The organism is Nocardioides plantarum, assembly GCF_006346395.1.
GTDB classification, from domain to species: domain Bacteria; phylum Actinomycetota; class Actinomycetes; order Propionibacteriales; family Nocardioidaceae; genus Nocardioides; species Nocardioides plantarum.
The window spans coordinates 1641308-1696942 of record NZ_VDMS01000001.1; the positions used below are offsets into that span (position 1 = coordinate 1641308).

A 55635-nucleotide genomic window follows, 5' to 3' on the forward strand; every position below is an offset into this window, starting at 1 on the left:
CCGCTACGACCTGGCCGACTACGGCCTCACCGAGGACGACGTGCGGAAGGCCTTCGACCGATGAGCATCCCCGCGCAGAGGAAGCGGGTCGTCGTCTGGGGCACCGGCGTCGTCGGGTCGATGGTCGTCGCCGAGATCCTGGACGACCATCCCGTGTTCGAGCTGGTCGGCGTCGGCGTCAGCAACCCCGCCAAGGTCGGCAAGGACGCCGGCGAGCTGGCCGGGCTCGACGTCACCACCGGCGTGCTCGCGACCGACTCGGTCGAGGAGCTCGTCGCGCTGCGGCCCGACGCGCTGGTGCACTACGGTCCGACGGCGCAGTTCGCCGACGAGAACATCCGGGTGATGAGCGCGTTCCTGCGCGCCGGCATCGACGTCTGCTCGACCGCGATGACCCCGTGGGTCTGGCCGACGATGACGCAGAACCCGGCGGCATGGATCGACCCGATCACCGAGGCCTGCGCCGCGGGTGGCGCGAGCTGCTTCACCACCGGCGTCGACCCCGGCTTCGCCAACGACCTGTTCCCGATGACCCTGATGGGGCTGTGCGGCCGGGTCGAGTCGGTGCGGGCCAGCGAGCTCGTCGACTACACCGACTACGAGGGCGACTACGAGGACGAGATGGGCATCGGCCGCCCGCCGGAGTTCACGCCGCTGCTCGAGATCCCCGACCTGCTGGTCATGGCGTGGGGTGCGACGGTGCCGATGATGGCCGCGGCCGTCGGCATCGAGCTCGACGACATCACCACCACCTGGGAGAAGTGGGTGACCCCCGAGGACCGCACGACCGTCAAGGGCGTCGTCGAGGCCGGCAACGTCGCCGCGATCCGCTTCACCATCAACGGCGTCTACCGCGGCCGTGAGGTGATCGTGCTCGAGCACGTCAACCGGATCGGTCTCGACGCCGCCCCCGACTGGCCCACCGGCAGCGCCGACGACGTCTACCGCGTCGAGATCGTCGGCTCGCCGTCGATCACCCAGGAGACGGCGTTCCGCATCACCGACGGGAGCGGGCGTGCCCCGGCCGTCGCCGGCTGTCTGGCCACCGGCCTGCGCGCGCTCAACGCCGTGCCCGCCGTCAACGACCTGCCGGCCGGCTGGGTGACCGCCCTCGACCTGCCGCTGGTGCCGGGGGTCGGCACCATCCGCTAGTCGCTGGGCGCAGCCGCGGCAGGCGGTCGTCCACAGGCCGACCGGGCCCTCGTTTGTCCCCAGGCGGGTCGCGAGCACAGGTGGCGCATGACCACGATCACCCGCCCCGGCCTGTCCGTCTCCGTCCCGTCCTCCTGGCGCCGCCGCCGCGGCGACCCGGCCCACGGGGTCGTCGTCTCGGCGCGGGCTCCGGTGCTGCCGCCCAGCGGCGTACGCCCCGAGATCGTCGTGCGGACGACGACCGTGGACCACGACGACGTCGTCGCCTGGCGGCGTGACGCACTGGCCGGGCTCGCCGACGTGCTCGACGACCTCGCGGTCGAGGACGACGACGTCTACGACCTCGACGGGCACGAGGTGCGCTACCAGCGGTTCGCGCACCGCGTCGGCAGCGCCGACGTCCTCTGCGACCAGTGGGCGTGGCTGGTCGGCGGCCTCGCGGTGACCCTCACGTGCTCGGCCGCACGCGACGACTACCCCGACTGGTGCGACGTGTTCGAGGCCGTCGCCGAGACCGTCGACGTCGGGCCGGGCTGACCGCGGTCGCGCCACTGCCGGGGCGACTCGCCACGCTGCCGGGTGAACGCCGCACTCAGCGCGAACGGTGAGCCGTAGCCCACCCGCCGGGCCACCGACGCCACCGTCGACCCCGGCTCGAGCAGCAGGTCGGCGGCCAGCTCGAGGCGCCACTGGGTGAGGAACCCCATCGGCGGCTGGCCGACCTGCTCGTGGAACCGCCGCGCGAACGACGCCCGCGACACCCCCGCGACCTCGGCCAGGCCGGCCACGGTCCACGGGTGCTCGGGGTGGTGCTGCATCAGCCTCAGCGGCGGCCCGACGACGGGGTCGGCCTGCGCCGTCCACCAGCCCGGCGGCCGGGTGCCCGGCCGGGCGAACCACGCCCGCAGCACCGCGATCAGCAGCAGGTCGAGCAGCCGGTCGAGCACCGCCTGCTGACCCGGGGCGTCCCGCACCGTCTCGACGGCAAGCAGGTCGACGAGAGGGCCGTCGACCTCGTCGGCGCGCACCACGACGACGTCGGGCAGCGCGCGCAGCAGGCGGGTGCCGACCTCGCCGTCGACGGCGTACGCCCCGGTCAGCAGCACCGTCTCGCCGACCGCCGCGTTGCCCCAGCTGCGCACGCCCTGGTGCATCTCCTCGGCGAGCTCGCGCCCGTCCGGAGTCCGGCAGACCTGGCCCGGGTGGATCACCGCCTGGACCGGCGTCGCCGGGTCGTCGGCGATGACGGCGTACGCCGCCCCCGCCCGACCGCGCAGCACCGCCAGGTCGCCCGGCTCGAGCCGGCTGGGCTCGCCCCCGGCCGGCAGCAGCCACGCGTGACCGCGGACCACGGCGGTCACCGAGAGCGGCGCGTCGTCACGCAGGCCGACCGACCACGGCGGGTCGAGCAGGCAGCGCAGCAGGAACGCGCCGCGAGCCCGCGGGCCGTCGAGCAACCCGGAGAGCTCGTCCACGACGGCGATCCTAGACGGACGCGCATGCGTGGGCGACGAATCGCCATGGATCGTCTCGTTCACCGGTGGTGAGGTGGTCCCATGATCGATGCCCTCGAGTCCGCCCGCACCCCGCTCCTGCTCGCCGCCCTGGTCGCCAGCGGTCTGCAGGCGGGGACCTACTACACCTGGGCCAGCGGTGTGATGCCCGGCCTGGCCGACACCGACGACGCGACGTTCGTGTCGGCGATGCAGCACGTCAACGTCGCGATCGTGAACCCGGTGTTCCTGGCCAGCTTCCTCGGCGCCCCGGTGCTGGCGGCGGCGGGAGTCGTGGCCGCCGGCGGGCCGGCGCGGCCATGGGTGGTCGCCGGGCTGGTGCTGGCCCTCGCGACGGTGGCGGTCACCGCGGCCGGCAGCATCCCGCTCAACGACGCCCTCGCCGCGGTGGACCCGCGCTCCGACGGGTCGACGCTCGCCGCAGCGCGTGAGACGTTCGAGGGGCCGTGGGCGCGCTGGAACGTCGTACGGACCCTCACCTCGACCGGCGCACTGGCCTGCCTGGGCTGGGCGATCTCGCGCTGACCAGCCAGCCTCAGCCGAGGACCTGCGGGTTGCCCTCGTCGTCGGTCCAGTCCTCGTCGACGTCGTACTCGTTCTCGCGCGAGGTCTCCTTGCCGTCCTTGGACCGGCCGCCACGGCTGCCGACGCCGCCAGCACCGGCACCACGCCCGCCGGCGCCACGTCCACCGGCGCCACGTCCGCCACCGCCACGCGTGCCGGTGCCGCCAGCACCGGCTCCACCGCCACGTCCGGCACCCCCGCGGCCGGTGGACTGACCACCGGCGCCGGCCACGCCGCCCCGGGAGCCGAGGACCCCGCGTGCGGACGGCCGGGAGCTCGCCCCCAGGGTGCCGCCGGTCGCGCCGCCGCGGCCCAGCGCGGCGTTGCCGAGTCGGCCCAGGACGCCCTTGGCACCGGCCCCGGCGATCAGCCCCGCGCCTCCGAGACCCAGCGCCGCACCCGGGTTGATCCCGCCGCCACCGCCACCGTCGAGGACGGGGGTCGGCGCGGGACCGGGCCCGGGGACCAGGGACGGGTCGGTGCCGGTGCCCGTGCCCGTGCCCGTGCCCGTGCCGGGGTCGGTGGGGTCGGGGGTCGGGTCGGGGAACGTCGGGTCCCGGATCGGATCGGGGAACTGCGGGTCGGGGAAGGGCGTCGGGTCGGGGTGGGGGTCGGGGTGGGGATCCGGGTAGACATGGGGGGGCGGCATCGTGGTCAGCCCCGGGCCGGGGTCGCGGACCGTCGTGCCACCACCGCCGCCGCCCGAACCACCCGATCCGTCGTCGCCATCGCCATCGCCGCCACCGTCGTCGACGGGCTCACCGTGGATCTTGGCCATCACCTCGGCTGCCTCGGTGTAGGTCTTGTTGAGCGCCTCGACCTGCGTGCGGGCGTCCTCGTCGGCGTTGCCGTACTTGGTGACCTGCTCGCTGTGGGCGCGGGTCTTGTTGGCGTAGATCTTGAGCGCGGTGATGTCGTCGGCCGTGTCGCCGGCTCCCCCGGTGTACTTCGGGGCCGGCCCGGGCGCCGAGGTCGGCATCTGGGACGCCTGGTTCTTGCTGGCCTCCATCGCGGTGCGGACGCCCTCGAGGGCCCCGCTCGCCGCGGTCATGTCCGCGAGCCGCGGCTCGATCACCTGCGTGCGCATCTGGAGCAGGACGTTCTTGGCGGCATCTCCGGACCGGGAGTCCTCGCCGAACCCGATCTTGACCTGCTCAGCGGCCTGCTCGAGGGCTCGGGAGACCTTCTCCAGCGCGGTCTTGCCGTCGTCCCAGGCGTCGCGCGACGTGGTGACGTCCTCGACGTTCATGCCGGCGACCGCGGCCGTCAGCCGGGCGATGTTCTGGCCGGACATCAGAGGTCCTCCCCGCCGGTGGTGTCCTGGTCCTGCTGGGCCTGCTGGTGGTCCCAACGGCCCTGGTGCTGGTCGGACCCCGCCTCGAGCGCCTCGATCGCGGTCCGGGTCCGGTTGTACTGGTCGGCGGAGTCCTCGTCGGCCAGGACGATCTGCTGCTTGGCGGTGCGGCAGGCCTCCTGGAAGGCGACCAGGTCCGACTTCACCCCACGCAGCGTCTTCCAGGTCACCTCGTGGGCGCGGGTGTAGTGGAGAGCGAGATTGGGGGCGGCGTCGGCGCCGCCGAAGGACACGCTCTGGATCGTGCCGGCAGAGGCGAACTCGTTGGGTTGCAGCAGATCCATCTCCGCCTCGATCCTCTTGATCACGTCGTCGATGGCCTCGACCGCGAGGTCGAGGCCCTGCGGAGCTGACGACGTGGTGGGGACCACGTCCAGGAACTGGCTGAGGTTGAGGCTGAAACCCATGTCGAGAGCGCACCCATCGTGTCGTCGAACGGTCTGTCGCCGCCTACCCCGTCGTCACCGCCGCAAACCCGAGGATGTTCGGGACAGACCGGGGAGGGTAGCGTCCGGCCATGCGCTCTCGGGCCCCGATCGGGGTTGCTCTGCTGCTGCTCGGCCTGCTGATGGGGCTGCTCGAGGGATGCTCGTCCGACTCGCCGGACGACGAGCCCACCCGGTCGGCCGACCCGTCCAGCACAGTCCCCTCGCCCACGACGTCGGCCCCGACGTCCTCCGCGCCGACCGAGACCGAGCCCGCCTCGCCCACCCCGACGCCGGCCACCGGGCCGACGATCACCGCCAAGGACCTCGGCAAGACCCTGCTGAGGATGCGTCTCCCCGGCGACGTGACCTGGCGGCCCCAGCCGGGGGGCGACAACGCCTCCACCAACAACAGCGACGGCGCCTTCGTCGACATCGCCGTCTCGGCGCTCGGCACCGTCCCGGGCAAGACGCTGGGCTACTACGCCCAGCTCACGATCAACGGCGGCAAGGACATCGTCTATCCCAACCTCGAGCGGGTGCAGGGTCGTGAGGTCGCAGGGGTCACCGGCTACGTCGCGGAGGGCACCGCCGACAAGTTCAGCTACGTCTTCGGGGCGATCTACCAGGACTCGCTGGTCCAGATCGCCTTCCAGTTCCCGCAGGACGACGCCGAGGCCCGGGAGTGGATCGAGTCGGCCCTGGCCAGCGTCGAGTGGCTCTGACCGGTAGTCGCCCCACCCGCACCCAATCCCGATAGTCCCTGACGAAATGGCCCCTGATCCGACCGGATCGGGGCCAGATCGTCAGGGACTATCGGTCAGGCGGTGCGGTGGCCGAGGAACCGGCGACGCTGCTGCGCCGTGAGCGCGCGACGTTGCTCGACCGTGTCGACCGGGACCCACCACGCGGGCGGCTCGATCGTCCAGGTCCGGTCGCTGACCTGCCGCCGCGCGGCGCGCCGGTAGGCGTCGTGCAGCCGGCCGACGAAGGCACGCGGGTCGTGCAGGTCGGGGGCGGTCGCGTAGACCAGCTCCAGGTCGTAGTGCCGAAGAGCTCCGTCGCGACGCAGGTCGCGATCTCGTTGACCCCGGTCGAGGTGGAGCTCCCCGTCGTACTCCCCACCGACACCGGTCACCGGGTCGAACAGGTCAGGGGTGGCGACGTGACGCCCGGCCAGGTCGAAGATCGGCCGGTTGCAGAGCGGGCGCGGACGGTCGGCCTCGACCTGCCAGAGCAGCGACATCGGCAGCTCGTACGGCGACCAGACGTTCTCCTCGGCCCAGCCGAGAGCCCGGCGGGCCTGGGGCACGCCCGTCATCCCGTTCTGCCCGGGGGTCAGGAACTGCGTCATCTCCTCGATCGAGACGAGGTCGTTGTACGCCGCCTTCGACAGCTCGTTGGCGGCCGCGCGCCAGCTGCGCGCGTAGCGCATCTGGAAGGCGACGGCGTAGCGCGCGTCGATCACCGGGACGCCGTCGACCCACTCGACGAGACGCGGGTCGAAGGCCTCGGCACTCAGGGCGATGCCCGGCTGCGGTCGCACGTCGTGGCTGCTGATCACGATGCCCACCGGCAGCGGCTCGCGGGCCGGGCCCAGTCCGTCGAACCAGCGGCCGCCCCGCCACCTCAGGCTGGCCCAGCCGTTGATCGCGCAGCGCGGCGGCACGACGACGGACGCCTCGACGATCCGCTGGTCGACGCTGTCGGTCGGCACCGAGCTGGGCACGTAGAACCCGTGACTCGTCCGTCGCCAGTGGGGTCCCCGGGCCTGCTTGCGTGTCGGGGCGCCGTGGGCGCGCACCGGGCGGGTGCAGCCGGCGCGCAGCGCTGGTGGTCGCTCGTCCTCGTCCGGCATGCCAGCCAGGATGACGCCGTACGTCGACCTCTGCCGGCGTCATCCACAGGCCCCGACACGGCCCGATAGTCCCTGACGAAATGGCCCCCGGTCCGGGGCGGACAGGGGCCAGAACGTCAGGGACTATCGGCGGCTAGCGGCGTTGACGGTGGGTGGCGCGGACGCCGTCAGTCGAGCATCCCGCGGCGCCGGGCGATGGCGGCGGCCTCGGTGCGCCCGGAGGCGTCGAGCTTGGCGAGGATGTTGGACACGTGCACCGAGACCGTCTTGGCGCTGATGAACAGCATCCGGGCGATCTCGCCGTTGGTGCGGCCGTCGGCGACGTGGCCGATGATCTCGCGCTCGCGGGCCGTGAGGGTGGCCGTGGTCTCGGCGGCCCTGGCAGCCGGCGCGGAGCCGATCGCCTGGAGCTCGTCGAGCAGCGGCCGTGCGCCGAGCTCGTGGGCCGCGGCCCGGGCCAGGTCGCCCAGCTCGCGCGCCCCCGCAAGGTCACCGGAGGCCCGCAGGATCCCGGCCAGGCGGGTCCGGACGACGGCCAGCTCGTGGACGTGGCCGAAGTCGGCGAACAGCGTCTCGGTCTCGCGCCAGGTCTCGACGAGCACCTCGAGCGGCGGCGCGTCGAGACCCGACCGCCAGCGGGCGCGCAGGGTCTCGGCGTCGAGCCGCTTGACCCACGCACGACCCTCCGGACCCCAGTGCCCCGAGGGGTCGGTGTAGCGGTCGAGCACGATGTGGCCGTCGGTGTGGAGGCGGTCGACCTCCTTGACGAGGACCTCGCGCTCGGCGCCGCTGCGGTGGGCCATGGCGTCGGCCAGGACACCGATGGTCACCGCGGCCAGCCGGATGCGGGCACTGAACCACTCGTGCCAGATGCGGGAGAGCACCGCCACGGCCTCGTCGTACGACGCCACGGCGGCCTCGGGCTCGTCGCGGCGGCCCGCGCCGATCATCTCGATCGCGGCCGCGTGGATCGCGACGGCGCCCTCACGCCGCCAGAACGGACGGAGCCCACCGACGCGCGCGGTCACGTCGTCACCGCGGTGCTGCAGGATCTGCAGCCGCATGGAGTTGAGCATCGCCCGCGGGATCGGCGGCGGGACCGGCCCCTCGACGACGAAGAGGTCGAGGGCGCGGTCCCACTCGCCGCGCACCAGGTGGATCCACGACAGCTGCCAGCGCGCCTCGAAGCCGTAGGGCGCCCACGGCACCCCGGCGTCGGTGGCGCGCTCGATGCCGCTGGCGAACCAGCGCTCGGCCTCGTCGAACTCGCCCCAGTCCTCGTAGGAGCGGCCCAGCAGGAACCGGCCGCGCAGCTCGGCGTCGAGCGCCTCGGACTCGACGGCACGGTTGATGGCCTCCTCGAGCGCGGCGCGCAGCCCCTCCTTGGGCCCGGCCTTCTTGAGCCCGGACAGGGTGGTGATCGCGTCGCTGGCGAGCTCGTGGAAGTCGAGGCGCTCGGCGATCTCGAGGGCGTCGACGCCCGCGGTCTCGGCCTCGTCGTAGCGGCCGTAGGCGGCCAGGATCTTGGCGTGGTTGGCCAGCACCCGGGCGCGCAGGCCGTTCTCGCCGAGCGGCGCCAGGGCCACGGCCTGGGCCGAGAGGATGACAGGGTCGATCTCGTTGTCGACCTCGGTGATGTAGATCGCGGCCGCCTGCGCGCTCAGCATCCGGGCCCGCCAGGTGTCGGGGGCGTCGGTGGGGAGCCGCTCGAGCTGCTCGCCGATGACCGCGATCGCCCGCTCGGGGTCGCCGGAGGTGACCAGGGCGTCGGCGGCCTTGACGACGAGCTTGGACAGGTCGATGCCGTGGTCGCCCAGGTCGCCGCCGTCACCGCGCGCGAGGTCGCCGCTGAGGATCTCGAGCGCCTGCTGGTAGTGGTAGGCGGCCTCGTCGGGCCCGCCGACGGCGCTGGCCTCGTTGCCGGCGCGGACGCTGGCCTGCAGCGCGGTGACCCGGTCCATCGCGAGCCGGGCGTGACGGGCGAGCTCGGCAGCGGTGCCGCGGGCGCTGCCGTCACGCAGGACGGCTACGTAGCGCGCGTGCAGCCGGGCCCGCTCGCCGGGCAGCAGGTCGTCGTAGACGGCCTCGCCGAGCAGGGCGTGCCGGAAGGCGTAGGCGCCGCGCTCGGCCACCAGGACGTTCATCTCCACGGCTCCACGCAGGCCGTGGTCGAGCGCCTCGGCGGACAGCCCGGACGTCGCCTCGAGCAGGTCGTGCGAGACCCGGCGGCCGCTGGCGCTGGCGGCCCGGACGACCTGGCGGGCGTCGTCGTCGAGCCGGTCGAGCCGCACCAGGAGCACGTCGGCGAGGTCGGCCGGGATGAAGGTGCCGGGCTCGGCGGCGGCGCTGACGAGCTCCTCGACGAAGAAGGCGTTGCCCTCGGCGCGCGCGACCACCGCCGACAGCTCGGACTCGGGCAGGCCGCCGGGCACCAGCTGCTTGACCAGCGAGCGCACGTCGTCGTCGGCCAGCGGGGAGAGGTTGACCCGCTCGACGCCGCCCAGCCGGGACCACTCCGCGACCTGACGGCGCAGCGGGTGGCGGCGGTGGAGGTCGTCGGAGCGGTAGGACGCCACCACGGCGAACCCGCCCGAGTCGACACGCGAGAGCAGGAAGCTGAGCATGTCGCGGGTCGACTGGTCGGCCCAGTGGGTGTCCTCGATGACCAGCAGCAGCGGCGCGCGGCGGGCGGCGGCCTCGAGCACCGCGAGCATGGCGCGGAACAGGTCGGCGCGGTCGAGGGCCGACCGAGCACCTCGGAGAAGGGCAGGTAGGGCAGCGCGCTGTCGCCGAAGTCGAGGCAGTGTCCGGCGAAGACCTGCCAGCCCTCGTCGAAGGCCAGGTCGCGCAGGGCGCGCAGCAGGCGCGTCTTGCCGACGCCCGCGTCGCCGGCGAGCAGCACGTCGACCAGCTTGTCGGCGGGGCGCGGCGGGCGGACGCCGAGCGCGTCGGCCAGCTCGGCCAGCTCGTCGTCGCGGCCGACCATCGTCGTGCTGGTCTGGGTCACGGGCTCCATTGTGTTCCTCCTGGCCGTCGGACGTCAGCGGTTGGTGCGGGCGCGTCCCTCACGGGTGCCCTCGGCGGCCCCTCCCGGGAGGAACGGCATCGTGCGGCGCGACCGGCGGCGCCGGACGGGCCGGCCCCTCGTGGCGCGCTGGCGGTAGTCGCCCTGGGCCTGGATCAGCTGGTCCCACATGGTGGTGCTCCCGTCCTGGCGGTGCCGGGCCCTGGACGGGCGCCGGCGGCGTACGACGAGCCTGGGCTCCTGAGGTAGCGGTCGGGATCGGTCGTCATCCCTAGATGGGGGGGCGTCGCGAGTCATGTGCCAAAAACGACGGACGCCGAGCGACTGGTGTCAGCTCGGCGTCACGTGGTGCCGTGAGGCGGGTCGTGCGGGGGTGTCGGGGGCGACGCGGGGCCGCTCCCGGCGGCCGGGGTCAGCGGACTCGCCTGTTCACCTGGTCCCCGAGGAACGGGATCCGGGTACGGTCGCCGCGGCTCTTCTTGGTGGACGCGCTGCGGGCGAGCCGCTCACGCTTGTAGGCGACCTCGGTCTGGACGGTCAGTCGGTCGTACATGGGGAGCTCCTCGCTACCTCAGGGCCGGCCTGCTGCCGACCTCGTAGGAAGAGATTCGCTCCCTGAGGTAGGCCCGCACATCGGGCGGGAGCCCTAGGTGTCCGGGGAGGTACCTCAGAGGCTGGTGACGGGGCTCACGCGACGGGCCGGCCACCGACCCAGGTGGCGGTCACCAGGGGCACGCCGGGCCGGTAGGCCAGGTGTCGGTGGCTGGGCGCGTCGAGCACCGCGAGGTCGGCGCGGGCACCCACGGTGAGGCGACCGACGTCGTCGCGGCCGAGGGCCGCGGCGCCACCGGCGGTGGCCGCGTGGACGGCCTCGGCGGGGGTCATCCCCATCTCGCGGACCGCGAGGGCCACGCAGAAGGGCAGCGACGAGGTGAACGACGAGCCGGGGTTGCAGTCGCTGGCCAGGGCGACCCGCACCCCGGCGTCGAGCAGCCGCCGCGCGTCGGGATAGGGCTGCCGGGTCGAGAACTCGACGCCGGGCAGCAGGGTGGCGACGGTGCCCGAGTCGGCCAGGGCGGCCACGTCGGCGTCGCCGAGGTAGGTGCAGTGGTCCACGGCGACCAGGCCCAGCTCGCACGCCAGCCGGACGCCGGCGCCGTACGTCAGCTGGTTGGCGTGCAGTCGTCCGCGCAGCCCGACGGCGGCCCCGGCGGCCAGCACCGCGCGGGCCTGGTCGACGTCGAAGGCGCCCTCCTCGCAGAAGGCGTCGATCCAGCGCGCGTGGGGCGCGGCGGCCTCGAGCATGGGACCCGTGACCAGGTCGACGTACGCCGCGGGGTCGCCGGGCGACCCGTCGGGCCCGGCCGGGACGACGTGGGCACCGAGGAACGTGGTCTCCTCCGTGAACTGGCGCGCGATCGCCAGGCTGCGCGCCTCGTCGCGCACGGTCAGCCCGTAGCCGCTCTTGATCTCGAGGGTCGTGGTGCCCTGGCGGCGCATCTCGGTGACCAGGGCGGCGACCCGGGCGGTGAGCTGCTCGTCGGTGGCCGCGCGGGTGGCCGCGACGGTGGTGCGGATGCCGCCGGCGGCGTACGGCGTGCCGGTCATCCGGGCCTCGAACTCGGCCGCGCGATCGCCGTCGAACACCAGGTGGGAGTGGGAGTCGACCCAGCCGGGCAGCACCGCGCGGCCGCCGACGTCGACGGCGGTGTCGGCACTGGGGGCGGCGTGGGCGGGACCGGTCCAGGCCACCCGGTCGCCGTCGACGACCAAGGCGGCGTCGGTGCGGATCGGCTGCTCGTCGTCCCAGGTCACGAGCTCGGCGATGCCGGTGACGAGCGTGCTGGTCATCGCAGGACCTCCCGGATCGTGCGGTCGAGGTCGCGCCCGATCGCCTCGCGATCGAGGTCGACGGGTCGGCCGTCGACCAGCACCGAGGTGACGTCGGCGGCGCTCGCGGCGTAGACCGCCGTGTGCTCGTCGGCCCCGGTGCCGGCCGTGCGCGGCGTGGTCGTGTCGATCGTGACGAGGTCGGCGCGATGACCGACGGCGATCGCGCCGACGTCGTCGAAGCCGAGCACGTCGTGGGCGGTGCCGACGTCGAGCAGCTCGGCGGCCGTCCAGTGGCCGCGGCGCCGGGTGGCGAGCCGCTCGTCGAGCTCGAGGGCGCGCAGCTCCTCGAACGGGTCGACGACCGCCTGGCTGTCGCTGCCGATGCTGAGCCGGCACCCGGCCTCGTGGAGCCGGCGCCCGGGGCCGATGCCGTCGGCGAGGTCGCGCTCGGTGGTGGGGGTGAGGCAGACGTGGGTGCGGGTGGCGCCGAGCAGGGCGACGTCGTCGTCGGTCAGGTGGGTGGCGTGCACGACGGTCGTGCCCGGGCCGAGCAGGCCCTCGTCGTGCAGCAGCCGGGTCGGGGTGACGCCGTACGCCGCCAGGCACGCCTCGTTCTCGGCCGGCTGCTCCGAGAGGTGGACGTGCAGGGGGCGACCCTGCTCGAGCACGGCCCGGAAGACGGCGAGCTGGTCGCGGGGCACGGCGCGCACGGAGTGGACGGCGGCGGGTCCGGCGGCTGCTCGTGCAGCCCAGGCGTCGGCCGTGCCGTCGCTGTAGCGGACCTGGACGCCCTCGGGCGGGGCCCCGAACCCGCTGCTGAGGTAGCAGGTGTCGAGCAGGGCGATCCGGATGCCGGCGTCGGCGGCGGCCTGCCGCAGGGCGTCGCCCATCGCGCCGGCGGGCGCGTACGGCGTGCCGTCGGGGCGGTGGTGCAGGTAGTGGAACTCCCCCACGCTCGTGTAGCCCGCGGCGAGCATCTCGCGGTAGGCGGCCGTCGCGAGCCGGAGGTAGGAGTCGGGGTCGAGCCGCGCGGCCACGGCGTACATCTGCTCGCGCCAGGTCCAGAACGTGCCCTGGCCGCGCTGGGTGCGCCCCCGCAGGGCCCGGTGGAACGCGTGGCTGTGCGCGTTGGCGAGGCCGGGGATGGTGAGGCCGGGGAGGGGGGTGCCGCCGTGGCCACCGACCTCCACCGACGCGAACCGGCCGTCGACGACCTCGACCAGCACGTCGTCGCGGACGGCGCCGCCCACCCACGCCCGCTCGAGCAGGTACGCCGTCATGCGGTCGTCCCGCCGGCCAGCCCGCCGGCCAGCTCCCCCAGCACGTCGGCCAGTGCGACGACACCGGCGTGGCAGTCGGCGATCTCGGCGTGCTCGGCCGGGGAGTGCGAGACGCCCGTCGGGTTGCGGACGAAGAGCATCGCGGTGGGGATTCCGGCCGCGGACAGCACACCGGCGTCGTGGCCGGCCTGGGTCGGCAGCACCGGCCAGGGCCGGCCCCGGGTGAGCGAGGGGTCGAAGGACACCGACGCCGACACCGACTCGGCCGTGACGACGACCGCGGTGCCGTCGCGCCCGGCCCGCTCGACGGCCTGCCGCTCGATCGTCGCGACGAGCTCGGCGACGGCCGCGTCGGTGTCGCCGCGGGCGTCGAGCCAGGCCGTCACGCGGGAGGGGACCGCGTTGGTGCCGTTGGGGGCCACCTCGATCCGCCCGAAGGTCGCGCGCTGACCCGACACCCGGGCCTGCTTGTTGGCGGCCAGGGCGGTCATCGCGTAGGTCAGCATCGGGTCGGCCCGGTCCTCCATCCGCGTCGTCCCCGCGTGGTTGGCCTCGCCGGAGAAGTCGAAGCGCCAGCGCCCGTGCGGCCAGATCTCGCTGGCCACGCCCACGGCCTCGCCGCGGTCGACCAGGTCGCGGCCCTGCTCGACGTGGAGCTCGACGTACGCCGCGACGTCGCCCAGCCAGCCGCCCCCGCCGATGGCCGACGGTCCCCCGTCGACGACGTCGCCGAGCGCGACCCCCGCACGGTCGCGCAGCCCACACGCCTGCTCCCAGGTGGTCGCCCCGGCCGCGAGCCGCGAGCCCAGGCAGGCCTGCCCGAACCGGGAGCCCTCCTCCTCGACGAACACCGCCACGCCGATCCGTCGGCGCGGGACGAGCCCGCGCTCGCGCAGCAGGTCGACGGCGGCCAGGGCGGACACGACACCCAGCGGGCCGTCGTACGCGCCGCCGTCGAGGACGGAGTCGAGGTGGCTGCCGGTCAGCACCGCGCCGGTCCCGTCGTCCGAGCCCCACCAGGCGACCTGGTTGCCGAAGGCGTCGGTCTCGACGGGCAGCCCGCGCGCGTCCGCCTGCTCGGCGAACCAGGCCGCGAGCTCGCGCTCGGCCGGCTCGAAGGGCTGGCGGAAGTAGCCGCCGGACGCGGCCGACCGGCCCACGGGGGCGAGGTCGGCCCACATCCGCTCGAGGTCGTCGGCCACGAGGTCACTCCCTAGGATCGGCGGATGGAGTTCCAGGACGTCGTCCGACGTCGCCGCATGGTCCGCAACTATGCCGACCGTCCCGTCGACCCCGCCATCATCGACCGTGCGCTCGACAACGCGACCCGCGCCCCCAGTGCGGGGTTCAGCCAGGGCTGGGCGTTCCTCGTGCTCGACCGGCCCGACGACGTACGCCGGTTCTGGGAGCTCAGCACCGACGCCGTCGACGAGCCCAGCCCCTGGCTGGAGGGGATGATGCGCGCGCCCGTCGTGGTGCTGCCCTGCAGCAGCAAGGCCGCCTACCTCGACCGCTACGCCGAGCCCGACAAGGGCTGGTCGGACCGCGACGAGGCCCGCTGGCCGATGCCCTACTGGCACATGGACGCCGCCAAGGCCTCGCTGCTGATCCTGCAGACCGTCACCGACGAGGGCCTCGGCGCGTGCTTCTTCGGGCTCGTGCCCGACCGCGAGCCGGCCCTGCGCGAGGCCTTCGGCATCCCCGCCTCCCACGACCCCATCGGCGTCATCACCATCGGCCACCCCGTGCCGGGCGGGTCCGCCGGCTCCCCCGCGCGGCGTCGTCGTACGCCGTGGCAGGACGTCGTGCACCGGGGGCACTGGTCGTCGTGACCCGACGTCGGTCGAGGAGGCCGCCCGCGGCCGTCTCGAGACCACCCGACCCGCAGCGTCAGTGCAGCGTGCGCGCGAACAACGCCTGCAGCTCCTCGAAGTGCCGCTCGGTGGCGGCCTCGTCGTAGACCGACGTGTCGGACATCGAGTAGCCGTGCGCGGCGCCGGGATAGACCTCGTTGCTCGCGACCAGGCCGTGCTCGGCCAGCTCGACCCCGAGCGCCTCGATCGCCTCGGCCGGCATCGAGGGGTCCTGGTCGGCGTGGCCGAAGACGAACGCGGCGCGCGCCGTGACCAGGCCCGCGTGGGGGCTGTCGGGCTGGTCGGTGACCAGGCCCGCACCGTGGAAGCCGCCGCACGCGGCCACGTCGGCGGGGTGGCCGGTGGCCGCCCGGACTGCGAGACGGGCGCCCATGCAGTAGCCGGTCACGCCGATCGGGCCGTCGGTGACGCCGTCGACCCCACGCAGGGCGTCGACGTACGCCGCGATGTCGGGGACCGCCAGGTCGGTGGTCAGGGCCCCGATGCGGGGCATCGCCTCCTGGAAGAAGGCCTCGCGCTCGCCGGGCTCGCGCAGGTCGGCGTGCGGACCGACGGCCTCGACGTCGCCCGCGCGGTAGAACACGTTGGGGGCCAGCACGACGTAGCCCCACGAGGCGATCCGGTCGGCCATCTCGGCGATCCGTGGGCGCAGCCCGATCGCGTCCATGAAGAAGAGCACGCCCGGACCGGTGCCGGACTCGGGGCGGGCGACGTAGGCCTCGGCGGTGCCGTCGGCGGCGGGGATGTCGATCAGGTCCATGCCGGCGACGTTAACCGGGGACCTTTAACCTGGAGGGGCGAGGTGATGACCGATGCCCGACCGACCCGACCGACCCGACCCACCCGACCCACCCGGCCGACCGCGGCAGGGACCCGAGCGCGACGAGCGCACCGGCGAGGCGGCCGCCGCCGCCCGGATGGCCCGCAAGGACCGCTGGGTCGAGGAGCAGATCCGGGTCGCCATGGAGCGCGGCGACTTCGACGACCTGCCCGGTGCGGGCAAGCCGATCGAGGGCCTCGGCGACTCCCACGACCCCGACTGGTGGCTCAAGAAGCTGGTCGAGCGCGAGAGGATCACGGTCCTCCCGCTGACCGTCCAGCTGCGCCGCGAGGACGCCGAGCTCGACGCGCGGCTCGACGCGATCGGCTTCGAGACCGAGGTACGCCGCGTGGTCACCGACTTCAACGAGCGGGTCGTCGCGGCCCGCTACCGCGCCCCGGAGGGCCCGCCGCTGGTGACCATGCCGCGCGACGTCGACACCACCGTCGCGGCGTGGGCCGAGCGTCGCGCCACCCGCCGGGCCGCCCGGGTCGCCGCCCAGGCCGCGGCCGAGGCCGCCGCTCCCCCGCGGCGCTGGTGGCAGCGGCGTACGACGCGCTGAGCGGGGACCGGCGAGAGATCGGTCATACCGCGCCCGGTTAAGGACTGCTAACTTCCGCGACATGCCCGCCTCCCAGAGCGCCAAGGACTTCTTCCGGCCCCTCGCGGTCGGTGCGCCGACGCCGCTGACCGAGATCCCGTTCCGACCCAGCCGCGCGATCCACTTCTTCGACCCGAGCAACGCCAAGATGGCGGCCAAGATCCCGGCGATGGTCGGCACGGTCGACGTCCTGCTCGGCAACCTCGAGGACGCCGTCAAGGCCGACAACAAGCTCGCCGCGCGCGAGGGGTTGATCACGATCGGCCGGGAGACCGACTTCGGCCCCACCCAGCTGTGGACCCGGATCAACAGCCTCGACAGCCCGTGGGCGCTCGACGACCTCACCGCGCTGGTCGAGGGCATCGGCGACAAGCTCGACGTGATCATGGTGCCCAAGGTCCAGGGCGCCGAGGACATCCACTACGTCGACCGGCTGCTCGCGCAGCTCGAGGCCAAGGCGGGGCTCGACCGGCCGATCCTCGTGCACGCGATCCTCGAGACCGCCCGCGGCATGGCCAACGTCGAGGAGATCTGCGGCGCCTCGCCCCGCATGCAGGGCCTCAGCCTCGGCCCGGCCGACCTGGCCGCCGACCGCCGGATGAAGACCACCCGTGTCGGCGGCGGCCACCCCGGCTACCTCGTCCGGCAGGACCCCGCGACCGGTGACGAGGCCGGCATCAACGCCGCGCGCACGACGTACCAGCAGGACCTCTGGCACTACACGATCGCCCGGATGGTCGACGCCTGCGCGATGCACGGCATCTACCCCTACTACGGGCCGTTCGGCGACATCGCCGACGTGGTGGCGTGCGAGGACCAGTTCCGCAACGCGTTCCTGCTCGGCTGCGTCGGCACGTGGAGCCTGCACCCCAAGCAGATCGCCATCGCCCACAAGGTCTTCTCGCCCTCGGTCGAGGACATCGCGCACGCGCGTCGCGTCGTCGCCGCGATGGGCGACGGCACCGGCGCGGTGATGCTCGACGGCAAGATGGAGGACGACGCCTCGCTCAAGCAGTGCCTGGTGGTCGTCCGGCTGGCCGAGCAGCTGGCGGCGATCGACCCCGAGCTCAAGAAGCAGTACGACGCGATCGAGGTCGGCTGATGGCTGACTTCACGCCGCTGCGCTCGGTGCTCTACATGCCGAGCTCCAACGCCAAGGCCCTCGAGAAGGCCAAGACCCTGCCGGTCGACGGCGTCATCCTCGACCTCGAGGACGCCGTCGCGCCCGACGCCAAGCCGGCCGCCCGCGAGGCCGCCGCGGCGGCCGTCGCCTCGGGCGCCTACGGCCGACGCACCATGACCATCCGCGTCAACGGCATCGGCACCGAGTGGCACGACGCCGACATCGCCGCCGCCTCCGCCGCGGGACCCGCCGCGGTCGTCGTACCCAAGGTCAGCAGCGCCGCCGAGGTCCACGCCCTGGTCGCCGCGATGGAGAAGGCCGGAGCCCCCGACCACACGAAGCTCTGGGCGATGATCGAGACGCCGGTGGCGATCCTCGACGCGCTCTCGATCGCTCGGGCCTCCGAGCGTCTGACGGTGCTCGTGATGGGCACCAACGACCTCGTCAAGGAGCTGTACGCCGAGCACGTGCCCGGCCGCGCGCCCATCCTCCCGCCCCTGCACACCGCTCTGCTGGCGGCCCGCGCGGCCGGTATCGCGATCGTCGACGGCGTCTACAACGACGTGAAGGACACCGAGGGCTTCCTCGCCGAGTGCGAGCAGGGCCGCCAGATGGGGTTCGACGGCAAGACGCTGATCCACCCCGGCCAGGTCGAGGGCGCCAACACCGCCTTCGCCCCGTCCGAGAAGGCCGTCGAGGACGCGCGCGGTCTCATCCAGGCCTGGGAGGACGGCGCCGGGTCCGGCGTGGTCACCTACCAGGGCCGGATGGTCGAGAACCTGCACGTCGAGTCGGCCCGGCGCACGCTCAGCATCGCCGAGGCGATCGCGGCGCTCGAGGGCTGAACCGCCGCCTCGTTCAGGGATTGCCTGTGGACCGGGGATCTCTGAACTTCGCAGGCAATGCATTGCCTGCGAAGTTCAGGCTTCCCCGGCGAGCAGGCAATCCCTGAAGCCACCCAATCCCGGTCGCGCCGAACCCGCCCACCTGCTCGACTGGCCCCATGCACCTCGTCGTGATCTTCGGACCTCCCGCCGTCGGCAAGATGACGGTCGGGCGCGAGGTCGCGCGCCTCACGCCGTACCGGTTGTTCCACAACCACGCCACGATCGAGCCGCTGCTCGAGGTGTTCGACTGGGGCACGCCGGCGTTCGAGACGCTGCGCGAGGAGTTCCGGACCCGGGTGATCGAGGAGGCCGTTCGTCACGACCTGCCCGGGCTGGTCTTCACGTTCGTGTGGGGGCTCGACCTGGCCGACGACACGGCGTACGTCGAGCGGCTGGTCGCCCCGGTCGTCGACGCCGGGCACCCGGTCGACTTCGTCGAGCTCTGGTCGAGCCAGGAGACGCGGCTCGGGCGCGAGGGCACGCCCCTGCGACTGCAGCACAAGGCGAGCAAGCGCGACGTCGAGTGGGCCAGGGGCCACCTGCGCGAGTGGGACGCCGACCACCGGCTCAGCACCGGACCCGACCAGGCGTTCCCGCTGGCCGGGCGCTACCCGCACCACCGCGTCGACAACGACGACCTCTCGCCCACCGAGGCGGCGCAGGCGATCGTCTCGGCGCTGGGTCTGCCCCGCTCCTGATCACCTACCCCCAGAGCGCGCGCAGCTCGTCCACGTGCTCGGCCGCCTGCGCGCGACCCGCGCGCGCCGACGGCGGCCGGGCGGCCGGGTCGAGCACGTTCTTGCCGATGGCACGCAGCGAGCCCGGGTCGGGCGTGATCACGACGTGGCGCACGCCGAGCGCGGTCAGCTGCCGAGCCGCGCTGTGGATCGGGCCGACGCCGCGGTCCATGGGCGAGAGCACCACGACCGGGTCGAAGCCGTCGGCGAGGTCGGCGTTGGCTCCGGACCGGACGCCGCCGTCGATGAAGGTGCGACCCCCGATCGGGATCGGCGGATAGACGCAGGGCACCGCGCAGGACGCGTTGACGGCGTCCTCGAGCGCCACCTCGGGTACGTCGCCCCGCGGGCCGAACGTCGTGAGCTCGCCGGTCGAGGCGTCGACGGCCGTGACCACGAGGTCGCGGTCGTTCCACTCGAGACCGCCGATGCGCTGCGCGACCTGCTCGTAGCGCTCGGCCACCGTGGGGGTCCTGCCGCGCGCGGCCAGCGCCACGGCCTGTCCGCCGAGGATCCGGCCGAACCGCTCGATGTCGCCCCGGGCCCGCAGCAGCGACGTCGCGAACCGGATCGCGACCGACGCACCGATCGACGCCAGCGGCGCGGTGTCGCCGAGCGCGGCCGGCGAGAGCAGCTGCCGGCGGTAGAGCTCCTCGAGCCCGATGTCGGAGGTGATCTGGGCACCGACGATCGACCCGGCCGACGTGCCGATGACGCGGTCGGCCGTGGTCAGGTCGACTCCCGCCTCCGCCAGTCCGGCCAGCATCCCGGTCTCCCACGCGATGCCCGTGATGCCGCCGCCGCCCAGGACCAGTGCTCTCTTCGTCACGGGCCCAGTGTGGCGCGCCTGTGGAGGAGGCGAGCACGTTGCTCGCCGATTCGTCAGCATCGACCCATGACGACCGACTCGGAGGTGGGGCACCATGGACACCATGACGACGATGCCGCGAGCCAGCGACGGGCTGACCGTTGCTGACCTCGACGGCTTCCCGGACGACGGATGGCGCTACGAGCTGCTCGACGGGACGCTGCTCGTGAGCGCCGCCCCGTCGTTCGCCCACCAACGTGCGCAGATCGCCCTCGTCCTCCTCCTGGCCGACTCGATCCCGCCCGACCTGGTGCTGCTGGTGGCTCCGTTCGACGTCCTGCTCGACGGCACCACGCTGTTGCAGCCCGACCTCCTGGTCGCCCCCCGCGGGCAGTTCGCCGAGAAGAACCTCCCGGGTGCGCCGCTGCTCGCGGTCGAGATCCTCTCCCCCAGCACCCGGCTCATCGACCGCAACCTCAAGAAGGCGCGGTTCGAGGAGGCCGGCTGCCCGTCGTTCTGGGTCGTCGACCCGAACGAGCCACGACTGACCGCGTGGGAGCTGGTCGACGGCGCCTACGTCGAGGTGGCCGACCTCGCCGGAGACGAGTCGTGGACCGCCTCGGCGCCGTACGCCGTCACGATCAGCCCTTCCCGGCTCGTCGGCTGACGGCCACAGCCGGGGTCAGTCGCCGACCAGCGGACGCAGCTCGTCGGCGTACGAGACGGAGAAGCGCCGCATCACGCCGGTGTCGCTGATGGAGTACTGGCCCATCCGCCACAGCGGCGGCGAGTAGGCGTGGATCGAGACCGAGCCGTCGACCGCGCCGCCCATGCGGTGGATGTGGTCGGGGCCGAAGTCGAGGGTGCCGCCGACGGTGACGGTCTTGACGACCGGCTCGCCGCCGAGCCGCGGGCGGCTCTCGGTCAGCGCGCCGGCGGTGACCGCCACGGCTCCGGCCGAGGTGTCGTGGTCGTGCCAGCCCGTGTCGTCCTCGAGGTTCCAGCACAGCAGCCACACGTCGATATCGCTGTCGCGGTAGAGGGAGACGAAGTGGCGCCCCTCGCCGTCGTGGCGCACGTGGTCGGCCCACAGGTCGGGGCGCGAGGCGAGCTCGCGGACGAACGCGAGGAGCTCGGGAGTGGTGAGGTCGCGGCCGGGCAGGGCGGGCAGGTCGTGCTCGGTCAGGATGCTGGTGGTCCGGGACGGGGCGATGGTCATCGGGTGCCTCCGTGGAGCAGGTGGTCGGGATTGTTGACGAAGAGGGCCTGGGTGAACGCGTCGCCCAGACAGGGGTCCCGGGGAAGCGCATAGGGCCGGTCGGAGCCGTGCACGATCGGGTCGATCCCGACCACGCGGACCATGGCGTCGACGGCACGCGGACCGTAGGACGAGGTGTCGTAGTAGACGTGTCGGTCGACCGCACCGAGCTGGCCGCCGCGCGCCACCAGCCGCTCGTGGTGCAGCGGGGCGAGACCGGCGAGGGCGACGAAGCAGATCCGCAGGTCGGGCAGCAGCGCGCGGCCCGCGACGTGCCACGCGAACCAGGCCGCCGTCAGCTGCGCGGTGTACGACGTCAGCGCCGGCCACCACCCGGGCAGGTCCCCCGCGCCGGACGACCCGGACGCGGCGGCCGGACCGGGGTGCACGAGCAGCGGCAGGTCAGCCGACTCGACCACGGCGAGGACCGGCGCGAGCCGCTCGAGGGCAGCGGGGTCGAGCAGCGCGGTGGCCGGCACCTGCAGCCCGCGCACCGCCGGCACGGCGAGGGTGGTGCGGAGCGAGTCGAGGTCGGGCTCGACCAGGTTGACCGCGGCCCACAGCCCGTGGCCCGGCTCGAGGGCGTCGGCGACGCCGTGCCAGGCGTCGAGCAGCGGCGCCGCCTCCTCGGGAGCGAGGGTCTCGATGCCGAGCGGGCTCGACAGCGACAGCAGGGCGAGGTCGACACCGTCGGCCACGTCGATCGCCCGGCGATCGGCCAGTGTCGCGCGCACGCCGTCGCCGGCCACGAGCACGAAGTCCGGCTCACCGTCGAGGAGCAGCCGGTCGCCGACGACGCGGGGCGACTGCGAGCGGCGCCGGAGCTGCTCCACCAGCGCGTCCGGCCAGGCGTGCTGGTGGACGTCGGTACGGGACATGCTCGAGACTATAACTCGATTGACTTTGTATGGTTAGAGGCATGTCGCGGGTTGGTCACACCGACACCCTACGGTGGTCCGCATGGCCTCGACCCTCGCGTGCATCGGCCTCGACGTCGACAGTCTCGAGACGCTCAACCTCCACCTCGCCGCGATGCCGTCGCAGGTCGTCGGACGCATCGGGGGCGTGGAGTCCGTCCGCTACTCCGACGAGAGCGGCTCCCGGGTGGTCGTCGCCGTCGACGGCGAGGGCGACACCGTCGACCTCGTGCCGTCGTACGACGGACGGCCGGGCGCGCTGCTCACCGAGGTCGGACCGCTCGGCCCGGTCGTGCAGGCCGACGCCGTCGACGAGACCGGCGAGGTCCTCACCCGGCTCGCCGTCGACCTCGAGCAGCGCCGTCACCTGACCGGCATCGTCACCTCGCAGGCGCGCGCGTCGGTGGTGGCCCTCGGCCTGGAGATGGGCGTGCACGCCGACGCCGCGGCGTTCGCCACGTCCGACGCGAGCATCCTCGGCACTCCCGAGCCGGGCGAGGACCCGACCCGCTTCGCCGCGGAGTCGTTCGTCTCCTACGGACTGTTCCGGGGCGCCGAGGACCCCGAGCCGACCGCCTTCCTCGCCGGGACGGTCCTCGCGGCCGACACGCGCACCCACGGCGTCACCGGGCAGGTCTTCCACGTCGCGCGGGTCCGCACCGTCGGGTTCGAGGCCACCGTGTGCCTGCCCGGCTCGGAGCACCCCGTCGCTCCCGAGCCCGGCAACGTGGTCGCCGGCGCCTGCTACCTCGTGGTCGACATCGCGTCGCTGTGGACCGTCGAGCCGCCCCGCCGCAAGAAGCGCCGCGGCCGCTGAGCGACGCCGCGGCGTCTACTCGCCGCGGCGCAGCCGCTCGTCGAGCCAGATCTTCATGCTCCCCGCCACGCCCGCCACGTCGTGGACGAGCTTGCCGAGCGCGTCCTGGGAGGACTCGAAGGCGCTGGAGTAGGACTGCGCGGCGTCCCTGGCCGCGTCGGTGACCTTGGCCTCCGCGTCCTCCTCGCGGCGGGGGTAGGCGCCGGCGAGGATGGCGGCGTAGTCACCCGAGTCGACCCAGGCGCGCAGCTCGGCGGCCCGGACGACGGCGAACGGGTGGGTGGTCTTCTCGACGAGCATCAGCTTGAGGACCGAGTCGCGCAGGTCGCCGCTGTCGAGGTAGTCCTGGCCCTGGGCCATGAACGTCGCGAGGTCGAGCTCGCCCATCAGGCCGCCGCTGGCCAGCTGCATGTGGGCGCGGATGGCGGCGGCGGGGTCCTGGGTGGCGAGCAGCCCAGCGCGGTCGGCGGACAGCTCGGCCTTGCGCGACCACTCGTAGAGCGCGGCGATGATCGCGCGGACGCCGAGCCCGCCGAGCGGGATCGTGTTGAGCACGCCGGTGAGGTTGATGAGTCGGTCGAGCAGGGTGCGGTAGACCGCGTGCCCGCTGAGGGCGTGACCGAGCTCGTGGCCGATGACGAACCGCAGCTCGTCCTCGGCGAGCAGGTCGACCAGCGCCGAGTTGAGCACGATGATCGGTCGGTCGAGCCCGATCGTCACCGCGTTGAGGGTCGGGTCGGCGCGCACGTAGAGCTCGGGGACCTCGTCGGTGTCGAGCACCCGGGCCGCGTCGCGCAGCAGGAAGTGGAGCGTGGGGAACTGCCGCTCGTCGACGCGGATCGTCGTACCGAGGAGCAGCAGGCGCGTGGTGCGCTCGTTGACCAGGCCCGACATCGCCTTGAGCACCGTGTCGAAGCCCTTGAGCTTGCGCAGCGCCACGAGCGCCCCGCGGTCGGCCGGGTGCTCCCAGGCGCGCGAGCTGATGCCGGGCAGGGTGGCCCGCGAGCGGGTCGGCTGGGACGTCACGCGGTCACTGTAGGCAGTCGACCCGCGTCAGGCGGGATAGACGTCGACCTCGGTCGCCTTGACGCTGAAGAAGACCTCGTCGCCCGGGACCAGCTCGAGCTCGGCGGCCGCCGTCGGGGTGACGTCGGCCGACAGGCCGGCCAGTCCCGACGCCTGGTCGCCGCTGCGGATCCGGACCAGGTCGCCCACCGGCTCGACGGCCGCCACCGTGACCGGGACGACGTTGCGGGGGCTGCCGTGGGGGGCGCTGCGGTAGACCGCGACGGCGGTGGGGCGGAAGACCGCGACGACCGGTGCGTCGACAGCGGGCACGACGTCGCCGGCCCGGCCGGCCACGACGGTGCCGTCGTCGCGCACCACGCCGGCAGCGGACCAGCGGCCGACGACGAGGTTGAGGCCCGCGAGCCGGGCCGCGAAGGCGCTGCGCGGCCGGGCGAGGACATCGCGGGTGGGGCCCTGCTCGACGACACGGCCGCCCTCGAGCACCAGCACCCGGTCGGCGAGGAGGAGCGCGTCGAGGACGTCGTGGGTGACCACGACGCAGGTGCGCTCGGCCAGCACCCGACGCAGGGTCTGGCGCAGGGCGGGCGTGACGGCCACGTCGAGCGCGGCCATCGGCTCGTCGAGCAGCAGCAGGTCGGGCTCGGCCGCGAGGGCCCGGGCGACGGCGGCGCGCTGCGCCTGGCCGCCGGAGAGCCGGCCCGGCCGGCGGTCGGCCAGCTCGCCGATGCCGACGTCGTCGAGCCACTCCCGCGCCCGCGCCCGCGAGGCCGACCGACCGGCACCGGCGCTGCGAGGGCCGAACGCGACGTTGTCGAGGGCCGACAGGTGCGGGAACAGCAGCGGCTCCTGGGCCAGCAGGGCCACCCGCCGCCGGTGCGGCGGCAGGTCGACCCGCGGGCCGTCGTACGACGCACCGACCGACAGCAGGACCCGACCGTCGAGCTCGACGCGGCCCGCGTCGGGGCGCAACAGACCGGCGAGGACCGCCAGCACCGTCGACTTGCCGGCCCCGTTGGGGCCGAGCAGGGCGACCGTCTCGCCCGCGGCGACCTCGAAGGCGACGTCGACGCCACGCTCCGGCACGCTCGCCGCGAAGGACAGGGTCACAGCGAGGTCCGTCCGGTCCGGGCCAGGCCGATCACCAGCACCGCGACGACGACGAGCACGAGCGCCAGGGCGATGGCCGCGTCGGGGTCGGTCTCGCGCTGCAGGTAGATCTCGAGCGGCAGGGTGCGGGTGACGCCCTCCCGGCTGCCGGCGAAGGTGACCGTCGCGCCGAACTCGCCCAGCGAGCGCGCGAAGGCCAGCACCGCGCCGGAGACGAGCCCCGGCAGCGCGAGCGGCAGGGTGACCCGCAGGAACACCGTGGTCGGCCGCGCACCGAGCGAGGCGGCGACCACCTCGTAGCGTTCGCCGGCGGTGCGCAGCGCCCCCTCGAGGCTGACCACGAGGAACGGCAGCGCGACGAACACCTGCGCCATCACGACCGCGAGGGTCGAGAAGGCGACCGTCTGACCGACGACCTCGAAGGTCTCGCCGATCAGCCCGCGCTTGCCGAACGTGTAGAGCAGGGCCAGGCCGCCGACCACCGGCGGCAGCACCAGCGGCAGCAGGACCAGCGAGCGCACGACGCCCTGCCCGGGGAAGCTCGTGCGCGCCAGCACCAGCGCCATCGGCACGCCGATCAGCACGCACACGACGGTGCTCGCGGCCGACGTACGCAGGCTGAGCAGCAGCGCTGCCTGCGACGACTCCGAGGTGACCAGGCTCCAGAAGTGGGACCAGTCGACCTGCGCGACGATCGCCACCAGCGGCAGCAGGACGAACAGCGCCCCGAGCAGGGCCGGCACCAGGACCCACCGGGGTACGCCGACGGGGCGGGGTCGGGTCCGCGTCGGCACCCTAGGGACCTTAACGACGGTGGGTCACGGCGCGCCGAACCCGGCGGCCTGCAGCACCTGCTGACCCTGGTCCCCCAGGACGAGATCGACGAACTCCTTCGCCAGATCCGCCTGGTCGCTGCCCTTGATCGTGGTGATCGGGTAGGTGTTGACGACCTCGGACGACTCCGGGAACTCGATGCCGAGCACGTCGTCGCCGGCCGCGAGCACGTCGGTGACGTAGACGAGCCCCGCGTCGGCCTGGCCGGAGGTCACCTTGCCCAGCACGTCGGCGACCGACTGCTCCTCGCTGACCGGGTCGAAGGTCAGCCCGGCCGCCTCGGCGACCTTCTGGGCGGCCGCACCGCAGGGCACCTCCGGGGCGCAGAGCACCAGGTCGAGGTCGCCGGTGAGGTCCTGGAGGGTCCTCACCCCGGCCGGGTTGTCGGGCGGGGTGACGATCTCGAGGGTGTTGGTGGCGAAGTCCTGCGGGTCCTGGCCCTGCAGGTCGTCGTCGGTCAGCGTGTCCATGTTCTTCGTGTCGGCGGAGGCGAAGACGTCGGCGTCGTCGTCGGCGCCGTTCTGGAGCTGGGTGACCAGGTCGGCGGACCCGCCGAGCACGAGGTCGACGGTGACGCCGTCGTGGGTCTCCTCGAACTCGGTCTTGAGCTCGCCGAAGGTCTTCTTCAGCGACGCGGCGGCGTAGACGGTGAGGGTGGTGCCGCCGTCGCCGCCGTCGCCGCCGTCACTGCCGCCGCACGCCGCCAGGACCGGGGCGAGCAGGGTCAGGGCGAGGACCGGGACCAGGCGGCGGGGCGTCATGGGCAGGATGATGCCACCTAGGCAAGACCTAGGTACCGGTCGTCTCAGGCCTCGACGATCACCGTCGTCGCCTTGACCACGGCCGTCGCCGGGGAGCCGGGCTCGAGACCGAGGTCCTCGGCGGCCTCCCTGCTCATCAGCGACACGATGCGGAAGTCACCACACGCGAGCTCGACCTGGGCCATCACGCCGTCCTTCTTCACCGACACCACGACCCCGGCCATCCGGTTGCGCGCGCTGCTCCCCCGCGGCGCCGATGCCTCCAGCCGGACCAGGTCGGCGAGCTTGTCGGCCCGCAGCACGCGCTGGTTGCGCTGCCGCTCGAACTCGACCCGCCCGTCGGCCTCCCAGCGGCGCAGCGTGTCGACGCTGACGCCGAGGGCCGTGGCGACCTCGCCGATCCGCAGGTACTCGGGCATGCCGTCAGCGTAGGGCGTGTCCCGGGGCTCAGCCCTCGCGCATCGGCACGCGTACGTCGCGCTCGGCGGCGACCTCGACGGCGCGGTCGTAGCCCGCGTCGACGTGGCGGATGACGCCCATGCCGGGGTCGTTGGTCAGCACGCGCTCGAGCTTCTCGGCGGCCAGCGCGGTGCCGTCGGCGACGCAGACCTGGCCGGCGTGCAGCGAGCGGCCGATGCCGACGCCGCCGCCGTGGTGGAACGACACCCAGGTCGCGCCCGAGGCGGTGTTGACCAGGGCGTTGAGCACGGCCCAGTCGGCGATCGCGTCGGAGCCGTCGAGCATCGCCTCGGTCTCGCGGTAGGGCGAGGCGACCGAGCCGCAGTCGAGGTGGTCGCGGCCGATCACGATCGGCGCCGTGAGCTCGCCGGAGGCGACCATCTCGTTGAACTTGAGCCCGGCCAGGTGGCGCTCGCCGTAGCCCAGCCAGCAGATCCGCGCCGGGAGGCCCTGGAACTGCACCCGCTCCTGGGCCATGGTGATCCACTTGTGCAGGCGCTCGTTGTCGGGGAAGAGCTCGAGGATCGCCCGGTCGGTCGCGGCGATGTCGGCGGGGTCGCCGGACAGGGCGGCCCAGCGGAACGGCCCGCGGCCCTCGCAGAACAGCGGGCGGATGTAGGCCGGCACGAACCCCGGGAACTCGAAGGCCCGGTCGTAGCCGCCCTTGCGGGCCTCGTCGCGGATGGAGTTGCCGTAGTCGAAGACCTCGGCGCCAGCGTCCTGGAACTCGACCATCGCGCGCACGTGCGCGGCCATCGAGGCCTGGGCGTCCTTGGTGAAGCCGTCGGGGTCGCGGTCGGCGGCGTCCTTCCAGTCCTCGACGGCGACGCCGACCGGCAGGTAGGACAGCGGGTCGTGGGCCGACGTCTGGTCGGTGACGACATCGATCGGCGCGCCCATCTCGAGCAGCAGCGGGAACACCTCGGCGGCGTTGCCGAGCAGACCGATCGAGAGGGGTCGCCGCTCGTCGCGCGCCCGGACGGCGCGAGCCACGGCGTCCTCGACGGAGTCGGCCTGCTCGTCGAGGTAGCGGTGCTCGATGCGCCGGGTGATGCGGGCCTGGTCGACGTCGACGCAGAGGCAGACGCCGTCGTTCATGGTGACCGCGAGCGGCTGGGCACCACCCATGCCGCCGAGCCCGGCGGTGAGCGTGATGGTGCCGGACAGGGTGCCCCCGAAGCGCTTGTCGGCGACGGCCGCGAAGGTCTCGAAGGTGCCCTGGAGGATGCCCTGGGTGCCGATGTAGATCCACGACCCGGCGGTCATCTGCCCGTACATCGTGAGCCCGAGGTCCTCGAGGCGGCGGAACTCCTCCCAGTTGGCCCAGTCGCCGACCAGGTTGGAGTTGGCGATCAGCACCCGCGGCGCCCAGGCGTGGGTGCGCATGACGCCGACCGGCCTGCCCGACTGCACCAGCAGGGTCTCGTCGTCGGCGAGCGTGGTCAGCGAGCGCACCAGGGCGTCGTACGACGGCCAGTCGCGGGCGGCCTTGCCGGTGCCGCCGTAGACGACGAGGTCCTCGGGCCGCTCGGCGTTGTCGGGATCGAGGTTGTTCATCAGCATCCGCAGCGGCGCCTCGGTCTGCCAGGAGCGGGCGGTGAGGTCGGTGCCGCGCGCGGCGCGGATGGGCAGCCTCTCGTTGGTCGGGCCCACCTCGTCGGTCGGGCCCGCCTCGTTGGTCGGGCCCGCCTCGTTGGTCGAGCTTGTCGAGACCTCGTTCACTGCAATTCTCCGATCACTGCTTCGACGGCACGGACGACGGATCCGTCGGCCACCAGCTGGACGACGGTCTCGATCTCGGGGGCCAGGTGCCGGTCGGGTCCCGGCCCGACGGCCCCGGCCCCGTGGAGCAGGGCGATCACGGCCGCGGTGGCCGCCGACGGCACGAGCGGCGCCCGGAGCTCGACCCCACGGGCCGCGGTCAGCACCTCGATCGCGACGACCCGGGTGAGGCCGTCGAACGCCGTACGCAGCTTGCGGGCGGCCGACCAGCCCATCGAGACGTGGTCCTCCTGCATGGCGCTGGAGGGGATCGAGTCGACCGACGCCGGGACGGCGAGGCGCTTGAGCTCGGAGACGATCGCGGCCTGGGTGTACTGGGCGATCATCAGGCCGCTGTCGACGCCGGGGTCGTGGGCCAGGAACGGCGGCAGGCCGTGGTTGCGGGCCTTGTCGAGGAACCGGTCGGTGCGCCGCTCGCTCATCGAGGCGACGTCGGCGGCGGCGATCGCGAGGAAGTCGAGCACGTAGCCGACCGGCGCACCGTGGAAGTTGCCGTTGGACTCGACGGTGTCGCCGAGCACCACCGGGTTGTCGACGGCCGAGGCGAGCTCGCGCCCGGCCACGAGGGCCGCGTGGTCGACGGTGTCGCGGGCCGCGCCGTGCACCTGAGGGGCGCAGCGCAGGGAGTAGGCGTCCTGCACGCGGTTGCAGTCGGGCCCCCGGTGGGAGGCGACCACGCCGGACCCCTCGAGGATGCGCACCAGGTTGGCGGCCGAGGCGGCCTGACCGGGGTGGGGCCGCAGCGCCTGCAGAGCGGCGGCGAAGACGCGGTCGGTGCCGAGCAGGCCCTCGACGGACATGGCCGCGGCCACGTCGGCGGTGCGCAGCAGCCGGCCCAGGTCGTGCAGCGCGAGCACCAGCATGCCGAGCATGCCGTCGGTGCCGTTGATCAGCGCCAGTCCCTCCTTGACGCCGAGCTCGACGGGGGTGAGGCCGGCCGCGGCCAGCGCGGTCGCGGCGTCGACGAGAGCACCGCTCGCGTCACGGACCGGACCCTCGCCGATCAGCGCCAGCGCACAGTGGGACAGCGGGGCGAGGTCGCCGGAGCAGCCGAGCGAGCCGTACTCGTGCACGACGGGCGTGATGCCGTGGCTGAGCAGGTCGGCGAGCAGCTGCGCCGTCTCGGGGCGTACGCCGGTGTGCCCGGTCGCGAGCGTGGACAGGCGGAGCAGCATCAGCGCCCGGACGACCTCGCGCTCGACCTCGGGACCCGAGCCCGCCGCGTGCGAGCGGACCAGCGAGCGCTGCAGCGTGGCCCGCAGCTCCGGCGCGATGTGTCGGGTCGCGAGGGCACCGAACCCCGTCGAGACGCCGTACGTCGGGGTGGGGCTCGCGGCCAGGGCCTCGACGACTCCCCGGGCCCGGGAGATGGCGGCCAGGGCCTCGGGCGCGAGCTCGACCGGTGCGCCGCCGCGGGCGACCGCGACCAGGTCGGCCGGGGCGACCGGTCCGACGCCGACGACGACCGCCGTGGGGGATGACGGAGAAGACATGGGCCCCATCCAACGCCCCCGGGCGGGCGCGGGGCCAGGCCGGGGGTACGCACCGAGGCGTTCGTTCACCGGCGACCGTCGCCGGTCGGACCTACGATGAGCCGTCCGTGCTCCCCGTCACACCCTCACCGTTCGCGAGGTCCCCCTGATGCGCCCCGTCATGAGCCGTTCTGCCGACCCCGGGACCCCTCCCGGGTCGCCCCTGCGGCGGGTGCTGACCAGCGCCACCGTCGCCCTCGCCGTCGTGGCGGCCGCGCTCGCGCTTCCCTCCTCGGCCGGCACCCGGACGGCGTCGCTGCGCGACGTCAACGAGCAGGTGAAGGCACAGGCCGGGCTCCCGCACGTCGATCCCTACGGCACCCCGCCCCACACCCACGACCCCCGGTTCAAGAACACCCTGGCCCGCAGCGGTGAGACCGGCGCCGAGACCCGCGACCCGACCACCGCCGCCGAGGCCCGCTCCGCCGCGGCCTACGTCGCCGCCGAGCGCAGCCGCCCCGACCCCCGGCTGACCCGCGTGCCGGTGCGCCAGACCCGCCGGACCACGCCGCAGGACCGCTACGCCATGGCCGGCGGGTGCTACGTGCTGAGCCCGTCCCCGGGCCGCTACCTCAAGCGTGACGGCGCCGGCTCGACGGTCAGCGTGGTGTCCACCGGCTACCAGCAGGCGACCGCGTTCCGCTTCCAGGCCACCCGCCTCGGCACCTACCTCCTCTACACCCAGGGCCGGTTCCTCGCCGTCAGCGGCGGGGTCGGTCTCGACGCCGCGCCCAGCACCGACGCCGAGCTCACGGTCCGCCTCGGCGCCCGGGGCTTCACGATCCACCTGCCCGGCGCCCGCGCGCTGACGGCGTCCGGGTCCGACCTGGCGGTCGGCACGACCCCCACCCCGTTCCGGCTGCGCCGGGTCGACTCCTGCAGCGCCTACCCCGAGGCCCACATCGACGTCACCGGCAACCCCCACGCCGGCATCACGCCGATCCAGGAGGTCCGCGGCTACGTCGACGCCCACACCCACGGCATGGCCTTCGAGTTCCTCGGCGGGCGCGCCCACTGCGGTCGGCCGTGGCACCCCTACGGCGTCGCCTACGCCCTGGTCGACTGCCCCGACCACACCCTCACCGGAGGCAACGGCGCCGTGCTCGAGGCGTTCCTGTCCGGTGAGCCGACCCACGACCCCGTCGGCTGGCCGACGTTCAAGGACTGGCCGTCGCCCGAGTCGCTGACCCACGAGGGCACCTACTACACCTGGCTCGAGCGGGCCTGGCGCGGCGGCCAGCGGATCTTCGTCAACCTGCTGGTCGAGAACAACAAGCTGTGCGAGGTCTACCCGCTCAAGAAGAACAGCTGCGACGACATGGACTCGATCCGGCTGCAGGCCAAGGACATGTACGCCCTCCAGGACTACATCGACGCCCAGTTCGGCGGTCCCGGCAAGGGCTTCTACCGGATCGTCAAGAGCCCCACGCAGGCGCGCGAGGTGATCAACGCCGGCAAGCTCGCCGTGGTCATGGGCATCGAGACCAGCATCCCGTTCGGGTGCACCTTCAAGGCGGTCGCCGGCTCCGACGTCCCGGCCTGCACCGCGGCCGACATCACCCGCCAGATCGACGAGATGCACCGTCTCGGGGTCCGTCAGATGGAGCTGGTCAACAAGTTCGACAACGCGCTCGCCGGGGTCGCCGGCGACGTCGGCACGACCGGCGTGGTCGTCAACGCCGCCAACTTCCTCGAGACCGGCTCGTTCTGGGACATGAAGACCTGTGCCGACCCGACGACCGAGGACTCCGACCGCACCCAGTACGCCCTGCCCGGCGGCACCCCCGCCGCCCCGGCCCAGGACGCGATCTTCGGGGCCATCGGCCAGCTGTTCGGCGGGCTCCTCCCGGCGATCCCGGTCTATCCCGCGCCCCAGCACTGCAACACGCGCGGCCTCACCACGCTCGGCGAGCACACCGTCCGCGAGCTGGTGAAGCGCCGGATGCTCTTCGACCCCGACCACCTCAGCGTCAAGGCCCGCAGCGCCGCGATGGACGAGATCGAGCGGCTGCGCTACCCCGGTGTGCTCTCCAGCCACTCGTGGTCGACGCCCGACGCCTACACCCGGATCTACCGGGCGGGCGGCTTCATCGCCCCCTACGCCGGCGACTCGACCGGGTTCGTCGACAAGTGGCGTCGCCACGTCGGCTGGGCCGACCGGCGCTACTACTGGGGCCTGGGGTTCGGTGCCGACATCAACGGTCTCGGCGCCCAGGGCGCCGCCCGCGGCGCCACGGCGCCCCACCAGGTGACCTACCCGTTCCGCGGCCTCAACGGCGTCGTGGTCCACCAGCAGCACGCCGGCCAGCGCACCTACGACCTCAACGTCGACGGCGTGGCCCAGTACGGCCTCTACCCCGACTGGATCCAGGACCTCACCAAGGTCGCGGGCGCCACCAGGGCCGCCGACGGCGCCGCCATCCTCGACGACATGACGCGTGGCTCCGAGGCCTACCTGCAGATGTGGGAGCGCGCGACCGGCATCAAGCCCGACTCGTGCCGCAACCCCGGCCTGCGCACCTCGGCGACCCGGGTCAAGCAGCTGGTCCGCAAGGGCATGACGACCAACCAGGTGATGCGCGCGGTCGGGCAGCCGTTCACGCGCCTCGGGTCGACGTACGGCGTGTGCGCCACGGCGTCGGGCAAGCCCAAGATCATGGTCACCATCACCTTCTCGCCCGGCGGCCGGGTCACGAAGGTCGCCTGACCTGGACGCCTGACCTGGTCGCCTGACCCGGACGCCTGCCCGATCGGCCATTTCTCCGACGCGACCGCGACGGGGATGGTCATTCGCCTGCGCGCACCCGGCTGGCTGTGCTCGGATTCAGACGTCTGCCGCTCCGACTCCCCGGGCCGCGCGACCTACCCCGATCCCGGAAGAGAACGATGCGCCTCACGCACGCCCTGTCCACCCTCGCCCTCGCGCCCCTCGCGATCGGCCTGCTGGCCGTCACCGGCGCACCGACGGCCTCCGCCGAGACCGCCCAGCCGGCGCCCGACGCCATCCGCGTCAGCAAGGCCGGCGACGTCCAGGGCGCGCACCTGCCGTCGGGGCCGCTCGCCCAGGTGGCGACGGGCTACTGGAGCACCTACGCCCTCACGCTCGACGGCCGGGTGCTCGCCGAGGGGACGCCGTACGGCGGCGCGCTCGACGTGCCGTCGTCCCTGGCCGACGAGGACGTCGTGCAGATCGACGCCGGCTACCGGCACGGCCTGGCCCTCGACGCCGACGGCGACGTGACCACCTGGGGTTGGATGGACGACGCCAAGTCGGTCCCGGCCACCGTCCCCGAGTCCGTCCAGGACGCCGACGTGACGCAGGTGGCGGCCGGCCTGAACCACGACCTCGCGCTGACCAGCACCGGCGAGGTCCTCGCCTGGGGCGACAGCAGCGAGATCGGCCTGACGACCGTCCCGCCCGAGGTCGCCGACCTCGACGTGGCCTCCGTGCACGCCGGCTACCTCAACTCCGGCGTCCTGACCACCGACGGCAAGGTCGTCGCCTGGGGCTACGCCGGCCCGGCGCCGGCGTCGCTCGACGACGAGACGGTCGTGGCGCTGTCGCTCGGCGAGTTCACCGACGTCGCCCTGACCGCCGAGGGCGACCTGGTGATCTGGGGCACCGACTACTACGACCTGAAGGACGTGCCGCAGGCCGTCCAGGACGGCGACGTGGTCGCCGTCGACATCACCAGCGGCGCCATCGCGGCCGCGACCAGCGACGGCGTGCTGCACACCTGGGGCAACCACCCCGACCTCGGGACGAGCACCGTCACCACGATCCCGCCCACGACGGGCGCGCCGATCGCCGACGTCCAGCTCGAGAGCTACCGCGCGACCATCGTCTACGCCACCCTGGCCGACACCGCGCCGCCGACGATCAGCGGCGACGCGGTCGTCGACGGAGCCTTGTCCGCCACGAGCGGATCCTGGCTCACCACGCCCGACACCTACCGCTACCAGTGGACCCGGGACGGCGAGCCCGTCGGCACCGACGCCGCGACCTACGTGCCGACCGCCGCCGACGCAGGTCACGATGTCGCGGTCACCGTGACGGCCACCGCCGACGGGGTCAGCGGCACCTCCACCTCCGCGCCGGTGACGATCGCGCACGGGCAGTTCACCACGGCCCCCCGCGTGTCGCTGGTGGGCGTCGCCCGCGTCGGTCACACCCTGCGGATGACCGTCACCGCGGCGTCCCCCACGCCGGACAAGTACCTCCGTGTCTGGTACCGCGACAGCGAGCGGCTCGAGGCGGCCGGCGGTGGCTCGACCTACCGCCTCACCAAGGCCGACCTCGGGCACACGATCAGTGCCGGCGTCGTCGCCGTCCGTGACGGCTACCAGCCCCGCGACGTCTACACCCGCGACGTCCGCGTGGCCGTCGGCGCCGCCACCTTCCGCGTCGGCACCCTGGCCAAGGTCAAGCGCGGCGGCTCGCTGCGGGTCAACGCCGCCGGCCTGGCCGCCCGCGAGACCTACACGATCACCCTGGACGGCAAGACCCTGCTCCGCTCGCGCGCCAACAGCGCCGGCCGCGTCTCCAAGGTGGTCCGGGTGCCGTGGGCGGCCCGCACCGGCAAGCGCACCCTGGTCGTCGTCGGCTCGTACGCCGACCGCACCGGGCGTCGTACGGCCACCGTCACGCGCTGAGCACAGCCTCCTCGGGGTGAGAAGTTACCTGTCGGTAGGATTCTTCTCACCCTGAGGATGCGCTGACGGGCCGTACGCCGAGCAATAGGCTCGGCGGGCCCGTGGCGTCGACCCTGGGCCGCCGACCGAGTGGAGTCCACCGCATGTTCCAGACCGTCGCCATCGTCCTCGCGCTCGCGCTGACCGCCGTGGCCGTCGTGCTCACCACCAAGGCCGTCCGCACGATGGTCGGGGTGATGAGGCAGGGCCAAGCCGTCCTCGGCCGTCGCGACCAGCCGGCGCGCCGGACGTGGAACATGGTCAAGGAGACCTTCGGCCACACGCGGATGCTGCAGTGGACCTGGATCGGGGTCATGCACTGGTTCGTCTACCTCGCGTTCATCGTGCTGAGCTCGGCCGTCCTCACCGGCTACTTCCAGCTCTTCGACCCCGAGTTCGCGCTGCCGATCATCGGCCACTTCTTCCTCTTCGAGTGGCTCAGCGAGGGCATCGGCCTGCTCGGCACGGTCGGCATCGTCTTCCTGATCGTCTACCGCCAGCTGCACCACCCGCGCAGCCAGGGCCGCAAGAGCCGGTTCTTCGGCTCCAACTTCACCTACGCCTACTTCGTCGAGGCGATGGCGCTGCTCGAGGGCTCCGCGATCCTGTTCATCCGCGGCGCCGAGTACAACCTCGGCCAGGTCGCCAGCGACCACCCCGAGGACTTCGACCGGTTCCACTTCCCGATCAGCTCGTTCTTCGGCAACCTCTACCCCGACGGGGTCGAGGGCCACGAGGGCACGCTCGAGAACATCATCATCGCCATCGCGCTGTTCAAGATCGTGCTGGCGATGGTCTGGCTGATCTTCATCTCCGTCAACCTGCGCATGGGCATCGCCTGGCACCGCTTCACCGCGTGGCCCAACATCTGGTTCAAGCGCGAGGCCTCCGGCCGCACCGCCCTCGGCGCGGTCAAGCCGCTGACCAGCGGCGGCCAGGTCGTCAGCCTCGACGACATCGAGGAGCTCGACGAGGAGTCCTCGCTCGGCGTCGGCTCGTTCGAGGACTTCTCCTGGAAGGGCATCCTCGACTTCACCACCTGCACCGAGTGCGGCCGCTGCCAGTCGCAGTGCCCGGCCTGGAACACCGAGAAGCCGCTGTCGCCCAAGCTGCTCGTCACTGCGCTGCGCGACCACGCCTACGCCTCGGCCGAGGGCGACGAGACGGCCAAGGCGCGCACCCTGATCGGTGCCGGTGACCGCGAGGCCCACGGCGACGGCTCCGACGCCCGCGTCGACGACTGGTTCTACAACCCCGAGGGCGGCGCCTTCGTCATCGACGAGGACGTGCTCTGGAACTGCACGTCGTGCGGCGCCTGCGTGCAGCAGTGCCCCGTCGACATCGAGCACGTCGACCACATCATCGACATGCGCCGCTACCAGGTGCTCGTCGAGTCCAACTTCCCCGCCGAGCTCAACGGCCTCTTCAAGGGCCTCGAGAACAAGGGCAACCCGTGGAACATGTCGTCCACGGCCCGCCTCGACTGGACCAAGGGCCTCGACTTCGAGGTCAAGGTCGTCGGCGACACCATCGAGTCGCTCGACGAGGTCGACTGGCTGTTCTGGGTCGGTTGCGCCGGCGCCTACGAGGACCGCGCCAAGAAGACCACCCGCGCGGTGGCCGAGCTGCTCGACATCGCCGGCGTCTCGTTCGGCGTGCTCGGCAACGGCGAGACCTGCACCGGCGACCCGGCCCGCCGCGCCGGCAACGAGTTCGTGTTCCAGGGCCTGGCCCAGCAGAACGCCGAGGTGCTGACCGAGGCGAAGGCCAAGAAGGTCGTCTCGACCTGTGCCCACTGCTTCAACACGCTCAAGAACGAGTACAGCCAGTTCGGGGTCGAGCTCGAGGTCGTCCACCACACGCAGCTGCTCAACCGCCTGGTGCGCGAGGGCAGGCTGACGCCCGTCACGGAGGGTGCCGGCGCCCACAAGCGCTCGATCACCTACCACGACCCGTGCTACATCGGCCGTCACAACGGCGTCTACACGCCGCCGCGCGAGCTGCTCCAGATCCTCCCCGGGGCGACGTACGTCGAGATGGAGCGCAACAGCGAGCGCTCCTTCTGCTGCGGCGCCGGCGGGGCGCGGATGTGGATGGAGGAGAAGACCGGCGAGCGGATCAACATGAACCGCACCAACGAGGCCGTCGAGACCGGCGCCGACCAGATCGCCGTCGGCTGCCCCTTCTGCCGCGTGATGCTCTCCGACGGTCTCACGATGAAGCAGTCCAAGGACGAGGCCCGCGAGGAGGTCGAGGTCCTCGACGTCGCCCAGATGCTGCTCGCGTCCGTCAAGGGCGAGCAGGCCACCAAGTACGCCCCGGGCGGCGCACCGAAGGAGGACGCCGCCCCGGCGGCCGCGCCGTCCGACGTCGCGACCAAGGCCGAGCCCGAGGCCGGCGACGAGACCATCACCGACGACACCGTGGTGGCCACCGAGGACGCCGGCCCGCTGGCCAAGGCGTCCGGCGGCTCGTCACTCTTCGACGACCCCGAGGTCAAGGACGAGCCCGGTCAGACCGCCGACAGCGCCAAGACCCCCGCCGAGGAGGCGCAGGCGGCCAAGCCGGCGTCCTCGGGCGGGTCGCTGTTCGACGTCGGTGGCGACGCCGAGCCCGAGCCGGAGAAGCCCGCGGCGTCGGGTGGCTCCCTGTTCGACGTCGGTGGCGACACCGAGCCAGAGAAGCCGGCTGCGGCGGCAACCCCGGCGTCCGAGGACGGCGACGCGACGACGCCGAAGCCGGGTGGCTCCCTGTTCGACCTCGGGGGCGACGAGCCTGCGACGACGGCTGCGCCGGCCGAGGCGGAGTCAGCCGAGGAGCCGGCGGCTGAGAAGTCGGCCGAGGCGGAGCCGGAGTCGAAGCCGACGGCCGACCTCGGGTCGGGTGGGTCGTTGTTCGACCTGGTCGCCGACGAGCCCGCCCCGTCCGCGGAGCCGACGTCGACCGAGGCCGCCTCGACGCCCGAGCCCGAGCCGAAGGCCGCGGCTCCGGCCGCCGGCCTGGGTTCTGGTGGGTCGCTGTTCGACATCGCCGCCCCGGAGCCTCCCACGGCGCCCGCACCCACGGAGCCCGCCGCTGCCTCCGAGCCCGTGGCGCATGCCGACACCGCGGCGCAGCCCGAGACCGCGGCGGCCGACGACGGGCGGAGCGCCAACGAGGCCACCCCGACGGCTGCAGCCCCGGCCGCCGAGATCCCTGCGGGCGGCTCGCTCTTCGACATCCCGGCGCCCGCACCGGCGACGTCCGCTCCGCAGGCGGCCGAGCCGGAGGTGAGGTCGGAGCCGGCGCCCGAGCCGGCGCCCGAGGTGGCGCCCGAGGTGGAGTCGCAGCCCGAGGCCACCCCGGCAGCCGTGGCCGCGACCCCGACCGCCGAGATCCCCGAGGGTGGATCGCTCTTCGACATCCCCGCGCCCACCCCGGTCGCCGCGGCTCCGCAGGCAGTGGAGCCCGAGCCGGAGCCCGAGCCGGAGCCGGAGCCGGAGCCGGAGGCAGCGTCCGAGCCCGAGTCGGCGGCCCCGTCGAACCCGGAGCCGGACCCGGAGCCGGAGCCGTCCCCGTCCGACGACGGCCAGCCCGGGACGCTGTCCGGCGGTGCCGCCGTCAGCGCGGCCGCCACCGCGATCGCCTCCGACAGCTCGCCCACGGACGAGACACCCGACGCCCCCGAGGCGGCCGTGGATGTCGAGCCCGAGGCCGCCGCCGACGCCACGGCCGACCCCGACCCCGAGCCCGCGGACGACGCCGAGCCGGAGGCCCCGACCGAGGCCGAGGCGGCTCCCCCGACCGCGCGCAGCGGCGAGGCCCACCAGCCCCGCACCGACGTCGAGATCGGCGAGGGCTCGCTCTTCGACCTCTGACGGCTCGACCAGGTCGACGGGTCGTGTGCCTGCGGGCGGTCCCGGGACCGTCGACGGGCACACGACCACCACCCCCGAGCCCGTAGGCCTGACGTCACGCGACATCAGTTGGCGTCAGAATGGTGTCACCATCGCTTGACCTGACATCATCGTGATGTCACAGTGGTGCGCATGGACATCACCCCCTACGTCGAACACCTGCGCCGCGACCTGCTCGCAGCCGCCGACGGGGCCGGCGACGAGCTGCGCACCGCCGCCGAGCGGCTGGGCTTCGCGCTCGACCCGGCCGCCCGGCTCGCGCTGATGGAGGCGATCAGCCAGGCCTGCGCCGAGATCACTGCCGAGATGCCGGCGGGGGGCGTCGACGTACGCCTCGACGGCCGCGAGCTCGCCTTCGTCGTCGACGCCGCGGTCGCCGGCCCCGCGGCTCCGCCCGTCGCGCCGAGCCCGCCGGCCCCTCCCGCTCCGCCGGCCCCGCCCGAGGACGTCGACGACGGCAGCACCGCGCGCATCACCCTGCGACTGCCCGAGTCGGTCAAGGGCAAGGCCGAGGACGCCGCCGCTGCGGCCGGGCAGTCCCTCAACACGTGGCTCGTCAACGTCGTCCGAGCCGCGACCCGGCGCGACGGCGAGGCCGCCATCAACGTCGACATCGACCTGTCGAGCCTGCCGTTCTTCGGCGGCGGCGACCCGTTCGGCGACAGCCGCAGCCGACGAGGACAGCGCCGGATGACCGGCTGGGTCTGACCACCCGGCACCACCCACCCGACACCACGAGACCTCCGGGTCCGGCCCCTGGCCGGTCCCGCGGACGAGCACACCCTCACCCGCCCCTCCCACCACACCCCGACCCAGGAGCACCCGATGACCGAGCACCACTTCGAGACCCACGAGCCGATCGAGCTCTACATCGAGAACGGCAAGGGCACCGTCGAGGTCCGCGCCCTCGACACCACCGAGACCCGCGTCGAGCTCACCGGACCCGACGCCGAGGCGACCCACGTCCACCTCGACGGCCGCCGTCTCGACGTCATCGCCCCCCAGCACCGCGGCGGCTTCCTCACCGGGGAGCGGCGCCTCGACATCGTGGTCCACCTCCCCCAGGGCAGCGACTTCGTCACCAAGCTCGGCAGCGCCGACCTCGACGTCACCGGCCGGATCGACCGGGCGCAGGTCCGCTCGGGCTCCGGCGACGTCCGCCTCGACACCGTCGACGGCGCCTGCCTGGTCGAGACCGGCTCGGGCGACGTCACCATCGCGCAGGCCACGCAGGCGCTGCGCGTCAAGAGCGGCTCCGGCGACGTCGACATCCGTACGACGGCCGCGGAGGTCTCGGTGTCCACCGGCTCCGGCGACGTCAAGATCGACGACGTCACGGGTCCCACGGCCGTCAAGACCGGGTCCGGCGACCTGCGGATCGGCCGCGCCCGGGGCGACGTCGGCCTCACCACCGGCAGCGGCGACCTCGAGATCGGCGTGATCACGGCCGGCCGGGTCCAGGCCAAGGGTGCCTCGGGCGGCGTCCGGATCGGCGTGCCGCCCGGCGTCCCGGTCTGGACCGACGTCACGACCGTCTCCGGCCGCATCCACTCCACCCTCGACGGTGCCGGCCAGCCCGAGCCCGGCGCCGACTACGTCGAGGTCCGCGCCAAGACCGTGACCGGCGACGTCGTCCTCAGCCAGGTCTGACCCGTCCGACCCCGCCCCCACCCGTCCCGCGACAGGAGATCCACCATGAACGCCCACGAGCTGCTCGACTACGAGATGCGCCGCACCCACGCCGACGCCACCGTCGACCACGACGCGCGCAACCGCGCCACCCTGAGCGCCTCCCGGCGCCGCGCCCGGCGCCACCGCCTGGCCGCCCGGGTCCGCTCGGTCGCCGACCGCCTGGAGGCCTGAGACCGGTCCAGGGCTCAGGACTTCATCGACACACCGACGCGCCAGTAGCCCATGAAGGCCACCTGGTGCCGGTCGATCCCGAGGTCCTTGACCAGCGCACGACGCAGCCCGGTGACCACCTTCGACTCCCCCGCGATCCACGCGTAGAGCCCGTCGAAGTCGTGCCCGACGACGCGCACCGGTTGCTCGACGTCCTCACCCGAGGAGGAGTGGGTGGGCGTCTCCCACAGGTCGGGGTCGACCTCGTCGTCGGCGACGGCCAGGGGCACGGGCCGGGTGCCGAGGTGCTCGAGGACCGCCGCGTGCAGCGCCCCGCCACGCGCCGCACCGTCGCGCGGCAGCCACCGCACCACGACACCCTCCGGGTGCTGCAGCGTGAGCCGGTCGGCGTCGTACGGCACCTCGAGGAACGCGTGGCCCGCGGCGTCGCGAGGGAGCTGCTCGAGGATGGCGGCCACGGCCGGCACCGCGGTCTCGTCGGCGACGAGCAGCAGCGAGCGGGCGTCGCCGGGGACGAACTCGATACCGCCGTAGGGGTAGCCGCGTCGCGGTGCCATCAGGACCAGCCGGTCACCGACCGATGCCTGCGCACCCCACGTGCCACCCGGCCCGCACTCGCCCTCGTGCACGATGAAGTCGACGACCAGACGGGTGTCGAGGCCCTCGCCCCGCACCGCACGCAGCGTGTAGGTGCGCATGTGGCCGCGCTCCTCGACCGGACGCTCCAGCCAGGTCTCGAACCACGACTCGTCAGCGCCGGCGAACGACGGCAGCGGGTGGCCCGGCTCGGGGAAGATCAACTTGATCCGCTGGTCGTAGGAGTGGGGGTCGACCCCGAGCTCGGCGAGCGCGGGCGAGGAGAGCTCCACCCGCACGAACGAGGGCGTCAGCCGCTCGACCGCGACGCACTCGACCTCCTCGATCAGCATGGGCAGGTCGGTCGTGGTCGTGCTCGTCATCGAGAGCTCCGTCGTCGTGAGGTCAGCCTTACTTAGGCATACCTTACCGTGACCCGCGGTCGGCTTGTTACTGACCGTTCGGACTGCTTCCCTGCGCGTTGAAGCGCATGCCAGAAGTCCGAACGGTCAGTAACATCCGGCCGGCTGGGCACCCCCACCAGTCCAGGTCAGATGGGCGTGCGGTGGAAGCTCTGGAACGACCGCGACGGGGTGGGGCCCCGCTGGCCCTGGTAGCGCGAGCCGTACTTGGCCGAGCCGTAGGGGTGCTCCGAGGGCGAGGACAGCTGGAAGAAGCAGAACTGCCCGATCTTCATGCCGGGGTAGAGCTTGATCGGCAGCGTCGCCACGTTGGCGAGCTCGAGCGTCACGTGCCCGGAGAAGCCGGGGTCGACGAAGCCGGCCGTCGCGTGGGTCAGCAGCCCCAGCCGGCCGAGCGACGACTTGCCCTCGACGCGGGCGGCGACGTCGTCGGGCAGCGTCACGACCTCGTACGTCGACCCCAGCACGAACTCGCCCGGGTGCAGGATGAACGGCTCGTCACCCTCCGGCTCGACCACCCGGGTCAGGTCGGACTGGTCGGCCGCGGGGTCGATGTGCGGGTAGCGGTGGTTCTCGAAGACCCGGAAGTAGCGGTCGAGCCGGACGTCGATCGACGACGGCTGCAGCATCCCCGGCTCCCACGGGTCGAGCGCGACCCGGCCGGCGTCGATCTGGGCCAGGATGTCGCGGTCTGACAGCAGCACGCGGCGAACCCTACCGGCGGCTCGTCCTCGCGTAGCCGTGCTGGTCACCCCCACCCGTCCCGAGGACCCCGAGCCCGTCGAGAATGGCCGGGTGACCCACCCCTACCGCCGCTACGTCGCGCTCGGCGACTCGTTCACCGAAGGCGTCGGCGACCCCGCGCCCGACCGACCCAACGCCGTACGCGGCTGGGCCGACCGGGTCGCCGAGGTGCTGGGCCGCGACGTGCCCGACTTCGGCTACGCCAACCTCGCGATCCGCGGGCGCAAGATCGACAAGGTCGTCGGCGAGCAGGTCGCTCCCGCCGTCGCGCTCGACCCCGACCTGGTGACGATCTACGCCGGAGCCAACGACATCCTGCGACCGCAGGTCGACCTCGACGCCCTCGTGACGTCGTACGACGAGGCGCTGGGTCGGCTCGCCGCCACCGGTGCGCGGCTGGTCGTCTGGACGGCGTTCGACCCCGGCGGGTCGGCGACCTTCCGTCTGCTGCGCGGGCGGTTCGCGCTCTACAACGAGCTGGTGCGCGAGATCGCCGACCGGCACGGCGCCGCGATCCTCGACTTCTGGCGGATGCGCGAGTACCGCGACCCGGGCTACTGGGACCACGACCGGTTGCACATGGGTCCCGCCGGGCACCAGCACATGGCGATCACCGTGCTCGACCTGCTCGGCGTGCCCCACGACCTCGAGGACCTCCCGCTCGCGGCTCCGCCGGGGGGCGGCGTGCGCGACCAGCTCGAGTGGGTCCGCGGATCGGCGGCCCCGTGGGTGCACCGTCGACTCACCGGCCGCTCGTCGGGCGACGGCCTCGACCCGCGGCACGCGTCGTACGTCCGCCTCGGCTAGCATCTGCTGCACTGCGGATGTAGCTCAGTGGTAGAGCGCGACCTTCCCAAGGTCGATGTCGCGAGTTCGAATCTCGTCATCCGCTCTCAACACCGGCCCCCGCGACGCTGTCGCGGGGGCTGGTGCGTCTCCCGGGCCGCTTGCGGGTTTCCCGATTCTGCCGCGCCGTCGGCGACGCCCGGTCTACGTTCCCGCCATGGATACCAAGAAGCGGTTCCCCCGCAGCCTGCCCCTCGTCCTCGCGCTCGTCGTCGCCCTGATGCTGGGCTCGGCCGGTGGCGCCGTCGCCGCCCGCAAGATCACCGGCAAGGACATCGCCGGCAACACGATCACCGGCGCCAACATCAAGGACCGCAGCCTCACCCTGGCCGACCTCAGCGCCTCGACGCGCACGTCGCTCAAGGGGGCCAAGGGCTCCACCGGCGCCAAGGGCGCGACCGGTGCCAAGGGCGCCACCGGACCCACCGGACCTGCCGGAGCCACCGGCCCCCAGGGCGCCACCGGCCCGCAGGGTGACACGGGCGCCACCGGTGCCGGCTTCGATGACTTCAGCTACTACCAGGCGGTCGCCACCGCCGTCCCGGCCAACACCAACGACTTCGTCGTCGAGGGTGACTGCCCCACCGGTCAGAGCATCGTCAGCGCGTTCGCCTACTGGGCGACCGACAACTCGCCCCTCCAGGTGTCGGTCGGGTTCATCAACGACACCACGATGGCCGCCGTCGCCTACAGCACCGGCGTCTCCGCCACCCAGAACGCCACCCTCCAGTTCAGCTGCGCCACCATGGCGCTGCCCGCCAAGGCTGCCCGCCGCATGCTCGACGTCAAGCGCTGAGCCAGCCGCACCCCACCACACCCAGCCGCACCCACCAGGCCGCCCGCCGTCCCGAGCCCCGGGTCGGCGGGCGGACCCGTCCCCGGGACGGCCCGGCCGCTGCGACTCCGTAAGGTCGTGACGTGCAGTTCTCCGGCTTCCCCGTCGCCGCCCTCGACTTCTACGACGACCTCGAGCTCGACAACACCCGGTCGTTCTGGGAGTCCCACAAGGCCGTCTACGACGAGTCGGTCAAGCAGCCGTTCACCGCGCTGACCACGATGCTCGCGCCGGAGTTCGGGGCGGCCAAGATCTTCCGCCCCTACCGCGACGTCCGGTTCGCCAAGGACAAGACGCCCTACAAGACCCACCAGGGCGCGTTCGTGGCGGCCGGCCCGTCGCTCGGCTGGTACGTCGAGCTGTCACCTCGCGGGGTGCGCGTCGGCGGTGGCTTCTACGAGGCCTCCGGCGCACGCCTCGGCGCGATCCGCGACGCCATCGACGACGACACGACCGGTCCGGCGCTCGAGCGGCTGCTGGCCAGGCTCGCGAAGGCCGGCTTCGAGGTCGGCGGCGAGCGGCTCAAGACGACCCCGCGCGGCTACGACGCCACCCACCCCCGGATCGACCTGCTGCGCCACAAGCAGCTCGTGGTCGGCCGGCCCTACGGCTTCGAGAAGGTCATCCACACCCCCGCCGTCGCCACGTTGGTGCGCGACGACTGGCGCGCGCTGAAGCCCTTGATCACCTGGCTCCAGCGCGCCGTCGCCGGCGTCCCCGAGGACCTCAGGATCCGCTGAACCACCGGTCGGTGAGCGCGACCCGCTCGAGCTCGGCCGCCGAGATCGGCGGCTCGTCGAGAACCGGGGACTCCTTGCCGTCGCCGTTGGTCGTCACCACGCTGACCACGTAGCCGTGCCGCCAGGCCATCACGCTCCGGGCCGTCACTCCGTCACCCGTCTCGGGTCCGTGGCGGAGCAGCTCGACACCGTCGCGCACGACGCACTCGCCGCCGGGCCGGCCGTCGGGCTGGTCGGCCGGGTCGACGAGCGCGGCGCAGGACGCCAGCGCGTCGGCGCGCTCGATCCCGAACGTCGTGTCGGTGCCGTCGTACGAGAAGTGGACGAGCCGGCGCTGCGGCAGGTCGACCGCCTCGGACCCGGTGACGGTCGAGATCGGGCCTACCTCGCCCCCGAGCAGCTCCCCGAACACCGCGGGCACGTCGCCGGCGGCGACGACCAGCCCCGCGTCGACCTCGCCGGATGGCGGGGTGGTCGGAGCCGTCGGGACGAGCGCGGTGCCGGTGGGCGCCGACGGGGCGGGTCCCGTCGCCGTGGTGACGCCGGCGTACCCGGGTCCGTCACCAGGGCCTCGGGCATCGCCGACCAGCCCCGGACCCACGCTCGCCGCGACGCCGATGACGCCGACCACGGCGGCCGCGACGAGCGAGGTCCCGACACGGCGACGCCGGCGGATCGTGCGGCCGCGGGCGATGCCGCCGCGCACGATCAGGTCGACGTCGACCGTGAGGTCGTCGGTGGCGTCGCGCAGGAGCTGGGACGCCGCAGGGTGGAGTGACCGAGGATCAGTCATGGGTGGTGCCTCTCTCGGGGACGTGCACGATGAGCGAGGTGTCGAGCAACGGTCGGATGCGCTCGAGGGCGCGCATGCTGCGGTTGCGGACCGCACCGGCGGAGACCCCCATGCGCTGGGCGGTCTCGGCGACGCTGAGGTCCTCGAGGTAGCGCAGCACCAGCACGGCACGGTCGTCGGGCCCGAGCCCGGCGAGCGCCTCGTCCAGCGCCATCCGCGTCTCCACCGCGCCGGCCATGTCGTCGGGGGCACCGGCGACGGGTCGGTCGGGCAGGTCGGCGTACGGCCGTTCGGTGCTGCTCCGACGGCGGCGGCTGCTCAGGAACGTGCGCGTGAGCGCCGTGTGGGCGTAGGCCACCGGGTTCTCGATCGGGCTCCGGAGGGTGGCGTGCCACCGCACGTAGACCTTGGCCAGGGTGTCCTGGACGAGGTCCTCGGCGAGGTGGGCGTCACCGCAGAGCAGTCGGGCAGACCTCAGCAGACCGGGGGTCCGCGCCACGGCGAACTCCTCGAACTCCTGCGTCCTGGTCGACATCTCGCTCCTGATGGTCGGTCGGCGTCACTGCTAGGACGCCGCCACCCCTCCTGACGTCACAGCCGGTGTCACACCCGGTGTCACGCCGTCGCTCGTCCCGAGCGCCTCCCCCATCCGTTCACCTCGGGATTCTCCGGTTCCTGAGTCAGGAGCCGCGCTGGTGCCTACGCTTCCGGTCGCAGGCACGACGATCGTCGTGCCGCCGCCGATCGAAGGTAACCACGTGTCTCTCACCCCCCGCCGCCGTCGGCTGCTCTCGCTCGCGATGGCAGCCACCCTGAGCCTGGGCCTGCCCGCCGCGGGCTTCTCCGTCCTGGCCGGCCCCGCCCACGCCGCCGGTCCGGCCGGCGACTGCGTCCAGCCCTTCCCGCTCTCCGGGATCGCGGCCGGTGACGAGGTCGAGGGGCTGACCGTCGTCTCGGGCACCACCCCCACCGGCTTCACCGGCGAGATCCTGGGTGTGCTCGAGGACGGCATCGCCCCCGACATCGACATGATCATGATCGACCTCGACATGCCGGAGTTCGCGCGCACCGGCGGCGTCTGGTCGGGCATGTCCGGCTCGCCGGTGTACGCCGCCGACGGCCGGCTCATCGGCGCCGTCGCCTACGGCCTGTCCAACGGCCCCTCCCCGATCGCCGGCGTGACGCCGTTCGAGGACATGAACGACCACCTCGCCAGCAGCACCGACCTGCGCACCAGCCCGAAGCGCCTGGGCAAGGCCGACGCCCGCACGGTCGCCGCGCGGGCCGGCATCAGCGTCGCCCGGGCCGAGCAGGGGTTCAAGGAGCTCCCGACGCCGATGGGCGTCAGCGGACTGTCCGCGCGCCGCCTGGCGCAGCTGCAGGCCAAGGGGCCGGACTTCATCACCAAGTCCACCTACGTCCTCGGCAAGACGTCCGGTGACAAGGCCGCCGGCCCCGAGACCATCGTCGCCGGCGGCAACCTGGCCAGCTCCGTGGCCTACGGCGACGTCGCCATGGCCGGGGTCGGCACCGCGACCTCGGTCTGCGGCGACACCGTCGTCGGCTTCGGCCACCCCCTCGCGCTCCTCGGCGCGACCACGGAGGCGCTGCACCCGGCCGACGCCGTCTACATCCAGCCCGACTCCCTCGGCGCGCCGTTCAAGGTCGCCAACCTCGCCCCGCCCGTCGGCACCATCACCGACGACCGCACCACCGGCATCACGGGCACGTTCGGCGCACTCCCGGACACCACCGACATCAGCTCTCAGGTCACCTACGGCGCCCGGTCCCGTACCGGCACGACCGCGGTCTCGGTCCCGGCGTACGCCGGCGAGGCGACCTTCTACCAGCTCGTCGCCAACCAGGACCGCGTCGTCGACGGCCCCTCCAGCGGCACGCAGCTGCTCACCTGGGCGATCACCGGCACCGACAACGGCAAGCCGTTCTCGCTGACCTACACCGACCGGTGGACCAGCACCGACCTGTCCGAGCCGTCCTACAGCGTCGCCATCCTGGTCGACGAGCTCAACGCCATCGACGGCGTCTCCGTCAAGACCGTCACGGCCAAGGCCGGCGTCACCGACAGCCTCGCGCGCCACACGCTGGTCGGCATCGAGCAGCGCCGCGGCGGTGCCGGTGGCCCGTGGGTGCGCGTCTCGGAGCGTTCGCCCATCGTCGGCAGGGCCGGCAAGCCGGTCCAGCTCCGGGTCGTCCTCGGCGGCACGGCCGGCAAGAAGACCGTGACGCTGTCGCGCGTCATCCTGCCCAGCAAGGCCAAGGGCCAGATCTTCCTGGTCGCCCAGGGCGGCGACCAGGGCGACGACGAGTTCTTCTTCGACGAGGAGGGCGAGGGCACCGACGAGGCCAGCGTGGCCGCGGTCCGCTCCGGCCTGTCCCACCAGCTCCGGCACGACCGGATCCGGGTCCAGGTCGGCACGCCCGACAAGCTCGACCTCGGCTGGTGGGGTGACGACGGGGACTACCGCCGCTCGCGCGGGGTCTCGTTCGTCCGCACCCAGACCACCCGCCCGCTGGACAGCGTCGTCGGAGGTACGACGCTCCTGCCGGTCGTCGTCCGCTGATCCCTCCCACACGACGCCCGACGCCCGGGGGCCGGCTCGCGCCGGCCCCCGGGCGTCGTGCCGTGACTGAACTAGAACACGTTGCAGTTCTCGTCGTACGATGACGGCGTGATCACCTCCGACGCCATCACCTGGCTCGCCGCCGACGACGACCACCCGGCGCGACGGGCGAGCCAGCGGTCCTACTCGGCGGTGGCCAAGGGCGACCTGGCCGAGTGGCTGACGATCTACTCCGACCAGGCGGTGCTGGAGGACCCGGTCGGCCCGTCGATGTTCGACCCCGAGGGCGCGGGCCACCGCGGCCACGCGGGCATCTCCGCGTTCTGGGAGAAGGCCATCGCCCCGATCGCGACCTTCGAGTTCACGATCACCGAGTCGCTGGCCAACCCCGGCAGCAACACCTGCGCCAACGTCGGCAGCATCCGGACGGCGTTCGCCGACGGCTCCTCCACCGTCACCGACCTGGTCATGGTCTACGTCGTCGACGACGACGGGCTGGTGCTGTCGATGAGGGCGTTCTGGGAGCCCGAACGAACGATGGCCTCGTTCACCACAGCCTGAGGCTGCGTTCATCCCACGCTCATGCGCGGGTGTCATCCTGGCGAGGTGGGCAAGCAGCGGCGCGCGTATCTCCATGTCGGGCTCGACGACGGCTCGGGCTCGGTCCTCGACGACGCCCTGGCCGCCCACGAGCACGCGCTCCTCGACCTGCACGTACGCCGCCCCGCCGACGCCCCCGCCACGTTCCGGGCCGTGCTCGACGTCCTCGACCTGCACGGCGACTGGGGCTACCAGCGCGACGAGGTCGACGGCGCCTGGACCGATCTCGTCGCCCGCGCCCGCAAGGGCCGCGACACCATCGTGATCAGCCAGTCGCTGCTGGCGCGGGCCGAGCCCGACCGCGCCCGCCGCGTCGTGGAGGCCCTTGACGGCTTCGACGTCCACGCCGTCGTCACCGCGCGCGCCCCCCGACCCGGCAGCCCGGCCGGCGGCTCGGGCCGCGACCTGGCCGAGGTGCTGCCCCGCTGGGCCGGTGCCGTCGGTGCAGCCGACCGGGTCCACGTGCTGCTCGGCGACCCGGAGGCCACCTGGAAGGCCCTCGGGCGCGTCGCCGGCTTCGGCACCGCCTCGCTGCGGGTGGCCGCGCCGACCCCCGGAGCCCCCACCCTCGTCGACCCCGAGACCGCCGCCGCCTGGCGCGCGGTCCTCGGCGCGTCGTCGTACGACGTCGTCGGCGACCCCGACGTCCTGACCGGTCCTGCCCCCGACGACTCCCTCGCTGCGGTCGCGGCCGCCCTGGCCGAGGCTCACGACGAGCTGAGCCGCCTGCGACACCGCACCACCGACCTCGAGCACCGCCTCGCCAGGGCCGAGCGCAAGCGCCGCAAGCTCAAGCGGCGCCTGTCCGAGCTCGACTGACCCACACGGGAAGCTCCGCTCCGCGCGTCCGCGCACGGGCCCGTCCTGGTGGCCCTCGGGGGCCCGGTCGACGTGGATGTCGGCGTCCTCGACCGTCTCCGGGACGGCCGTCGAGTCGGTCTGATGGTGCAGTTTCCGACCCGAGATATCTGACACACTGGCCCCATGCGCGTTTCCGCCAAGTCCGACTACGCACTGCGGGCACTCATCGAGATGGCCGGCCGCGTGGACGCCAAGGCGGTCAGTGCCGAGGAGCTCGGCCGACTGCAGGACATCCCCCACGGGTTCCTCCAGGCGATCCTCGCCGACCTGCGCCGCGGCGGCATCGTGATGTCCCAGCGCGGCCAGTCCGGTGGCTGGAGGATGGGCCGCCCCGCCGCCGAGGTGTCCGTCGCCGACGTGATCCGCGCCGTCGACGGCCCCCTGGTCTCCGTCTACGGCCTGCGCCCCGAGTCCGTCACCTACAACGAGCAGGCCGACGTGCTCCAGCACGTCTGGATCGCCGCCCGCCGCTCCCTGCGCGACGTCTTCGAGGCCGTCTCGATCCAACAGCTCGCCGACGGCAAGCTCCCCAAGGCCGTCACCTCGCGGACCGCCGACGAGGACGCCTGGCAGCCGCACTGAGTCGACGTGTCGCCGGGCGGCTTTCGGTCGGCTCGGGCTGTGGCCCGGGCGCCGGGCGTTCCGACGGAGACCCGATCACCGTCGGGCAGGCACCGCCTGGTGATGACTGTCGTCTCGGCCGATCTACCGCTCTGACCTGGGGAGACTCCGGTCACGAACGGCGGCGGGTTCTTGCGCGCCTGAGTCGGCGTACCTATCATTAAGTTACCGGCCGGTAGCAATGCCGGACCCCACGACCAGATGAAGGACCGCCGTGAGTCACTACAAGAGCAACCTGCGCGACATCGAGTTCAACCTCTTCGAGGTGCTCGGGCGCGACGAGATCCTCGGGACCGGCCCGTTCACCGACATCGACGCCGACTCGGCGCGCAGCATCCTGGCCGAGGTCGAGCGGCTGTCCCGCGAGGACCTCGCGGCGTCCTACGAGGACAGCGACCGCAACCCCCCGGTCTTCGACCCGGCCACCCACACCGCGCCGCTGCCCGAGTCGTTCAAGAAGAGCTACCAGGCCTGGATGGACGCCGAGTTCTGGCGCCTGCAGATCAACGAGGACCTGGGCGGCACCCCCGCCCCCTCGTCGCTGATCTGGGCGACCGCCGAGATGGTGCTGGGCGCCAACGCCCCCATCTGGATGTACGCCGCGGGCCCGGCCTTCGCCCAGGTCGTGCACCGCAACGGCAACGACCGCGACAAGCGCATCGCCCAGCTGATGGTCGAGCGCCAGTGGGGCTGCACGATGGTCCTGACCGAGCCCGACGCCGGCTCCGACGTCGGCGCCGGTCGCGCCAAGGCCACCGCCAACGACGACGGCTCGTGGAACATCGAGGGCGTCAAGCGCTTCATCACCTCGGCCGAGCACGACATGAGCGAGAACATCATGCACCTCGTGCTCGCCCGCCCCGTGGGCGTCGAGGGCGTCGGCGGGCCCGGCACCAAGGGCCTCTCGCTCTTCCTGGTGCCCCACCACCACTTCGACCACGAGACCGGCGAGCTGACCGGCGAGCGCAACGGCGTCTACGTCACCAACGTCGAGCACAAGATGGGCATCAAGGTCTCCAACACCTGCGAGGTCACCTTCGGCGACCCGTCGGTCGGCGACGGCGCACCGGCTCGGGGCTGGCTGCTCGGCGAGGTGCACAACGGCATCGCCCAGATGTTCCAGGTCATCGAGAACGCCCGGATGATGGTCGGCACCAAGGCCATCGCGACCCTGTCGACCGGCTACCTCAACGCCCTCGACTACGCCAAGGAGCGGGTGCAGGGTGCCGACCTGACGCAGTCCGGCGACAAGACCGCGCCGCGCGTCACGATCACCCACCACCCCGACGTACGCCGCTCGCTGATGGTCCAGAAGTCCTTCGCCGAGGCGATGCGCTCGCTGGTGCTCTACACCGCGTCGTGGCAGGACAAGATCCAGCTCGCCGAGCACGCCGGCGAGGGCCAGTCCGACGACGCCACGCTCTTCAACGCCGTCAACGACCTGCTGCTCCCGATCGTCAAGGGCTACGGCTCGGAGCGCTCGTGGGTGCTGCTCGGCACCGAGTCGCTGCAGACCTACGGCGGCTCCGGCTTCCTGCAGGAGTACCCCGTCGAGCAGTACGTCCGCGACGCCAAGATCGACACCCTCTACGAGGGCACCACGGCGATCCAGGGCCAGGACTTCTTCTTCCGCAAGATCGTCAAGGACCAGGGCAAGGCGCTCGGCACCATCGCGGCCGAGATCCAGTCGTTCCTCGACGCCGAGGGCGGCAACGGCCGCCTCAAGAACGAGCGTGCTCTGCTCGCCACGGCCCTTGACGACGCCAACGCCATCGTCGGCCACATGATCAACGAGCTGATGTCGGCCCAGGACGAGATCCGCAACATCTACAAGGTCGGCCTCAACACCACCCGCCTGCTGATGGTCCTCGGCGACGTCGTCTGCGCGTGGCTGCTGCTGCGCGGCGCCGACGTGGCACTGGGCAAGCTCGGTGGCGAGGTCTCGGCCAAGGACAAGGCGTTCTACGAGGGCAAGGTCGCTGCCGCGCAGTTCTTCGCCCAGTACAACCTGCCCAAGATCAGCGCCGAGCGCGCGATCGCCGAGGCCGTCGACAACTCCCTCATGGACCTCGACGAGGCCGCGTTCTGACCCGTTCAGCCTGACACCACGCTGACCCGTCGCCCATGGGCGACGGGTCAGCGTGTTTTTCGTGGTGACCCGTCGCCCATGGGCGACGGGTCGGCCTGGCGCCGATGTGGCCGACCATCGAACGCGTCTCGCACCACGTCGCTCAACCGGGTCAATGACTCCGACTCGAGCCGCCACCGCTGCCAGAAGAGCGGTACGTCGACGTGGTCGCGCGCGGACAGGGCGACCAGCGCGCCCGAGGCGAGGTCGGGGTCGAGCTGGGCGGCGGGGAGCAGGCCCCAGCCGAGCCCGTGGCGCACGGCCTCGTGGAAGTCGTGGGAGGTCGGCACCCGGTGCACCACGGGCGGCGGGCCGAGGCCGCGGGCGGTGAGGAGGTCGTGCTGGAGGGCGTCCTTCTCGTTGAAGACCACCAGCGGCATCCGTGCCCAGTCGTAGCCTCGCCCGGCCCGCCACCGCTCGGCGAAGGCCGGCGTCGCCGCAGGCCGGTAGCGCATCGAGCCGAGCGGCTCGACCGTGCAGCCCTGCACGGCGGTCGGGTCCGAGGTCACCGCGGCCAGCACCTCGCCGCGGCGCAGCAGGTCGGCCGACCAGCCCTGGTCCTCCACGTGCAGCCGCAGCCGCACGCCCTCCCACGAGGCCACCTCGCCCACCACCCCGCGGAACCAGGTGGCCAGCGAGTCGGCGTTGACCGCGACCGGCAGGTCGACGACGACCGGCCCCGCGTCGGCCACGGAGCGGGCCTCGTCGAGGAGCAGCGCCCACTGCCGCGCCATCCGCACCAGGGCCTCGCCCGCCGGCGTGACGGTGCAGGGCGTCGTACGACGCACGAGGACCTGGCCGGCGGACGCCTCGAGAGCGCGGATGCGCTGGCTCACCGCGCTCGTCGTGACGTGCAGGCTGCGGGCGGCGGCCTCGAAGGTGCCGTGCTCGACGATGGCCGCCAGGGCGGCGAGCTGGTCCGGCTGCATGTAGCGATGCTAAAGGCTGTGCAGATTGTTTCGCTGGCCTTCACCATGGCGCAGACCTAGCGTGAGCACGTGCTCACCTCCACCGTCGCCGGCCTCCTGACCGGTCTCACCCTGATCATCGCGATCGGCGCGCAGAACGCCTTCGTGCTGCGCCAGGGGCTGGCCCGGCGCCACGTCGGCCCGGTCGTCGCGGTGTGCGCGGTCAGCGACCTGGTGCTGATCGTCGCCGGGGTGGCGGGCATCGGCACGGTCATCGAGCAGGCCGGCTGGGTGATCGACGTCGTGCGCTGGGCCGGCGTCGCCTTCCTCACGTGGTACGGCGTCAGCTCGCTGCTCCGGGCCCGCCGGGGCGGCTCGCTGCAGGCCGCGACCGGCGACGACGCGACCCTCGGGCGCGCCGTACGCACCGCCGTCGCGCTCACCTGGCTCAACCCCCACGTCTACCTCGACACCGTCCTGCTGCTGGGCTCGGTCGCCAACACTCACGGCGACGGCGACCGCTGGTGGTTCGCGGCCGGCGCGGGCGCGGCCAGCGTGCTCTGGTTCACCGGTCTCGGGTACGGCGCCCGGCTGGCCCACCGGGCCCTGTCGACCCAGCGCGCCTGGCAGGTCCTCGACGTGCTGATCGGCCTGACGATGCTGGCCATCGCCGTGGGGCTGGCCCTCGGCGGTTGAACCGGGCGAGGTGGTTGGACACGCCGCTCGTGGGACAGGATGCGGCCATGTCGCAGCAGCCGCCGTACGGCCCCCCTGACCCCCAGCAGCCCGGCAAGCCCTGGCAGCCCCCCGGCCAGCAGCCCTACACGCCGTACTCGCAGGGCGCCTATCCCAACCCCTACGCGCAGTTCCCGCCGCCGCCCAAGAACAACACCACCCGCAACGTGCTGCTGATCGTGGGCGCGGTCGTGCTGCTGTTCTGCGGCGGCATCGTCGCGTTCCTCGCCTGGGCGATCAGCAACGCCGAGGACGCGTTCGACGACGACTACCGGGGCTCGGAGGACGACCCGATCACGGTGACCGAGGGCGAGGCGTTCTCGATCCGCGGCTTCGACTACGAGAAGGGCTGGAGCGTCAGCACCGACGAGAGCGGGTCGATCGAGATCGAGGGGCTGCGCGTCACCAACGACCGCGACGACGAGGACGCCGAGTCGCTCTTCATCCACATCGACTTCTACCAGGACGACGCCCGGCTCACCTCGGTCAGCTGCTCCGGCGGGGGCAGCATCGCCTACGGGCGCACCGCGGTCCTCGACTGCACCGGCTTCAGCGACAAGCTCACCGACTACGACGAGATCCAGGTCTACGACACCTCGCTCTACGAGTAGCGCTCGCCCTACAGTCACCGCCATGAGCGATCCCGAGGACGCCCCCCGCCTGGCCGGCTACGTCGAGACCTGGTGGCAGGCCGTCCAGGACCTCGCCGCACTCCTCGACCAGGTGCCCGACGAGCAGTGGTCGACCCCGACCGACCTCGCCGGCTGGGACGTGCGCGCCTGCGCAGCCCACACCGCCCACCTCGAGAGCGTGCTGGCGGGCCACCCCGAGGAGACCGCGGAGATCGGCGAGCCGGCGCACGTCACCGGCCTCATGGGCCTCTACACCGAGATCGGGGTCGTCAACCGGCGCGACCGCTCCCCCGCCGAGATCGTCGCCGAGATCCGCGAGGTCACCGGGCGCCGCCACCAGCAGCTCCTCGCCGACCCGCCCACCGACGCGTCCGCCCAGCCCCCGGTGATCTTCGGCGGCGTGCCGTGGACCTGGGAGGTGCTGCTGCGCAACCGCCCGCTCGACGTGTGGATGCACGAGCAGGACGTACGCCGCGCCGTCGGCCTCCCCGGCGGCCTCGACACCCGCGCGGCCCAGCACACCGCCGACTACCTCACCGAGTCGTTCGGGTTCGTCGTGGCCAAGAAGGCCGGCGCGGAGCCGGGGACCACGGCCGTGCTCGACGTCGTCGGCAGCCCCACGGTCGCCTACGCCGTCACCGACGCCCGCCGGGGCGAGCGGCTGCCGGTGGTGCCGGGCGACCCCACGGTCACCCTGCGCACCGACCGCGAGACGTTCGTCCTGCTGGCGGGCGGTCGCCGCGCGGCGGCTGCCGACGCCGTCACGATCGAGGGCGACCACGAGCTCGGCGCCCGTATCGTCGCGACGAT

Annotated in this window: 55 protein-coding genes, 1 tRNA gene and 1 pseudogene (2 of these 57 only partly in view); 30 read left to right on the forward strand and 27 right to left on the reverse strand. The window is 73.1% G+C overall.

Going from position 1 to position 55635, the window contains the following annotated elements:
• The 3 genes from FJQ56_RS07705 to FJQ56_RS22060 all read left to right on the forward strand — a co-directional run.
• A protein-coding gene (locus FJQ56_RS07705; protein WP_140008634.1) for a sulfotransferase family protein crosses the window boundary here: on the forward strand, nucleotides 1-64 show its final stretch. Its footprint begins 1094 nt before the window's first position; only the last 64 of its 1158 coding nucleotides appear in the window; the start codon falls outside the window, past its left edge; its stop codon occupies nucleotides 62-64.
• Nucleotides 61-1152 carry an NAD(P)H-dependent amine dehydrogenase family protein gene (locus FJQ56_RS07710; RefSeq protein ID WP_140008636.1) on the forward strand — a complete coding sequence of 364 codons (1092 nt, stop codon included), beginning with the start codon at nucleotides 61-63 and terminating at the stop codon, nucleotides 1150-1152. Before FJQ56_RS07705 ends, FJQ56_RS07710 begins: the two co-directional genes overlap by 4 nt.
• An 87-nt stretch (nucleotides 1153-1239) precedes the next feature.
• Entirely contained in the window at nucleotides 1240-1689 is a 450-nt protein-coding gene (locus tag FJQ56_RS22060; protein WP_170215308.1) for a hypothetical protein, read from the forward strand.
• Here FJQ56_RS22060 and FJQ56_RS07720 read toward each other — a convergent pair.
• Nucleotides 1626-2627 carry an AraC family transcriptional regulator gene (locus tag FJQ56_RS07720; RefSeq protein ID WP_140008638.1) on the reverse strand — a complete coding sequence of 334 codons (1002 nt, stop codon included), beginning with the start codon at nucleotides 2625-2627 and terminating at the stop codon, nucleotides 1626-1628. The two genes, FJQ56_RS22060 and FJQ56_RS07720, sit on opposite strands and share 64 nt — an antisense overlap.
• 81 nt (nucleotides 2628-2708) lie before the next feature.
• Here FJQ56_RS07720 and FJQ56_RS07725 point away from each other — a divergent pair, with 81 nt between their 5' ends.
• Nucleotides 2709-3191 carry an anthrone oxygenase family protein gene (locus FJQ56_RS07725; RefSeq protein ID WP_140008639.1) on the forward strand — a complete coding sequence of 161 codons (483 nt, stop codon included), beginning with the start codon at nucleotides 2709-2711 and terminating at the stop codon, nucleotides 3189-3191.
• A 10-nt stretch (nucleotides 3192-3201) separates the two neighbouring features.
• Here the strand turns inward: FJQ56_RS07725 and FJQ56_RS22065 are convergent, their stop codons facing one another.
• Together FJQ56_RS22065 and FJQ56_RS07735 are read right to left on the reverse strand one after the other, a co-directional pair.
• Nucleotides 3202-4524 carry a hypothetical protein gene (locus tag FJQ56_RS22065; protein ID WP_170215309.1) on the reverse strand — a complete coding sequence of 441 codons (1323 nt, stop codon included), beginning with the start codon at nucleotides 4522-4524 and terminating at the stop codon, nucleotides 3202-3204.
• Complete coding sequence (locus FJQ56_RS07735) at nucleotides 4524-4991, reverse strand: hypothetical protein (protein ID WP_140008641.1); 468 nt, start codon at nucleotides 4989-4991, stop codon at nucleotides 4524-4526. The genes FJQ56_RS22065 and FJQ56_RS07735 overlap by 1 nt, the downstream gene beginning before the upstream one ends.
• Nucleotides 4992-5101: 110 nt before the next feature.
• Between FJQ56_RS07735 and FJQ56_RS07740 the strand changes: the two genes are divergently transcribed.
• On the forward strand, nucleotides 5102-5734 hold the full coding sequence (locus FJQ56_RS07740; protein WP_140008643.1) for a hypothetical protein: 633 nt from the start codon (nucleotides 5102-5104) through the stop codon (nucleotides 5732-5734).
• Nucleotides 5735-5829: 95 nt separating this feature from the next.
• On the opposite strand, the gene FJQ56_RS07745 is transcribed toward FJQ56_RS07740, so the two are convergent.
• From FJQ56_RS07745 to FJQ56_RS07765, 8 genes and pseudogenes are all read right to left on the reverse strand, one after another.
• Nucleotides 5830-6867 carry a hypothetical protein gene (locus tag FJQ56_RS07745; RefSeq protein ID WP_140008645.1) on the reverse strand — a complete coding sequence of 346 codons (1038 nt, stop codon included), beginning with the start codon at nucleotides 6865-6867 and terminating at the stop codon, nucleotides 5830-5832.
• A 167-nt stretch (nucleotides 6868-7034) separates the two neighbouring features.
• Nucleotides 7035-9491, reverse strand: coding sequence for a helix-turn-helix transcriptional regulator (locus FJQ56_RS22400; RefSeq protein ID WP_342776443.1), 2457 nt, complete (start codon nucleotides 9489-9491; stop codon nucleotides 7035-7037).
• 15 nt (nucleotides 9492-9506) lie between these two features.
• Nucleotides 9507-9883: pseudogene (locus FJQ56_RS22995) on the reverse strand (ATP-binding protein); the annotation flags it as partial.
• 24 nt (nucleotides 9884-9907) lie between these two features.
• A complete protein-coding gene (locus FJQ56_RS22080; RefSeq protein ID WP_170215310.1) occupies nucleotides 9908-10063 on the reverse strand; it encodes a hypothetical protein in 156 nt (51 codons plus the stop codon).
• 241 nt (nucleotides 10064-10304) lie between these two features.
• Nucleotides 10305-10445, reverse strand: a complete 141-nt coding sequence (locus tag FJQ56_RS22085; protein WP_170215311.1) for a hypothetical protein — start codon at nucleotides 10443-10445, stop codon at nucleotides 10305-10307.
• 134 nt (nucleotides 10446-10579) lie between these two features.
• Nucleotides 10580-11743, reverse strand: a complete 1164-nt coding sequence (gene hutI, locus FJQ56_RS07755; RefSeq protein ID WP_140008649.1) for an imidazolonepropionase — start codon at nucleotides 11741-11743, stop codon at nucleotides 10580-10582.
• Nucleotides 11740-13005, reverse strand: coding sequence for a formimidoylglutamate deiminase (locus tag FJQ56_RS07760; RefSeq protein WP_140008651.1), 1266 nt, complete (start codon nucleotides 13003-13005; stop codon nucleotides 11740-11742). The genes hutI and FJQ56_RS07760 overlap by 4 nt, the downstream gene beginning before the upstream one ends.
• Entirely contained in the window at nucleotides 13002-14207 is a 1206-nt protein-coding gene (locus tag FJQ56_RS07765; RefSeq protein WP_246084033.1) for an allantoate amidohydrolase, read from the reverse strand. The genes FJQ56_RS07760 and FJQ56_RS07765 overlap by 4 nt, the downstream gene beginning before the upstream one ends.
• 24 nt (nucleotides 14208-14231) lie before the next feature.
• Between FJQ56_RS07765 and FJQ56_RS07770 the strand changes: the two genes are divergently transcribed.
• Complete coding sequence (locus FJQ56_RS07770) at nucleotides 14232-14837, forward strand: nitroreductase family protein (RefSeq protein ID WP_140008653.1); 606 nt, start codon at nucleotides 14232-14234, stop codon at nucleotides 14835-14837.
• Between the two features lie 58 nt (nucleotides 14838-14895).
• On the opposite strand, the gene FJQ56_RS07775 is transcribed toward FJQ56_RS07770, so the two are convergent.
• Nucleotides 14896-15639, reverse strand: coding sequence for a dienelactone hydrolase family protein (locus FJQ56_RS07775; protein WP_140008654.1), 744 nt, complete (start codon nucleotides 15637-15639; stop codon nucleotides 14896-14898).
• Between the two features lie 52 nt (nucleotides 15640-15691).
• Between FJQ56_RS07775 and FJQ56_RS07780 the strand changes: the two genes are divergently transcribed.
• From FJQ56_RS07780 to FJQ56_RS07795, 4 genes are all read left to right on the forward strand, one after another.
• Entirely contained in the window at nucleotides 15692-16261 is a 570-nt protein-coding gene (locus FJQ56_RS07780) for a DnaJ family domain-containing protein (protein WP_140008657.1), read from the forward strand.
• Nucleotides 16262-16322: 61 nt separating this feature from the next.
• Nucleotides 16323-17402: an HpcH/HpaI aldolase/citrate lyase family protein gene (locus tag FJQ56_RS07785; RefSeq protein WP_140008659.1), complete on the forward strand. Its 1080-nt coding sequence runs from the start codon at nucleotides 16323-16325 to the stop codon at nucleotides 17400-17402.
• The gene (locus tag FJQ56_RS07790; protein WP_140008661.1) at nucleotides 17402-18268 is read left to right on the forward strand and encodes an HpcH/HpaI aldolase/citrate lyase family protein; all 867 of its coding nucleotides are present in this window, start codon (nucleotides 17402-17404) and stop codon (nucleotides 18266-18268) included. The genes FJQ56_RS07785 and FJQ56_RS07790 overlap by 1 nt, the downstream gene beginning before the upstream one ends.
• 158 nt (nucleotides 18269-18426) lie before the next feature.
• Nucleotides 18427-19008: an ATP-binding protein gene (locus FJQ56_RS07795; protein ID WP_140008663.1), complete on the forward strand. Its 582-nt coding sequence runs from the start codon at nucleotides 18427-18429 to the stop codon at nucleotides 19006-19008.
• A 4-nt stretch (nucleotides 19009-19012) separates the two neighbouring features.
• Here FJQ56_RS07795 and FJQ56_RS07800 read toward each other — a convergent pair whose 3' ends face one another.
• Nucleotides 19013-19876: a patatin-like phospholipase family protein gene (locus FJQ56_RS07800; RefSeq protein ID WP_211350785.1), complete on the reverse strand. Its 864-nt coding sequence runs from the start codon at nucleotides 19874-19876 to the stop codon at nucleotides 19013-19015.
• Nucleotides 19877-19979: 103 nt separating this feature from the next.
• Between FJQ56_RS07800 and FJQ56_RS07805 the strand changes: the two genes are divergently transcribed.
• Nucleotides 19980-20522, forward strand: coding sequence for a Uma2 family endonuclease (locus FJQ56_RS07805; RefSeq protein ID WP_246084034.1), 543 nt, complete (start codon nucleotides 19980-19982; stop codon nucleotides 20520-20522).
• Between the two features lie 15 nt (nucleotides 20523-20537).
• Here the strand turns inward: FJQ56_RS07805 and FJQ56_RS07810 are convergent, their stop codons facing one another.
• Nucleotides 20538-21074: a cupin domain-containing protein gene (locus tag FJQ56_RS07810; protein ID WP_140008669.1), complete on the reverse strand. Its 537-nt coding sequence runs from the start codon at nucleotides 21072-21074 to the stop codon at nucleotides 20538-20540.
• Nucleotides 21071-21991 carry an amidohydrolase family protein gene (locus tag FJQ56_RS07815; RefSeq protein WP_140008671.1) on the reverse strand — a complete coding sequence of 307 codons (921 nt, stop codon included), beginning with the start codon at nucleotides 21989-21991 and terminating at the stop codon, nucleotides 21071-21073. The genes FJQ56_RS07810 and FJQ56_RS07815 overlap by 4 nt, the downstream gene beginning before the upstream one ends.
• Before the next feature lie 82 nt (nucleotides 21992-22073).
• On the opposite strand from FJQ56_RS07815, the gene FJQ56_RS07820 reads away from it, so the two are divergent.
• Nucleotides 22074-22847, forward strand: a complete 774-nt coding sequence (locus FJQ56_RS07820; RefSeq protein WP_140008673.1) for a hypothetical protein — start codon at nucleotides 22074-22076, stop codon at nucleotides 22845-22847.
• Nucleotides 22848-22862: 15 nt separating this feature from the next.
• On the opposite strand, the gene FJQ56_RS07825 is transcribed toward FJQ56_RS07820, so the two are convergent.
• The 7 genes from FJQ56_RS07825 to hutH all read right to left on the reverse strand — a co-directional run bounded on the left by FJQ56_RS07825 (nucleotide 22863) and on the right by hutH (nucleotide 30312).
• Nucleotides 22863-23873 (reverse strand): M48 family metallopeptidase, encoded by a 1011-nt coding sequence (locus FJQ56_RS07825; protein ID WP_140008675.1) that lies wholly within the window; start codon nucleotides 23871-23873, stop codon nucleotides 22863-22865.
• 27 nt (nucleotides 23874-23900) lie between these two features.
• Nucleotides 23901-24983: a sulfate/molybdate ABC transporter ATP-binding protein gene (locus tag FJQ56_RS07830; RefSeq protein WP_140008677.1), complete on the reverse strand. Its 1083-nt coding sequence runs from the start codon at nucleotides 24981-24983 to the stop codon at nucleotides 23901-23903.
• Nucleotides 24980-25777: an ABC transporter permease gene (locus tag FJQ56_RS07835; protein ID WP_211350786.1), complete on the reverse strand. Its 798-nt coding sequence runs from the start codon at nucleotides 25775-25777 to the stop codon at nucleotides 24980-24982. Before FJQ56_RS07835 ends, FJQ56_RS07830 begins: the two co-directional genes overlap by 4 nt.
• A 24-nt stretch (nucleotides 25778-25801) precedes the next feature.
• A complete protein-coding gene (modA, locus tag FJQ56_RS07840; RefSeq protein ID WP_140008679.1) occupies nucleotides 25802-26578 on the reverse strand; it encodes a molybdate ABC transporter substrate-binding protein in 777 nt (258 codons plus the stop codon).
• Between the two features lie 44 nt (nucleotides 26579-26622).
• Entirely contained in the window at nucleotides 26623-26997 is a 375-nt protein-coding gene (locus FJQ56_RS07845; protein WP_140008681.1) for a TOBE domain-containing protein, read from the reverse strand.
• Between the two features lie 28 nt (nucleotides 26998-27025).
• A complete protein-coding gene (gene hutU / locus FJQ56_RS07850) occupies nucleotides 27026-28690 on the reverse strand; it encodes a urocanate hydratase (protein ID WP_211350892.1) in 1665 nt (554 codons plus the stop codon).
• 65 nt (nucleotides 28691-28755) lie between these two features.
• Nucleotides 28756-30312, reverse strand: a complete 1557-nt coding sequence (gene hutH, locus FJQ56_RS07855; RefSeq protein WP_140008683.1) for a histidine ammonia-lyase — start codon at nucleotides 30310-30312, stop codon at nucleotides 28756-28758.
• 160 nt (nucleotides 30313-30472) lie between these two features.
• Here hutH and FJQ56_RS07860 point away from each other — a divergent pair, with 160 nt between their 5' ends.
• The 6 genes from FJQ56_RS07860 (at nucleotide 30473) to FJQ56_RS22090 (ending at nucleotide 40802) form a co-directional block, all read left to right on the forward strand.
• Complete coding sequence (locus FJQ56_RS07860) at nucleotides 30473-33058, forward strand: amidohydrolase family protein (RefSeq protein WP_170215312.1); 2586 nt, start codon at nucleotides 30473-30475, stop codon at nucleotides 33056-33058.
• Nucleotides 33059-33237: 179 nt separating this feature from the next.
• Entirely contained in the window at nucleotides 33238-35004 is a 1767-nt protein-coding gene (locus FJQ56_RS07865; RefSeq protein WP_140008687.1) for an RCC1 domain-containing protein, read from the forward strand.
• A gap of 143 nt (nucleotides 35005-35147) precedes the next feature.
• Nucleotides 35148-38900 (forward strand): (Fe-S)-binding protein, encoded by a 3753-nt coding sequence (locus tag FJQ56_RS07870; RefSeq protein ID WP_211350787.1) that lies wholly within the window; start codon nucleotides 35148-35150, stop codon nucleotides 38898-38900.
• 171 nt (nucleotides 38901-39071) lie between these two features.
• Complete coding sequence (locus tag FJQ56_RS07875; RefSeq protein WP_140008689.1) at nucleotides 39072-39647, forward strand: pilus assembly protein HicB; 576 nt, start codon at nucleotides 39072-39074, stop codon at nucleotides 39645-39647.
• Nucleotides 39648-39764: 117 nt separating this feature from the next.
• On the forward strand, nucleotides 39765-40589 hold the full coding sequence (locus FJQ56_RS07880; protein ID WP_140008691.1) for a DUF4097 family beta strand repeat-containing protein: 825 nt from the start codon (nucleotides 39765-39767) through the stop codon (nucleotides 40587-40589).
• 45 nt (nucleotides 40590-40634) lie between these two features.
• Nucleotides 40635-40802, forward strand: coding sequence for a hypothetical protein (locus FJQ56_RS22090; RefSeq protein ID WP_170215313.1), 168 nt, complete (start codon nucleotides 40635-40637; stop codon nucleotides 40800-40802).
• Between the two features lie 14 nt (nucleotides 40803-40816).
• On the opposite strand, the gene FJQ56_RS07885 is transcribed toward FJQ56_RS22090, so the two are convergent.
• Nucleotides 40817-41761, reverse strand: coding sequence for a siderophore-interacting protein (locus FJQ56_RS07885; protein WP_246084035.1), 945 nt, complete (start codon nucleotides 41759-41761; stop codon nucleotides 40817-40819).
• Nucleotides 41762-41928: 167 nt separating this feature from the next.
• The gene (gene dcd, locus FJQ56_RS07890; protein ID WP_140008693.1) at nucleotides 41929-42504 is read right to left on the reverse strand and encodes a dCTP deaminase; all 576 of its coding nucleotides are present in this window, start codon (nucleotides 42502-42504) and stop codon (nucleotides 41929-41931) included.
• A 91-nt stretch (nucleotides 42505-42595) separates the two neighbouring features.
• Here dcd and FJQ56_RS07895 point away from each other — a divergent pair, with 91 nt between their 5' ends.
• The 4 genes from FJQ56_RS07895 (at nucleotide 42596) to FJQ56_RS07910 (ending at nucleotide 44965) form a co-directional block, all read left to right on the forward strand.
• Entirely contained in the window at nucleotides 42596-43351 is a 756-nt protein-coding gene (locus FJQ56_RS07895) for an SGNH/GDSL hydrolase family protein (RefSeq protein ID WP_246084036.1), read from the forward strand.
• A gap of 13 nt (nucleotides 43352-43364) precedes the next feature.
• A tRNA-Gly gene (locus FJQ56_RS07900) sits at nucleotides 43365-43436 on the forward strand.
• A 111-nt stretch (nucleotides 43437-43547) separates the two neighbouring features.
• Nucleotides 43548-44186 carry a collagen-like triple helix repeat-containing protein gene (locus FJQ56_RS22885; protein ID WP_281284662.1) on the forward strand — a complete coding sequence of 213 codons (639 nt, stop codon included), beginning with the start codon at nucleotides 43548-43550 and terminating at the stop codon, nucleotides 44184-44186.
• Between the two features lie 122 nt (nucleotides 44187-44308).
• Complete coding sequence (locus FJQ56_RS07910; protein WP_140008697.1) at nucleotides 44309-44965, forward strand: DUF2461 domain-containing protein; 657 nt, start codon at nucleotides 44309-44311, stop codon at nucleotides 44963-44965.
• Here FJQ56_RS07910 and FJQ56_RS07915 read toward each other — a convergent pair.
• Together FJQ56_RS07915 and FJQ56_RS07920 are read right to left on the reverse strand one after the other, a co-directional pair.
• Complete coding sequence (locus FJQ56_RS07915; RefSeq protein ID WP_140008699.1) at nucleotides 44952-45758, reverse strand: hypothetical protein; 807 nt, start codon at nucleotides 45756-45758, stop codon at nucleotides 44952-44954. The genes FJQ56_RS07910 and FJQ56_RS07915 overlap by 14 nt on opposite strands.
• Complete coding sequence (locus FJQ56_RS07920; RefSeq protein WP_140008701.1) at nucleotides 45751-46293, reverse strand: SigE family RNA polymerase sigma factor; 543 nt, start codon at nucleotides 46291-46293, stop codon at nucleotides 45751-45753. Before FJQ56_RS07920 ends, FJQ56_RS07915 begins: the two co-directional genes overlap by 8 nt.
• Nucleotides 46294-46516: 223 nt before the next feature.
• Between FJQ56_RS07920 and FJQ56_RS07925 the strand changes: the two genes are divergently transcribed.
• From FJQ56_RS07925 to FJQ56_RS07945, 5 genes are all read left to right on the forward strand, one after another.
• Nucleotides 46517-48340, forward strand: a complete 1824-nt coding sequence (locus tag FJQ56_RS07925) for a SpoIVB peptidase S55 domain-containing protein (protein ID WP_140008703.1) — start codon at nucleotides 46517-46519, stop codon at nucleotides 48338-48340.
• Between the two features lie 108 nt (nucleotides 48341-48448).
• Nucleotides 48449-48901 carry a nuclear transport factor 2 family protein gene (locus tag FJQ56_RS07930; protein WP_140008705.1) on the forward strand — a complete coding sequence of 151 codons (453 nt, stop codon included), beginning with the start codon at nucleotides 48449-48451 and terminating at the stop codon, nucleotides 48899-48901.
• 45 nt (nucleotides 48902-48946) lie between these two features.
• Nucleotides 48947-49759 carry a hypothetical protein gene (locus FJQ56_RS07935; RefSeq protein WP_140008707.1) on the forward strand — a complete coding sequence of 271 codons (813 nt, stop codon included), beginning with the start codon at nucleotides 48947-48949 and terminating at the stop codon, nucleotides 49757-49759.
• Nucleotides 49760-49924: 165 nt separating this feature from the next.
• Nucleotides 49925-50383 (forward strand): RrF2 family transcriptional regulator, encoded by a 459-nt coding sequence (locus tag FJQ56_RS07940; RefSeq protein WP_140008709.1) that lies wholly within the window; start codon nucleotides 49925-49927, stop codon nucleotides 50381-50383.
• Between the two features lie 253 nt (nucleotides 50384-50636).
• Nucleotides 50637-52511, forward strand: coding sequence for an acyl-CoA dehydrogenase (locus FJQ56_RS07945; RefSeq protein WP_140008711.1), 1875 nt, complete (start codon nucleotides 50637-50639; stop codon nucleotides 52509-52511).
• A gap of 47 nt (nucleotides 52512-52558) precedes the next feature.
• On the opposite strand, the gene FJQ56_RS07950 is transcribed toward FJQ56_RS07945, so the two are convergent.
• Nucleotides 52559-53479, reverse strand: coding sequence for a LysR family transcriptional regulator ArgP (locus FJQ56_RS07950; RefSeq protein ID WP_140008713.1), 921 nt, complete (start codon nucleotides 53477-53479; stop codon nucleotides 52559-52561).
• Nucleotides 53480-53548: 69 nt separating this feature from the next.
• Between FJQ56_RS07950 and FJQ56_RS07955 the strand changes: the two genes are divergently transcribed.
• The 3 genes in view from FJQ56_RS07955 to FJQ56_RS07965 are tightly spaced (at most 47 nt apart) and all read left to right on the forward strand, a layout consistent with a single transcriptional unit that may run on beyond the window.
• Entirely contained in the window at nucleotides 53549-54154 is a 606-nt protein-coding gene (locus FJQ56_RS07955; protein ID WP_140008715.1) for a LysE/ArgO family amino acid transporter, read from the forward strand.
• A 47-nt stretch (nucleotides 54155-54201) separates the two neighbouring features.
• A complete protein-coding gene (locus tag FJQ56_RS07960) occupies nucleotides 54202-54804 on the forward strand; it encodes a hypothetical protein (RefSeq protein ID WP_140008717.1) in 603 nt (200 codons plus the stop codon).
• A 22-nt stretch (nucleotides 54805-54826) separates the two neighbouring features.
• A protein-coding gene (locus tag FJQ56_RS07965; RefSeq protein ID WP_140008719.1) for a maleylpyruvate isomerase family mycothiol-dependent enzyme crosses the window boundary here: on the forward strand, nucleotides 54827-55635 show its 5' portion. 16 nt of this gene lie beyond the right edge of the window; 809 of the gene's 825 nt are visible here — the first part of the coding sequence; the start codon lies at nucleotides 54827-54829; its stop codon lies beyond the right edge, outside the window.

Bases quoted from the DNA above. Each gene is read 5' to 3' on its own strand.
- FJQ56_RS07795 (WP_140008663.1), top strand. From the start codon at position 18,427: ATGCACCTCGTCGTGATCTTCGGACCTCCCGCCGTCGGCAAGATGACG.
- FJQ56_RS07810 (WP_140008669.1), bottom strand. From the start codon at position 21,074: ATGACCATCGCCCCGTCCCGGACCACCAGCATCCTGACCGAGCACGAC.
- FJQ56_RS07710 (WP_140008636.1), top strand. From the start codon at position 61: ATGAGCATCCCCGCGCAGAGGAAGCGGGTCGTCGTCTGGGGCACCGGC.
- FJQ56_RS07780 (WP_140008657.1), top strand. From the start codon at position 15,692: ATGCCCGACCGACCCGACCGACCCGACCCACCCGACCCACCCGGCCGA.
- FJQ56_RS07940 (WP_140008709.1), top strand. From the start codon at position 49,925: ATGCGCGTTTCCGCCAAGTCCGACTACGCACTGCGGGCACTCATCGAG.
- FJQ56_RS22090 (WP_170215313.1), top strand. From the start codon at position 40,635: ATGAACGCCCACGAGCTGCTCGACTACGAGATGCGCCGCACCCACGCC.
- FJQ56_RS07770 (WP_140008653.1), top strand. From the start codon at position 14,232: ATGGAGTTCCAGGACGTCGTCCGACGTCGCCGCATGGTCCGCAACTAT.
- FJQ56_RS07845 (WP_140008681.1), bottom strand. From the start codon at position 26,997: ATGCCCGAGTACCTGCGGATCGGCGAGGTCGCCACGGCCCTCGGCGTC.
- FJQ56_RS07870 (WP_211350787.1), top strand. From the start codon at position 35,148: ATGTTCCAGACCGTCGCCATCGTCCTCGCGCTCGCGCTGACCGCCGTG.
- hutH (WP_140008683.1), bottom strand. From the start codon at position 30,312: ATGTCTTCTCCGTCATCCCCCACGGCGGTCGTCGTCGGCGTCGGACCG.
- FJQ56_RS07725 (WP_140008639.1), top strand. From the start codon at position 2,709: ATGATCGATGCCCTCGAGTCCGCCCGCACCCCGCTCCTGCTCGCCGCC.
- FJQ56_RS07815 (WP_140008671.1), bottom strand. From the start codon at position 21,991: ATGTCCCGTACCGACGTCCACCAGCACGCCTGGCCGGACGCGCTGGTG.
- FJQ56_RS07745 (WP_140008645.1), bottom strand. From the start codon at position 6,867: ATGCCGGACGAGGACGAGCGACCACCAGCGCTGCGCGCCGGCTGCACC.
- FJQ56_RS07790 (WP_140008661.1), top strand. From the start codon at position 17,402: ATGGCTGACTTCACGCCGCTGCGCTCGGTGCTCTACATGCCGAGCTCC.
- FJQ56_RS22085 (WP_170215311.1), bottom strand. From the start codon at position 10,445: ATGTACGACCGACTGACCGTCCAGACCGAGGTCGCCTACAAGCGTGAG.
- hutI (WP_140008649.1), bottom strand. From the start codon at position 11,743: ATGACCAGCACGCTCGTCACCGGCATCGCCGAGCTCGTGACCTGGGAC.
- FJQ56_RS07860 (WP_170215312.1), top strand. From the start codon at position 30,473: ATGAGCCGTTCTGCCGACCCCGGGACCCCTCCCGGGTCGCCCCTGCGG.
- FJQ56_RS07740 (WP_140008643.1), top strand. From the start codon at position 5,102: ATGCGCTCTCGGGCCCCGATCGGGGTTGCTCTGCTGCTGCTCGGCCTG.
- FJQ56_RS07735 (WP_140008641.1), bottom strand. From the start codon at position 4,991: ATGGGTTTCAGCCTCAACCTCAGCCAGTTCCTGGACGTGGTCCCCACC.
- FJQ56_RS22885 (WP_281284662.1), top strand. From the start codon at position 43,548: ATGGATACCAAGAAGCGGTTCCCCCGCAGCCTGCCCCTCGTCCTCGCG.
- FJQ56_RS22080 (WP_170215310.1), bottom strand. From the start codon at position 10,063: ATGTGGGACCAGCTGATCCAGGCCCAGGGCGACTACCGCCAGCGCGCC.
- FJQ56_RS07950 (WP_140008713.1), bottom strand. From the start codon at position 53,479: ATGCAGCCGGACCAGCTCGCCGCCCTGGCGGCCATCGTCGAGCACGGC.
- modA (WP_140008679.1), bottom strand. From the start codon at position 26,578: ATGACGCCCCGCCGCCTGGTCCCGGTCCTCGCCCTGACCCTGCTCGCC.
- FJQ56_RS07885 (WP_246084035.1), bottom strand. From the start codon at position 41,761: ATGACGAGCACGACCACGACCGACCTGCCCATGCTGATCGAGGAGGTC.
- FJQ56_RS07785 (WP_140008659.1), top strand. From the start codon at position 16,323: ATGCCCGCCTCCCAGAGCGCCAAGGACTTCTTCCGGCCCCTCGCGGTC.
- FJQ56_RS07960 (WP_140008717.1), top strand. From the start codon at position 54,202: ATGTCGCAGCAGCCGCCGTACGGCCCCCCTGACCCCCAGCAGCCCGGC.
- FJQ56_RS07920 (WP_140008701.1), bottom strand. From the start codon at position 46,293: ATGTCGACCAGGACGCAGGAGTTCGAGGAGTTCGCCGTGGCGCGGACC.
- FJQ56_RS07875 (WP_140008689.1), top strand. From the start codon at position 39,072: ATGGACATCACCCCCTACGTCGAACACCTGCGCCGCGACCTGCTCGCA.
- FJQ56_RS07915 (WP_140008699.1), bottom strand. From the start codon at position 45,758: ATGACTGATCCTCGGTCACTCCACCCTGCGGCGTCCCAGCTCCTGCGC.
- FJQ56_RS22065 (WP_170215309.1), bottom strand. From the start codon at position 4,524: ATGTCCGGCCAGAACATCGCCCGGCTGACGGCCGCGGTCGCCGGCATG.
- FJQ56_RS07820 (WP_140008673.1), top strand. From the start codon at position 22,074: ATGGCCTCGACCCTCGCGTGCATCGGCCTCGACGTCGACAGTCTCGAG.
- FJQ56_RS22400 (WP_342776443.1), bottom strand. From the start codon at position 9,491: ATGCTCAGCTTCCTGCTCTCGCGTGTCGACTCGGGCGGGTTCGCCGTG.
- FJQ56_RS07880 (WP_140008691.1), top strand. From the start codon at position 39,765: ATGACCGAGCACCACTTCGAGACCCACGAGCCGATCGAGCTCTACATC.
- FJQ56_RS07775 (WP_140008654.1), bottom strand. From the start codon at position 15,639: ATGGACCTGATCGACATCCCCGCCGCCGACGGCACCGCCGAGGCCTAC.
- FJQ56_RS07805 (WP_246084034.1), top strand. From the start codon at position 19,980: ATGACGACGATGCCGCGAGCCAGCGACGGGCTGACCGTTGCTGACCTC.
- FJQ56_RS07865 (WP_140008687.1), top strand. From the start codon at position 33,238: ATGCGCCTCACGCACGCCCTGTCCACCCTCGCCCTCGCGCCCCTCGCG.
- FJQ56_RS07760 (WP_140008651.1), bottom strand. From the start codon at position 13,005: ATGACGGCGTACCTGCTCGAGCGGGCGTGGGTGGGCGGCGCCGTCCGC.
- FJQ56_RS22060 (WP_170215308.1), top strand. From the start codon at position 1,240: ATGACCACGATCACCCGCCCCGGCCTGTCCGTCTCCGTCCCGTCCTCC.